The following is a 55,852-nucleotide window of genomic DNA, read 5'->3' as shown; positions in this document are numbered from 1 at the left end:
ACCCTGCCATTGCGTTGCTGGAGGAATGGGCAGATTAAGCGGTCGCTTCGAAACCAAGTCGTTTCACTTCAGGATGAAGCATCACTCCATGGGCCATCTGTACCCGTTGCTGAATGAGGGTGATCATTTGATTGATGTCGGCAGCCGTGGCTCCACCAATATTGACGATGAAGTTGGCGTGAATGGGTGAGACTTCAGCTCCTCCAATGCGGTGACCTTTCAGACCCAGCGCTTCGATTAGACGACCAGCTTTGAGGGGTTCTGGGTTGCGAAAGACACTTCCGCAACTAGGCAATTGATAAGGCTGTGTCGTCGTGCGATGAGTGAGGTTTTGCTGTGTGATTTGATTGAGCTCCTTGTGATCATGCCCGGGGTCTAGGCGGAATCTGGCTGAGAGCACGACGAGTTTTTTTTCCTGCAAGAGACTTTGTCGGTAGGCGTAGTCAAGCTCTTGGCGGCTCAGTTCAAAAGGGCCCTCGCCATTGAGGTCGAGGACTTGTACAGATTCCAGCCAGTCGGCTGTGCAGCCGCCCTGGGCTCCAGCATTCATGACGGCTGCACCACCAACTGTTCCAGGAATCCCAACGGCCCATTCCAGGCCATGTAGGCCAGCCTTTGCGGCGCGTTTGGAAAGGTTGGGGATTGGTTCACCGGCCAAGGCTTCGACAATGCCAGTCTTTGGATCTAGGTCGCTCCCTTGGAGTTTGCGCATGCAAAGGCTCAGGCCCGGCAAGCCAGCGTCGTTGATCAGTAGGTTTGATCCTGCTCCGATGACTCGACAGGGCATCTTTTGTTCATAAGCCCAAGCAATCAGTGTCTGTAGTTCCTCCACGCTGCTGGGTGATGCAAACCATTCCGCAGGCCCTCCGACGCGCCAGCTCGTGAAGTTGGCAAGAGAAACCAGTGGTTGGGGCTTGATCCCCTTCACTAGGGTCAGGCTGCCAGGGAGGGTGGGCATCTCTTTGCGTTGTCAAGACATGTCAGTTGTCTCCATAGATTGTTGATATTGCCTGCACCCATGGCGAGGACTAGGTCATCTTTGAGGCTGTGTTTTTGCACCAATAGGGTTAGCTGATTAAAGTTTTCGGCTACGGCGACTGGCAGGCTGGGGTGTTGGATTCTGATCGCTTTAGCCAGGCTCTCACTCGTTGCTCCCTGAATAGGGTTCTCTCCGGCGCTGTAAACGGGTGCTAGCAGAACAGCATCCGCTTCACCGAGTGCCCTTGCGAAGTCGTAGAGAAATTCGTTTGTACGGCTGTATCGATGAGGCTGGAACACGGCCAAAATGCGTTTGGGTGGGTTCGGTAGTTGGCTACGACCACTAGTTACTATCAAGCGCGCCATTGTGAGTGTGGCGCTGACTTCGCTTGGATGGTGGGCGTAATCATCAACGATTTGGCGACCCTCCCAGGTGCCTCGGAAGTCGAAACGGCGCCCAGGAGGCTGCAGGTCAGCAAGACCTTGTTGCACGTCCTCAAAGGACAGTCCTTCGAGTCTGCAGGCTGCGATAGCTGCCATAGCATTGCTGAGGTTGTGAAGTCCGGGCATTGGCAGTGTGATTTGCCCCATCCGTTTGCCCTGCTCGTAAATGTCCGCAATTGTTTGATCGCCATTGAGGCAAATTGGTAAAGCTGCAAAATCAACACCCGCTGAGGTTTTGACTGACCACCAAGCTGTGGCATCGAAATGCTCCTTGAGGATTGGGCAGTCGAAGTTGGTCAGCAGTCGTCGGCAACCTTGGCCGAACCGCTTCATGGTGTTGATCAGTTCATCAAGATTGGCGTAGTGGTCGGTGTGATCTAACTCCAAGTTGGTGATTACGCCGAGCGTTGCCTGAAACTTGACGAGAGATCCATCAGATTCATCAGCTTCTGCTACTAGCAGTCGTCCTTTGCCCGCATGGCCATTGCTGTCGTAGTAAGGCACGACACCACCAATCACAGCTGTTGGGTCTTGATCGGTTGTGGCCAGCAGTGTTGTGAGCAGGGTGCTGGTTGTGGTTTTGCCATGGCTTCCGGCTACTGCAATAGATGGTTGTGCCTGAATCAAGGCAGCAAGGAGGTCTGAGCGATGCAAGATTTTCAATTGAGACAGCTTGGCTGCCTTGAGCTCAGGATTGCTCTTGGGAATGGCTGTGCTGATCACAACCAAAGGAAGGAGATCTACGTTGCTACAAATGGCATCGATGTTTGCGGCGCTCTGATCGCGGAAGACCCTTACTCCTTGAGCTCTCAGTTGCTCAACGGTAGTGTTTTCTCGTGAGTCGGAGCCGGAGACGATATGACCTCGATTCACCAGAATTAGAGCTAGTGCAGACATGCCGATGCCGCCAACACCTATGAAGTGGATGGGTTGCTGGCGGTTGAGCGTGCTGGTCAATGGGCAAAACCATAGGCTCAAAAGATAAGCCAGTCTTGGGCTAAAAGCCCGTCATTCTTATGTTTTGGAGAGGTCCGGCCGGGGTTGACCTTGTGCCAGGTATGGGCCGCCTCCTCATCCGGAACAGCGGAAAGTGCAACCTATTTCTGTATGATCGGCGGCCACTTCCCTTGCGGTTTCCCCGTTTTTGTTATGACTCTGCGTGTTGCGATCAATGGATTCGGCCGAATCGGTCGCAACTTCATGCGTTGTTGGCTAAGCCGTGGTGCGAACACGGGTATTGATGTGGTTGGCATCAATGTCACTTCTGACCCTAAGACCAATGCTCATCTGCTTAAGTACGATTCAATTCTTGGACAGATCAAGGATGCGGAGATCGGTTATACCGATGACACTTTTGTTATCAACGGCAAAACCATTAAGTGTTTTTCAGATCGCAACCCCTTGAATCTTCCTTGGAAGGAGTGGGGTATCGATCTTGTGATCGAGTCCACCGGGGTTTTCAATACTGATGTGGGGGCTAGTAAACACATCGAGGCTGGTGCGAAGAAAGTGATCCTCACGGCTCCAGGTAAAGGAGATGGTGTTGGCACATATGTCGTGGGCGTCAATGCTGATCAGTACCGTCACGGTGATTTCAATGTTCTCAGTAATGCCAGCTGCACAACCAATTGCCTGGCACCAATCGTGAAGGTGCTTGATCAGACCTTTGGGATCAATAAGGGCCTGATGACGACGATTCATAGCTACACCGGTGATCAGCGGATCCTCGATAACAGCCATCGTGATCTTCGCCGTGCTCGTGCGGCAGCCATGAATATTGTTCCGACCTCAACTGGCGCTGCCAAGGCTGTGGCTTTGGTTTATCCACAGATGAAGGGCAAGCTCACGGGTATTGCCATGCGTGTACCAACCCCAAACGTTTCAGCGGTAGATCTAGTTTTTGAGTCTGGTCGTTCCACGACTGCTGAAGAAGTGAATGCTGCACTCAAATCGGCTTCTCAGGGTGGCATGAAGGGAATCATTAAATATGGTGATCTTCCTTTGGTTTCTAGTGACTACGCCGGTACTAATGAATCCACCATCGTTGACGAGGATCTCACGATGACTATTGGCGACAATTTGGTGAAAGTGGTTGCTTGGTATGACAACGAGTGGGGTTATAGCCAGAGGGTTGTCGATCTCGCTGAGATTGTGGCCAAGAATTGGAAGTGATCTTTCAGAGGATTACTACCTTTCTGAGCTTCTAGCTTCTTTTTGAGTTATAAACCCCTCCTATTAGCGAGGGGTTTGTGCTCTTTCTTTATTGGAAATGTTTGAAGCTTGAGAAGTTGCTCACTTCTCCTTTGCCATGCGCCCATTCCACCCGAGGTGGGCCTTGTTCCATGACACCAATGACTTGGCTTGATGGAAGAACTTGCAGCCAAGCGGTGGCCCATTTCGGTGGCAGGCTGAGAATAAGTTCAAAGTCTTCTCCGCCGTTTAGGCACCAGCTATCCCAGTGTTGGCCTAGTGGCCAGTCAGGGTCTTTGGGTAGGCCTGTTGGATCAAGAATCGCCCGGCAACCGCTGCTTCTGCAAAGGCCTTGAACCGCTGCCAGAAGTCCGTCACTACTGTCGGTGCCCCCAGCTCGCCATGGAAGTTCAGCAGGCTTACAGGTTTGAAGAGCGTGGAGTGCCTTCAGGCATGGTTGAGGGTGTTGATGAGCTTCTATCGCTTTTTGTTTGAGTTTGTCTGGCAGCAGGGCTGCTTCTATCAGTGGATCTGAGCGAAGTAGGGCCAGGCCAAGACGGCTGAGGCCATGGGGACCACTGACGACAAGAGAATCTCCAGGTTGGGCTTGGGTGCGGTGCAACCGTACTGGCCCGAGAGTGCCCAGGGCGGTGATTGCGAGTAGTCGTTGATCCCCTCGGGAACAGTCGCCGCCCAGCAAGGTCCCCCCAAACTGTTTCAATGCGGCTTCTATGCCTAAATAAACCTTCTCTACCCAGTCCCAGGGGGTCTCTGGAGGGACTACAAGTCCGACAGTGATACCCAGGATCTGATCAACGCCACTGGCTGCTAGGTCGGAAAGGTTGGCGGTTACGCAACGCCAACCAACATCTTTTGGAGTCGTGGTGTCTTCGCTGAAGTGAATGCCTTCCACCATGACATCGGTATTAATGAGGAGTTCTCCCTCATTGGTGTGGACTTGCGCTGTGTCGTCGTCAAGTTGGCCAGCAGGAGCAAAGCGGGCTAGTCGATTCAGTAGTTCGTTTTCACCAAGTTGGGCTAGGGTTTCGCCCATACACAAGTCCTCAGGCGTGGGGCTTCAGCCGATCAGCTCCATCGACAACTTTGATCGATAAGATTTGATCACCAATTTCGAGTTTTTTAAGTAACTCGGTACCTTCAACGACATAGCCAAAGGCTGCATTGCGGCCATCCACCAAGTTGAGACCAGCTGGAGTTAATTCTGCATCATAGAGAAATAGAAAGAACTGGGAGGAACCGTCGTCTATAGCCTGGTCGGAATGGGCCCATCCGAGTGTGCCAAGGGCGGCGAATGGAAGGACTGGTGTGGCTTTGTAAAGACCGATGTCTTCAAAGGTTTGGTTGTAAAAAGGAGTTGGTTCCTCTGGAATACGGATTTCCAGAGGAACTTGACGTTCTTTCTTGGTTGTTGGGTCGATGTATCCGCTTTCAGGTCCTGTGGGGTCACCGCTTTGTAGTACGTAATTGTCTTCAGCGCGTGTGAATGGCAATCCGTCATAAAAGCCTTTGAGAGCTAGGTCTACGAAGGCGCCGGCTGTTAGCGGGGCGTTGTAGCCATCAATCACAGCAGTGATGTTCCCTTTTGTGGTTTTGATCGATACAGTTGCTCTTCCGAGAAGCCGCGGTAGTGAGTTGAATTCCTCAGGGATGGTGTAAGGAAAATCATTCACCAATAGCGCTTCTAGATCACCGATCTGCTTGAGACTTTCGCGACGTAGGTCGATGAAGCGATCTACGTTTTGATTACTGGCTGCATCCCCCAGGGCCTGGACCGTTTCTCCCAAGGATTCCAAAAGTGCTTCACCCTTTTCTCGAGATGCTTCTGGGATGGCTGCGAGGATGCTCTTTTTGCGGGTTATTACTAGGAACTGACTAGAAGAAGCAGCTTCGTTTAGCGCAACCCAGCGATTGCCCTTTGAAGACCCAACCACTTTGCTAGTGGCCTCAAGGGTGGCTTGCATTTGGCGGAGATCTTTTTGTTCGATTGGTAGGGCATTTCGCAGGATTGCGGCACCATCGGTCACTGCACTTCCAGCTGGTAGAGCAGCCAGAACAGGATCACCCCAATTCAGCAAAAGTACTGCGAGCACTGTGATCAGGCTGGTCAGTAGAGGAGTATTTGGCATGTGGAACTCTTCTTGTGCTGGGACTTTGGCACAGCCGTATGATCCATCTGATCCGTTCAGCGGGAATGATCTCAAGTAACGACTTCCGCACTGGCACCTCGATTGAATTAGACGGTTCTGTTTGGCGTGTAGTCGAGTTTTTGCATGTGAAACCGGGTAAGGGTTCAGCATTTGTGCGTACCAAGTTGAAGGCGGTGCAGAGCGGCAACGTGGTGGAAAAAACCTTTAGGGCTGGGGAGATGCTTCCGCAGGCCTTGCTTGAGAAGTCGACTCTTCAACACACTTATATGGAGTCCGGTGACTATGTCTTTATGGACATGTCTAGTTATGAGGAAACCAGGCTTACAGCGCAGCAGATTGGTGACAGTCGTAAATACCTCAAGGAAGGGATGGAGGTGAATGTGGTCTCATGGAACGGAAATCCTCTTGAGGTGGAGCTCCCCAATTCTGTGGTGCTTGAAATCACTGAAACTGATCCTGGTGTTAAGGGTGATACCGCTACCGGTGGCACTAAGCCCGCCATCCTTGAGACTGGGGCTCAGGTGATGGTTCCTTTGTTTCTTTCTGTGGGCGAGAAAATTAAAGTCGATACACGTAACGACAGCTACCTCGGTCGCGAGAACTAATGGCTATGCAGCTCGATCATGATCAACTGCACCAGTTGCTTGCAGCCTTGGCGGAAAGCGACATACAGGAATTTCGCCTTGAGGGAGATGATTTTCGTCTAGAGGTCAGGCGGAACATCCCTGCACCAGCAGTGGTGGCTCCGGTGATGCCATTGTCTTCGACCGTTGAGATGCCTTCACCGGCTCCAGAACCGAGAGTTGAGATGGTCGGACCTGGGACTCCGCCTCCAGCGGTACCAGGTTCAAGAACTGATTTCCTGGAGGTAACGGCACCGATGGTCGGCACGTTTTATCGTGCTCCTGGCCCTGGGGAATCCCCATTTGTAGAAGTTGGTAGTCGCATCGGTGTCGGTCAGATCGTGTGCATTTTGGAGGCCATGAAGTTGATGAATGAGTTGGAATCTGAAGTAAGTGGCGAGGTGGTTGAAATCCTTGTAGATAACGGCACGCCAGTTGAGTTCGGTCAGGTTTTGATGCGTGTTAAGCCTGGCTGATCAGCGTGATTCCGTGAGCTCCCAGGCGGCTTTTAGGGCGGCCAACATGCTGTCGGGTCTGGCACATCCCTTTCCGGCAATGTCAAAGGCGGTGCCGTGATCAGGTGAGGTACGTAGAAATGGAAGCCCAAGGGTGGTGTTGACGGCCGAGTCGAAAGCCAGCAGCTTCATTGGGATTAGACCCTGATCGTGGTATAAGGCCAGGATCCCGTCTGGGGTTTGGGCGCAAGGGATGCCATGCCAAGCCTTTGCAGCTGAAAGCCAACATGTGTCGGGAGGTAAAGGACCGTCTAGTTGGATCTCAGGGTGCTCCGTTTTCCATCTGTTCAGCATTGGGATCAACCATTTCAGCTCTTCATGGCCCAGTTGGCCTTGCTCGCCAGCGTGGGGATTGAGGCCTGCGACTGCAATGGATGGATCGGTTTTGAATCTTTGGCAGAATGCCTTGAGTACGTTGAGCTTCGCTCTAACCAACTCAGGGGTAAGCACTTGTGGGACTGCTGCTAGCGGGATATGGGTTGTTGCTAGCAGAGTGTTGAACCGCCAGCCGTTATGAGGTGAGATCGCGGTGAAGAGCATGGAGGCTTGATCAGCTCCCACCAGTTCTTTAAGTCGTTCGGTTTGACCGGGATAGTGATGGCCTGCTGCATGCCAGGCCTGCTTGGCAATAGGAGCGGTAACAAGGGCGCGGGCTCGACCCTTCAAGAGGAGTTCTGTTGCCTTTGTCAACCATAGAAAGCTTGCGGCTCCACTCTGTGCTGTGGGGTATCCAGGCTGAAGTGTGCTCTGCAGGGGTAGATCTTTGATGTCGAGGTTCTTTGGATTGGCTAGGGGAGAGATCCCTTGAGCTTGTAATTGGGCATAGGTCAGTTCTAGGCTTTTTCGACAGCCAACCAGCTGGGGATGCAGCTTTGATGGCAAGCTTGGTGAAGCGAGGGCCTTTAGGGTTACCTCCATCCCGATGCCAGCGGGATCGCCGATGGCGATAACGATAAGTTGATTAGCGTCAAAGCCTTCAGAAGGCATAGCCATGATGCGCTGGTTGCTGCTTGGTTTGCTGTTGTTTGGTCTTGGTACCGGGTTGCGGAATGGTTGGTTGGTGGTGCATTGGAGTCAGTTTTTGCGCGATGCCGGGTTGACATTTATCGATCCAGAGAAGCCCTTTAATGGGAACGAGTTCATTCTTGGTGGTCCGGATCGGGAACGTTCAACAACTAAGGAAAATTCGTCTGTGAGACCTTGAAACCTTCTGCCAGATAACAGTCTCTAAGGCCGGATTGATAGTTGGGATGCATCAGGGAATAGCCAAGCTCGCGGCATAAGAGCTGATTGCTAACCCTGCGATTCTCTTGCCAGAAGGAGAGTGCCATGGGATTCATCTGTGCAGCGGCAACTGCAAATGGCTCAATTTCGGGTAGGGACTTTCCAAGTAGTTGGGCGGCGAACCCGAGTACGTCTGTATAAGCTGTTGGCATGTCATCGGTGACGTTGATCACGATGGGTCGCTGTCCATCAGCAGCGCATTGGATTAGGTGCAGGATGGCGCCTGCAATGTCATCGACATGAATTCTTGAAAACACCTGGTTGGGCTTATGGATCATTCTGCTTTGACCTGTGTTGACGTTTTTAAGCACTGAGCGGCCTGGTCCGTAGATGCCAGGCAGTCGCAGAATCTGCAGGGGTAATCCCGAAGCTTGCCAGGCCTCTTCACAGGCCAATCTTCTTTTGCTCCGTGCTTGTTGAGGCTGAGGGTGATCGATTTCTGTGACCCAGCGTCCTTGGCGATCTCCGTAAACCCCTGTGGTGGAGAGATAGCCAACCCATTGCAATGGCAACGCTTTGAGCTGGTCGCCCAAGCATGTCAGTACTGGATCTTTCCCATCGGCTGCTGGCGGTATGCAGCTGAGTAAATGAGTGACTCCTTCTAGAACTTTTGTGGCTGGCAACAGCTTGGTGGCACTATCAAATGCGATGTCTGCGTCTGGGCTGTTGATGTCTCTGCGGCTGCAGATAGCAGTGCTGCCAAGTGCTCTCGCTAGAGCCACTACATGCTGGCCACTGAATCCTCCACCGAGAACCAGCAACTTTGAGCCGGTGGGGAGAGGCGGACTCCGCTTGACAAGTTCTGTGAGCATGAGTACAAATGTATTATATTCCAGATTTGGTCATGGCGAGCTCCTATTTGCGCGCTTCCGCGATTTCAGTATCCATGCTGCCGCGTCGGGCATGTCCAAGGATCGTTCAAGGTCGGCAGATCAGTTCGGTTTTTCATTTTGTCTTGCCTTTGGCTTTGTTGACAGGTGCGATGCTTCTCGCTCCGGAGCAACCTGAGCAGCAGGCTTCTATTTGCCAAAGAAATTACCCTGTGGTGGCCTGTCAGGTCTGGTGAGATTGGTTTAGGCCAGCTGGGGCATCCATTCTTCATCTTGGCTGATAACAGGAGCTTCTCTATGGTTGGGTTGGGTCCATTGAAGCAACCTTAAAGCCAGTCTGAGATCGCCATCCATCCAGGCGCGGATGGCCATTGCGCGTCGCGGATCATAGAAACGTTGGCGCCTATACCACTCGAAGGCATGGGCATCTGATTTGTCACCGTTACAGGAGAGACAGGCCGGAACGCAGTTTTGAGTAATACTTAAGCCACCGCGACTGAGAGGCAGAATATGGTCAATTGATTCAGAAGTTTTGCCGCAATAGATACAACTTTGAGCGGTATAGTTGTGAAGGGATTTTCTCCATCTTCGCACACGTAACTTGGGGCAGAGATCTTCGAGGAAAACCGCGTCCCTATTGTGCATCCGAGTGCCTCGGTTTTGTGCAGTGTGCCGCGCATGCTCTTTGAGTCAATGTGTCTAAATATCTATTTTGGCTTGCTTTGCGCTGCTTTTTACAGTGGCTGCTTTCGCTCTTGCTAGTAAGGCAATGGGGCGTAAATTAGGTGTTCCTTGAGCAGTGAAGCTCACGCCTAAATCGTCTTCCAGCTGTTATTTGGGTCTGACTGCGGCGGGTTTGGTCAAGGTGGCGTTCCCTTTCGATGCGGTGACTCAGGCTCAGCTTCGCAAAGTGAGGCCTCGTGGAATTTGGCGTGGTACTCGCCAGGGCTGGGAATTTCCTTTGGTTGCGGCTCAACATTTGCAGAGGCAGTTTGGCACACGTTTTTTGGTGCAGGACGACTTGGCTCAGTGGCTGAGTTGGTTCGAACAGCCTTTGCCACCGATGCCGCCCCATCGCGATCTCGTGAGCTATGCAGACCTTGAGGTTGTTTTGAAAGATGGTCGTAGACCTCTTCCTCATCAGTGCTCTGGAGCCCGTTGGTTGTTGGCGCGGCGCGGTGCAGTCTTGGCTGATGAAATGGGTCTTGGTAAGACTCTTACCTCTCTTTTGGCGGCTCGTGCCATGGTGAGATGTGCTGATGTACGGGTCATGGTGGTGGCGCCGGTGGGTCTTCATGACCACTGGCGCATCGAAGCTGCAAGTCTTGATTTGCCGGTATGCATCCATAGCTGGGCTCGTCTGCCTAGGGAATTGCCGGCGGCGGGAACGCTTCTGTTGGTGGATGAAGCGCATTTCGGCCAGTCCATCAAGTCAAGACGAACTCAGGCTCTTTTAAGGCTTGCGCGGCATCCGCGTTTAAGGGCTATTTGGTTACTCACCGGGACGCCGATGAAAAATGGTCGTCCTGATCAGCTTTATCCATTGCTGGCTGCCATTGATCATCCTTTGGCTCGAGATCAACGTAAGTTTGAAGAGCGTTTTTGTCAGGGTCACTGGCGAGATCAAGGTGGACAGCGACGCTGGCATTCACGTGGTGCGAGTGATCTCGATGCTCTAGGGAAGCTCACACGTCCATTGGTTCTGCATCGACGCAAGCAGACTTTGCTTGGCTTGCCCCCAAAACGTCGTCAAGAGCATCGGGTTGTCCTTACAGAGTCGGAGTCTCGTGGTTTTGACCATCGTCTAGCTCTTGTCACTGACAACTATCGCCATCGTGTTCAGCAGGGTTTGGTGCGTTCAGATGCGGAATCGCTCGCGGTGCTTACGGCTTTGCGCCAGATTGCAGCGGAGTTCAAGCTGCCAGCAGTGGAGACTGTTGTGGCAGCACTTCTTGCTGAGGGGCAAGCTGTTGTCCTTTTCAGCAGTTTTGTTGGTCCTTTGTTGCTTTTGCAGCAACGCTTAGGGGGTGAGTTGTTAACTGGTCGTCAGCGTCCAGGCCAGCGTCAAGAAGCTGTAAATCGTTTTCAATCAGGGATGAGTTCCCTTTTGTTGGCAACCTATGCAGTAGGCGGGCTTGGTTACACCTTGCATCGCGCTAGGCATGTGGTTTTGCTTGAACGTCACTGGACACCTGGTGATGTGGATCAGGCTGAGGATCGTTGCCATCGATTGGGGATGGATGGTGGACTCACGAGTCACTGGTTCCAACTGGGTTTTGCAGATCAGCTGGTGGATGCTCTGATCGCAAGTAAGGCCGAGCGGATTGAGGTATTGCTTGGTTCTCGTCGTGTTGGACTCAAGCGTCAGCCTTTGCCAGTCATGTTGAGATGTTGCATGCAGGAGTCTTTACGCACGGTTAGTTCGTGACGCACCATCGGATCAGCTGACGCGCCTTGTTGATTCAGAAGCTTTAAACCTTTGGAGACATCTTCACAAGCCAAATTGGTTTGGCCAAGCAGGGTGTAGATCAGTGACCGGTCGTTGAGTGGTTCAGGGTCGTTTTGATGTTGGCTCACGACGCTATTGCAGCGCAGTAGGGCTTTGTCGAGTCCTTTGAGGTCAAGATTTTCCAAGCAAGCTTGGGACGAGATATTCGAGTCAGCAGATGGATTGGTTGGTGCTGAGCGACTGTTGCAGCTAAGACCGGAAAGCAGCAATCCGCTCAGAAATAGTTTGGCAAGGAAGCGAGGGAATTTAATAGCTGTAGTGCTGCTCATGATCTGTGCTTGAAGGAGTGGTGGTGTTGGTATTGCCAGAGCTATAGGAGTCGATGACAGTCTCATCACTACTTTCTTGATCAGCTACTGACAAAGAGTTTTTGCTATTTCCGAAGAGATCGCCAAGGTATTGACCGCAGTTTGGATAATTGCTGGGTTCATTGACCACTGCTTCAGTAATTAATACGGCAGCATGCTTTGGTGAGGTCTTGAAAAGGCTATTTCCCTGGCGTTTGATTAGGGCATAAGAGGCAGTCCAGCTCACCTCATGGTTATTGCCATTACTACGCATGAAGCAGTAGATCTGGGCTCCTTTGCTTGCGGCGTCAGTTGTTGCTGATTGGGCAGCTGTGCCAGAAAGACTGATTCCCACAAGGCCTAGCAGTGTGAGTGAAAGGGCAACTCGATTTCGATTTCGATTCATCGCTTGCAAGTCAACACAGTATTGATCAACTTATCGATTGAAACTGTCCTGTCCAGGTTTAATCAGGAATCAATGAGTCCTAATGGGGCCAATAGCTTCACCAGAAGGGGTAGTACCAAAAGTACGGTGATTAATCTCACAGCATGCAGGGTGGCGACTGCAGCACCGACGCCGAATTCCGCACCTACCAGACTCATGCCACTGATGCCTCCTGGGGCAGCGCCGAGGAGAGAAACCACAGGGTCAATACCTAGTAATCGACTGCTCCAAAGACCGATCACGATCCCAGTAAGTACAAGGGTCAGAGTGATCAGTAGGGCTGGTTTCCAGAGGCTTTGCAGCTCCCCTAGGGAGCTTTTGGTCAGGCCGGTACCGATCACCGTGCCGATCGCGATTTCAATTGCGGTGCGTGTTCCTGAGGGCCATTCAGCAACATCAAGGCGACCGCTCATGCTCACGAGCCCTGCACCTAAAAGAGCACCTGCAAGGGGTGCTGCTGGAATGCCAGTGCGCAATGTCAGCAGACCCAATGCTGTTCCTGCCATGAGATAAATCAGCAACGTTGCCAGAGAAGGCATGGGATCGATTTGAAAAAGTACAGATACTTTGAGCGCAAATGATTCTCCTCACCATCTGCCTAATGACTTGAGCCTTTATTCCTCATGTGTTGTCATCGGGACAAAGTATTTGTTTGTGGCTATGTCCTCGTCAGTTTCTTTTCGAATTACTCGTACTGCAGAAGACCTGGTTCAGACGATCACTGCTTTATCGCAGAGGCTCGTTAAATTGGAGCAGCGTCAGGAGGCTTTGGAGTTTCAGTTGAGACAGCAGAGCGAATCTCAGAGGATTCCGGCAGAGGAAATGGAGATGCTCGATGGGGTTGAGCAGCTCTTAAAACAGTGCCAGGAACTTCTTGATAGTTCTGATCAAGCTGAGGATCAAGCCCGAGAAGAACCTCAGTCTTGGTCAGGGGAACCAGACACTCTTGCGGCATGAGGGTGGCATCGGGTGCACAATAAAAAGAAAGGCATCCATGGCTTTAACCATTTCTGCCTCTGGCAAAGCTGGGGTTACCAGCTCAGTATTGTCACCGTTAGCGAGATCTTCTATCAGACTTCAGGCCTTCCATGAGGGGGGGCATCAGCTCGAGAAGCTTGAATTTGCATTGGCTGTTGCCGAAACACGTGGTGACCAGACTCGTGCGTCAGTCTTAAGAGCTCAGATCGAAACTATGGGAGGCAACATTGAGGAGCCAGGAACCTGATTTAGCCCCCTTATATTTTCTATACATATCAAATGGCTGATTTGGACAACAACATTTGCTGTTTTGATGCTCGATATTGCTTGTACTAGACAATTCGAGTTAAACTTTCAATCAAGGGGTTCAGCTGATCAGTCTTGACGTCTACTTTTTTGAGAACAACAGCGGGCACGAATTCCGCTTCTATTCAACGCGAGGTTTACTTGAAGGCCGCGAGTGGTTTTTTTGACCGAGCTTCTGCACAGGCTGAAGCGGGAGATTTTCAGGCTGCTGGCAGTTTGATTCTTAAGGCATTAGATCAGGAGCGTCGTGCAGGAGTGGTTGGTCCACAAGTTCTTCAATTAATCAAGCCCAGATCCTGAATTGGGATTGATTAATGCTTTGAATCCTATTTTCAATTAGACAGGGTTTTTGGTTTGTTAAATATGAAGAGTATTCTATGAACGTTGATTAATCCTTGGATAAGCGGGTGACCGGATTCGAACCGGCGACGTTCAGCTTGGGAAGCTGACATTCTACCACTGAATTACACCCGCATTTTATCAGTTTAGATCAGCTTGAGTTCGTTTTGTTGGCGAGCACTGTTATCTGAGAATTGCTTCTGCTGCTGCCAGGCCATCTCCCATGTTGCCTTTATGCAAGCCAAGAGATTGCAAGGTGGATTCGATTGCAGCTATGGCAGTGAGGATATCTCTATCACATACGAATCCAAGATGGCCGATACGGAAGACCTTCCCTTTTAGATGATCCTGTCCACCTGCTAGCAGGATGTCGAATTTCTCTTTGACAGTTTTGCGCAGTTGCTCTGCATCAACTCCCTCAGGTGCGACTGCGGTGATCGCTGGGCTGCCGTGTCCTTCAGCTGCATACAGGGGCAGGCAGATGGCCTTCATGCTGGCCTGAGCGGCTGCGCGGTGGCGGGCATGACGGTCAAAGATGGCTTCTAGTCCTTCTGATTGCATCATTCCCAGCGCAGATTCCAGTGCGAAGTAGAGATTCACAGCAGGGGTGAATGGATTGCTGTCTTGAGCGGCAGTTTTTCGGTAAGGCCCCAGATCGAGATAAAACTTCGGTAGATCCGATTGTTGATGTGCTTGCCAGGCTCGTTCACTCATGGCCACGAAGCTGAGACCTGGAGGCATCATGTATCCCTTTTGGGAACCGGAGGCAACCACATCTAGACCCCAAGAATCCATGGGTACATTGCAGGCCCCAAGGCTTGTCACGCAATCAGCGATGGTTAGTGCTTTGCCGTGAGTGCGGACATATTTGCTGATGGTTTCAAGGTCGTTAATGACCCCAGTTGAGGTTTCCGAGTGGGTGAGAATTACGGCTTTGATTGTTTTGCCATTGTCTGCTTCCAGTGCTCTTTTGAAGGCTTCTGGGTCTAACGGTTGTCCCCAGTCTGCTTTTATCACTTGTACGTCCAGGCCGTAAGCCTTAGCCAGCTTTACCCAGCGCTGTCCAAACTTGCCGTTGTCGCCGCAGAGAACCTTGTCGCCGTAGCTGAGGGTATTGATGATTCCTGCTTCCATCGCAGCGGTGCCGCTGCCAGTGATGACTAGAACATCTGATTTGGTCTGATGCAGCCAGCGCAGCTGCTCGGTGGTATGTCTAACGACGGCTTGAAACTCTCCACTGCGATGGCCGATGGGGTGGCGACCCATGGCTTTGAGTACTGTTTCGGGAACCGGTGTAGGACCCGGGATCATCAGGGTGAGTTTGTCCTGCACGGCCTAAGGCTTAGTAATGAACCAACCTAGAAAATACCTAAGCAAGGGTTTTTTATCGATCACGCCGATCCTGATTCAAGGGGGTTGACGCTCCCGGTTTGGGTCGCGGCTGCGGCCCGAGCTGCTACCGAAGCTTTGCTTGGAAGGCCTTTCAGTGCTTCTCAGTTGCTTGAATTGCCTGATCGCGACGAACCTTTTGCTGTGTCAGTCACCTCTGCCGCGGTTTTGGCTGGAGGTGAACAGGCTTTGGCAATCAGCCATTGCGATCCAGGTCCAGGTCTTGATCTCACAAGAGGTTTGGAGATTTGGGTGTTTGTTCAGTGGCAGGAGTTGGTTGTTGGTGTTGATGATGAGTTGAATGTTCATTCAGAGGCCTGGCTGAATCTCGTGGCAGGCAAGGGTGTTGGCACGCTGGGGTCCGGTGGAGAGGCGTGTGTGTCTCGATTTGCACGCGAGCTTTTGAGTCGTAATTTGTACCCCCTGGTGCCTTCGGGTCGAGGGCTGCAGTTGGAAGTTGTGTTGCCTAGGGGTAGAGATTTGGCAGCACGTACCAGTAATGCAGCTTTTGGGGTTGTGGATGGCTTGGCCTTGATTGGTACCCAGGCGGATGTGCAGGTCAGCGCCTCTCCTGATCAGTTGCAGCAGACCATTGAGCAACTACGTCGGCAAAGTGCCGCTTCAGATTTTTGTGGAGCAATGACTTTGGTGATTGGTGAGAATGGTCTTGATCTAGCTCGACAGTTGGGGTTGGCTGCTCAGCCGCTCCTCAAGATTGGCAATTGGTTGGGGCCTGTCATCGTGGCCGCGGCAGAGGCTGGGGTGGAGCAATTGTTGTTGTTGGGCTATCACGGCAAGTTGGTGAAGTTGGCAGGGGGGATTTTTCATACTCATCACCATCTGGCAGATGGTCGTTTGGAGGTGCTTGCGGCCATGGCTGTGCGTGAAGGATTGCCGTTGGATCTGATCCGGCAACTTGGCCAGGCTGATTCCATGGAGGCAGCATTGAAGATGCTGGAAGCTCAAGATCCAGAGCTGGTACGCAAGCTTTGGTATCGGCTGGCGGCAACAGTGGAGCATCGCAGCGCTGCCTACCTTGCCCGTTATGGCTCATGGTCGATCGCTATTGGGGCAGCTCTTTTCGATCGTCAGCGACGGTTGCGCTGGGCTGGTCCCCAAGGGTCTCAACAGTTGGCTGTCTTGGGAGTGACCCCTGAGGATTCACCAATAAGCCTTTCTCTACCCTGAACGTTCTGTTGGTTGACTCCAGAGGAGCTTTTTCGCTGATATGTCCAATTCCCAGTCTGAAGGTCAGCGCCAGCCGGCAATCGTCATTCTCGATTTTGGCTCTCAGTATTCAGAGCTGATTGCCCGTCGGGTGCGAGAAACAGAGGTCTACTCATTGGTGATGAGCTATAGCACCTCAGCGGATGAGCTTCGCCAGCTTGCCCCGAAGGGCATCATTTTGAGTGGCGGACCTAGCTCTGTGTATGCCGAGAGAGCGCCGCTTTGTGATCCGAACATTTGGGATTTGGGTATTCCTGTGCTGGGGGTTTGTTATGGCATGCAATTGATGGTGCAGCAGTTGGGTGGTCGGGTGGAAATGGCCACGGGCAAGGCCGAATACGGCAAGGCTCCTCTTGAAGTTGATGACCCGACGGATCTGCTCACCAATGTTGAGAATGGATCCACCATGTGGATGAGCCATGGTGATTCCGTGCGCGCCTTACCTGAGGGGTTTGTTCGGCTTGCTCATACAGCCAATACTCCTGATGCGGCGGTTGCTGATCACAATCGTCAGTTTTATGGCGTGCAATTTCATCCTGAGGTGGTTCATTCCACTGATGGGATGTCGTTGATTAGAAATTTTGTTTATCACATTTGTGGCTGTGAACCGGATTGGACTACGACCGCATTTATTGAAGAAGCCGTTAGCCAGGTTCGTTCTCAAGTCGGTGATAAACGGGTGTTGCTTGCTTTGTCCGGAGGAGTTGATTCCTCAACCTTGGCTTTTCTATTAAAAAAGGCCATTGGAGATCAGCTCACGTGCATGTTTATTGATCAGGGGTTTATGCGTAAAGGTGAGCCTGAGTTTTTGATGGATTTCTTTGATCGTAAGTTTAATATCAATGTTGAATATATCAATGCAAGACAACGGTTTATTTCTAAGTTGAATGGCATTGTTGATCCGGAAGAGAAACGTAAAATTATTGGTACCGAATTCATTCGAGTGTTTGAAGAAGAGAGTGCTCGACTTGGTCCATTTGATTACCTCGCCCAGGGGACTCTGTATCCAGATGTGATTGAGAGTGCTGGAACTAACGTTGATCGAAAGACCGGTGAACGGCTGGCTGTGAAGATCAAAAGCCATCACAATGTGGGGGGACTACCAAAGGATCTGCAGTTCAAGTTGGTGGAGCCACTTAGGCGATTGTTTAAAGACGAGGTGCGAAAAGTAGGCCTTGCTTTGGGCTTGCCGGAAGAGATTGTGCGACGTCATCCCTTCCCTGGCCCAGGTTTGGCGATTCGTATTCTTGGTGAAGTGACCGACGAGAAGTTGAATTGTTTGCGTGATGCCGATTTGATTGTTCGCGAAGAAATTCGCGATGCAGGTCTCTATCACGACATATGGCAGGCCTTTGCTGTGTTGCTGCCCGTGCGCTCTGTCGGGGTGATGGGGGATCAGCGCACTTACGCTTGGCCGATTGTTTTGCGTTGCGTGTCCAGTGAGGACGGCATGACAGCGGATTGGTCACGCATGCCTGATGAACTTTTGGAGCGTATCTCCAATCGAATTGTCAATGAAGTGAGCGGTGTAAACCGGGTTGTGCTTGACATCACCAGCAAGCCTCCCGGCACAATTGAGTGGGAATAGTTTAGGCATTGAATTTCTTTTCTCAACTCTAAATTGTGGCTTCAAGTTTTATTAGAGGTGATCCAGAATTATACATTCTGGTGTCAGTTTTAAGAGTCCTGCTATTTTATTTGGATTGAGAGTATTATGCGTCTTGGCTTTTGACAATTTTACACTTTTCTTGTCAATTGTCGTTCGAATCAGTTTATTTCATGCTGCTAATGATCAGCTTTGGCTTTCGCTCATTTGTTAACGATTGACGATGTGTTGATGGTGACAAAGATTCGACGATCTTTCTAGCGTCGAGTCTTCTTCTTCAACGCTCTCTGTGCTGACTTGGCTGCATGAGCTCAAATCATCTTCGAGAATGCTTTGCATCACTCAATATTTTTGATTAGCACCCTTGAAGTGAAAGTCGATTCTGTTGAGGTGATGAGGGACTGGTGAAGCTCAGAATGACTCGATAGCCTGGGCCACTGGCCTAGAGACTTTTGACCGTCGCCCAACAGCAGGACATACAGCTAGACCGCCGTTTGCAACAGGACAGCATTCAGTTTGCGGGTAAGACCGTTTATATCAACCCTTTCCTGTACTGGCGAAGGTTTGACAGCAACACCGATCGTTGGTTAAGGGAGCCCGGTCAGTTGGGTGAAGACCAGATCAGCCTCAATCGTGGTCGCTTTTACCCTGAGCTTGATTGGGCTCTGTTGGATGAGAGCCAAAGGGATATCAAGGATGCTGCTGTTGAGATGTTCCTGAAAAGTTTGGAGCTGATCGGCACTTTTCACCCTGAACTTACAGCTGGCCAGTTGCTTGAGGTCGAGCGCAAGATGGCGGTCACAAAGAAGCAGTCTTTTGAGCGCTGGGTCGAGAAGTCGTTTCGCAGGCGTTGCAAACAAGAGTCTCGTGAGCGCAAGCGCTTTGCTCGTGAGCGTTTTTGGCGGTCTTGGAGGGAATGGTTCAGCTTGGAGACAACGCATCATGCTGTGGGACCAATGGTGGCGTTATTGGTTTTGGCAGGTTTTGGGGGCTGGTCGATGGGAATGTCTCAAACGTCTTGCCCAACACTTTTGATCCCTTCCGAGCAAACTGTTGTTAGGTAGACCTTTGTGGCTTGCATGGCCGACGATTCGTTCGACAGCCTTCGCCTTTCCCTGATGCAGGATGCTCTTCCTGTGGGTTTGGCGATGGTTGATCGGGTCCGTCGTGGTGGAGCGAGAAAAATGGTGGAAGCTTTTACGGGCTCAAGTGATCCCCTCCAGGAGCTTCGTGTTGAAGGAGAAGCTGCTGCTCGATCAGTACGTGATCGATTAGATCAAGTAAGCCCAGGGCTGGGGAATCCTGTGATGGCAGTGAATGTGGCCGTTGATGATGTCGTTGTGAATTCCCCAGACCCTCAGGATCAGCAGATTTTGCTGGAGGTGCTGGCCAGGATTGAGGGACGGCTTGATGCTCTTCAGCTTCACCTGCAGCCAGATGTTGGCGAAAAATCGCCAACATCTGGCGTGGAACAAAGCTGACGTTGATGAGTGGATCGCGGCCTTTGGGACGTGCCAATCAGCGGCACAGTGGTTTAGGCCAGCAGCCCAAGGTCTTGCTTGCTCTGGTGCTTTTGTTTTGTGGCGCCATGGTGGCGCGGTTGACCTGGTTACAGCTGTTGGAAGGAGCTCGATACCGAGAGTTGGCAGATGAAAATCGGATTCGCTTGGTACCCCGTTCACCGATTCGTGGTCGGCTGCTCGATCGTCAAGGCCGTGTACTTGCCTCAAGCAAGCTCAGCTACAACCTTTATTTGCAGCCTCGATTGCTTAGTGATGGTAATTGGCCTGGGCTTCGTGACAGTCTTTCTCAGTTGCTCAATCTTCCTAAGCAGGATTTAGATCAACGCAGGCGACAGGGGGTTGGCACGGATGGCTATCGCATCACTTTGGCAACTGATTTGAAACCTGAGCAGGTGCTGCGTTTTCGAGAGCAGGCTCGCAGTTTTGAAGCGGCCCAGGTCGATGTGGATGTACTACGTCACTACCCGCACGGCACTTTGGCCGCCCATGTCTTGGGCTATACCCAGCCAATTACTGAAAAGGAGTTTAAGACTCTCGCTGATCAGGGTTATGAGATTAGAGATCGCATTGGCCGAATTGGAGTGGAGGCGGCCTATGAGCCTCATTTACGAGGGAAGTGGGGTGGTCAGATGCTTGAAGTCAACGCTATGGGAGAGGTGCAGCGCAGTCTTGGTGACAAGCCTTCACAGGCGGGTAAAGATCTCCTCCTCACACTTGACCTTGATTTGCAGTTGGCTGCTGAAAAGGCTCTTGAAGATAAGCCTGGCGGTGCAGTTGTAGCACTCGATCCTCGTAACGGTGCTATTCGCGCCATGGCTAGTCGCCCTGCCTTTGATCCCAACTTTTTCTCAAAACTGGTCACCACGCAGAAGGAGTACGACAAGCTTTTTGCTTCGTCGAGCAAGCCATTGCTCAGTCGGGCCATGAATGCCTATGACCCGGGGAGTACTTGGAAACCTGTTACAAGTATGGCGGGCATGGAGAGCGGCAAGTTTCTGCCTGATGTGCGTTTAAAGACGGCGGCATGCATCACTTATGGGGGGCATTGCTTCCCTGACCACAACGGTGCCGGATTTGGCACGATCGGTTATGAGGATGCGTTGCGCTTCTCCAGCAATACCTTCTTTTATCAGGTGGGTGTGGGTGTGGGTTCTAAGGCGCTTTATGAGGCCGCCATCAAGCTTGGTTTCGATGCCCGCACTGGGATTGAGATTGGCTATGAGGAGAGCAAGGGTTTGGTGGGCCATCAGGCCTGGGCGGCTAAAGGTCGGGGTTGGGCTGAAGCTGGAACGACTCCTTGGATTCCCGAGGACATGGCCAGCGCCTCGATTGGTCAATCTGTAGTTCAGATCACTCCTTTGCAACTTGCTCGCGCTTATGCCGTATTCGCCAATGGGGGTTTTTTGGTCACTCCTCATCTTGCAGATGGTGGGATCGACTGGACTTCATCACTGCGACGCATCAAGGTCGATATCAAGCCATCCACATTGGCGACGATTAGGCGTGGTTTGCGCAAGGTTGTGCAGGATGGGACTGGTTCAGGTCTCAATTTGCCCAACTTTCCGCAAGTGGCCGGCAAGACGGGCACTGCCGAGGACAGTACCGGTGGCTCTGATCACGCATGGTTTGCATGTTTTGCGCCATATCAGTCAGCAGAAATCGTCGTTGTTGCTTTTGCCCAGAACACTCCTGGTGGCGGTTCGGTCCATGCGTTGCCTATGGCACGGCAGGTGCTTCAGGCTTGGAATCGCACACGCTCTAGTTGAACTCACTGACTCGCAGAAAACACACTGATGTTTGGTCTCAGGCGGCCAGGTTGAGGGGTTGGCCGAGGATTGTTCTGTAGTAGCTCCGCAGTTGTTGCGTGGCACTGGCCCATCCCCAGCGTTCGGCTTCTTGACGGGCTGCTTTGCGCAGACCTTGACGCTCGAGATCGTTGCCGAGCAGTCGTCGGGTCGCATTGATCAGGCTGGTGGACCCTCCATCCACTCCATCCGGCTCGTAGAGACAGCCGTTGACTCCGTCGGTAATGATGTCTGGAATTCCGCCACGATTGGCTCCCACTACAGGACAACCTGCTGCCATTGCTTCCAGTAAAACGAGCCCAAGGGTTTCGGTGCTTGAGGGGAATAGAAAGGCATCCCCGCTTGCATATGCACTGGCTAGTTCTTCCCCTTCGAGATAGCCCACAAATGTTGTAGCAGTGCCTTCAAATGCTTTTTCCAGTTGCTGGCGGTGAGGTCCATCGCCTACTAGGGCCAATCGTGCCGCGGGTATGCGATCGAGAACGGGTTTGATGCGTTCGATTTGCTTTTCGGCGGAGAGCCGCCCTACGTAGAGAAGCAGGGCACCTTGATCGTCGTTTGTGTTCAAAAGGCGTAAGCGCATGGTTTCATTGCGCAGTTCCGGTCGAAAGAGTTCGGTATCCACACCGCGTTGCCACAGGGCGGTGTTTTGGATCCCTTTCTCGCTCAATTCAGACACCATTGCTGTTGAGGTGCAGAGATTGAGTACTGCTTGATTGTGGGCTGCCTTGAGAAGTTCCCAGAGCAAGGGCTCAAGCATGCCCATGCCGTAATGCTCTAGGTATTTCGGGAGGTGGGTGTGGTAGCTCGCTATTAGAGGGATTCCGTTGGTTTTGGCTAACCAAATTCCCCCAAGGCCTAGTACAGCTGGATTGACAACGTGTACGAGATCGGGCTCGAAGGTTTCTAGTGCTTCGGCAACGGCTGGTCTGGGCAGGGCAAGCTTCAGTTCCGGATAGAGCGGCAGTGGCATGGCTGGCACTCCTATCAATTCGGCTCCCATGTATTCGCTAGGACAGCCTTCCGGGCAGAACACCATCACTTCATCACCGGCTTCAACCAGGTGCTCCACCGTTTTGGTGAGTCGTGTCACGATTCCATCCACTTTTGGGAGGAAGGTCTCTGTGAAAAAGGCGATCTTCACTGGTTCAGCGGGTGGTGTGGGCAGGCTGTTTAGGAGGGGTGCTTGATGGCCTCAGCCTGGGTCGAAGTCCAGGCCGATACACATGGGATACGGCTGCGGTCGCAGCGGTCTGCCCAGCGTTTTGCCACATCGACTACTTCAGCAAGTAGGCCATCGTCGAGGGTGGTTGGTTTGAGTCCAAGTTCGATGAAGCAGCGGTTATCCACAATCAGATCATTCTCCACTGCTTCGTTGCGTGGGTTTGGAAGATGGTTTAGTTCTGCGCCGGTTAGGGCAGCTACCTTCTTGGCCAGTTCACCCACTTGGTGGCTCTCGGTCATTTGGTTGAAAATCTTGACTCGTTCGCCTTTGGCCGGTGGGTTTTCAAGAGCCAGTTGTACGCACTTCACAGAATCGCAGATGTGGATGAAGGCACGGGTTTGACCTCCTGTTCCATGGACAGTGAGTGGATAACCGATTGCTGCCTGCATCAGGAAGCGGTTGAGAACTGTGCCGTAGTCTCCGTCGTAATCAAAGCGGTTGGTTAGGCGTGGATCCCTAGCGGTTGCTTCAGTGTTGGTACCCCAGACGATGCCTTGGTGAAGGTCGGTGATCCTGATTTGGTCATTCTTGTTGTAGTAGAGGAAAAGCAGTTGATCGAGCGTCTTGGTCATGTGGTAAACACTTCCAGGGCTAGCTGGGTGAAGAATTTCTTCCTCGAAACGGCTGCCATCGGGCTGGGGCACTTCCACTTTGAGGTATCCCTCAGGAATGGTGGCTCCGCGGTGCGAGCCGTAGCCGTACACCCCCATCGTTCCCAGGTGCACGATGTGGATGTCGAGGCCGCTTTCAACGATGGCGGCGAGCAGATTGTGAGTGCCGTTGACGTTGTTATCGACGGTATAGCGCTTGGTGGAGCTGCTCTTCATCGAGTAGGGAGCTGCACGCTGTTCGGCAAAGTGAACCACCGCATCGGGTCGTTCAGTTTTGAGCATTGTCACCAATCGGTCGTACTGATGGGCGATGTCTAGGTGCTCAAAACGAATTGGCTTGCCTCCGATTTCTCGCCAGGCCCTGAGGCGCTCACCAATGCTGGTGATTGGTGTCAGTGACTCGACTTCAAGATCGATATCGATCTTGCGGCGGCTGAGATTGTCGACGATCAACACGTCGTGACCCCTATCAGCGAGGTTCACTGCACAAGGCCATCCGCAGAAGCCGTCGCCGCCGAGAACCAAAACTTTCAACTCAAACTCCTGCAGGAACGAGCAATTCGCTCAGTCAGGGCAAGCTACTACAAGGTTTTTCAGCTGATGGCGATCCTGACGATGATTAGGCATGTCACAAGCACGGCTCCACCGATGAGGAGCAGGCGAGTGTTGGCGTTGCTGCTGCCTTTTTCAGCTATCACTTCCATGCGGGGTTCTCTTGCAAAGGCGTTGAGTCGACCACCCTCTTCCTCGGTGACTTGCATGTACCACTTACAACTCGGCGGACCCTATGGACAGGATTGCTTGCAGGAGCTTTTCCGTTACGTTCCTTCATAATTGTTTAGTCTTGGCTTCCGTAATAATCCCTGTTGTCGGTGAGCTTGGCGACGCTGCGGCGCGTTCGGGTAGGCGACCTGATCTGTAAGCCTGCCTACCGGCCTGAATCGCCCAACGCATTGCTTCGGCCATGGTGATTGGATCTCCGGCTAAGGCAATGGCGCTGTTAACCAGCACTGCGTCGGCACCCATTTCCAGGGCCTGTGCAGCTTCACTGGGGACACCGATGCCAGCATCCACAACGACTGGCACTCGGGCGTTTTCAATGATTAGGGAGATGTTGGCGGCATTCCTCAGACCTTGACCTGATCCAATCGGTGAGCCCAGTGGCATGACCGTCGCACAGCCCACCTCTTCAAGGCGCTTAGCCAAGAGGGGATCGGCATTGATGTACGGCAAGACCTCGAAGCCTTCTTTGACCAATTGTTCAGCGGCCTCAAGGGTGCCGAAAGGGTCAGGTAGGAGGTGGCGGCTGTCGGGGATGACTTCGAGCTTGACGAAGTTGTTGTCCTCCTGGCCTGCAAGTTTGGCGAGTTCGCGGCCGAGTCGGGCTACACGAATGGCTTCCTCTGCAGTTGCACAGCCAGCGGTGTTGGGCAGCATCCATATTTTTGACCAGTCGATGGCTTCTATCAGGCCGGCGTGGCCTGATGCCATTGTTTGTACACGGCGGACTGCCACCGTCACCATTTCGCATCCTGAAGAGCGCAGACTTTCTTGCATCACCTTTAGGCTTGGGTACTTCCCTGTGCCTGTAAAAAGTCGGCTGTGGAAGTTGCGTTTGCCGATTGTGAGGAGGTCAGGTGAGGAGGGCGTCAGAACCATTGGCGCTGTTGAGGTTGTTGGAACGTCATCGCGGAGTGTCCCGGTTGAGCCGATTGGCTTTAGCTTGTGCCCATCATCATGTTTTTCCATGCCCATCCTGCTCGCCATGGATCTCTCGATTGACAGTGAGGTTCCCTTCGAGCTCACTATGCCCTTGGATTCCTCTCAATTGGCTGTGCCGCTGGTCGTTGAGGGTTCTGTTCAGAGATTTGATCCGGTAGCGCGCGCCGTTGATCTTGCTGAGACAATCCCTCGCCAGTGGTGTGGCACTTACAAGTCTTTTGCAGATGGCTCCAATGTTGATGTGAACTTGAACCTGGCCAAGCTCACACCGATTGGTCAGATCATTGATCTGCGTGGAGAGATGCGTCTTGGCAGCGTTACCACTCCTGTGCAGGGAAACTTGAATGCCAAGTCAGATCAGCTGGAGTTGCTACCCCTTTCAGATCAGTTGATTCCTGGAGTGGAGCCAGGTGGTTTTTTTATTGGTCTTCAGGAGTTAACAAAGGTGGGTTGGCAAGCACCTCGTCTTACCAATCCGGGCGGCATGCTCGATTTGAACAGTTCCTGTTCAGTACAGGCATCAGAACCTTTATCAGAACCCTTGCCCATCCGCGGGCTCTGGTGAGTTTGTTGGTTGTGTTTTTGCTAGTCGTTTGAGGTTTTTGCGCGCTGTCTTGTTCTTGGGATCCAGGCTCAGCACCTTTTGATACAGCTCGTAGGCCTCAGCATCTTGCTCAAGGCGCTCTTTAGCAAAGGCAAGGTTGTTTAGTGCTACAGGGTAGTCAGCCTTGGCTTTTAGGGCTGACTGGTAGTGACTAACTGCTGATGAATAGTCTGTTTGAGCCGCGAGTGCAAACCCAAGGGCATTTTCGATCAGAGCTTTAGCTTCATCTGGTTCACCAGTCAGTTGCTTCAAGGCCTTGCGAAGGGATGCTATGGCCTGTGGATAGAGCCTTTTACGCAGCTGTACAGATGCCAGTTCATAGAGTTTGGATGCCTCTTTTGAAGAGCCCGCTCCACTTTTTTCAAGTCGGATCAGTGCCCGTTCGTCGCGTTGAGCCTTGAAAACTTGACTGCCCACGATGACAGCCACGATTGCGAGCAAACCGATTAGGCCAATTAGGTAGGTTTGCGTTTCTGGCAGGAAGGCGCTCATGGTTTAGGGGCAGTTCTTAGTGCTGAGTTGGCATTTGCAGTCAAATCGAGGCAGTAGTCGAATTGACTTTGAACTTTTAACATCTGCTTTTCTCGTTGAAAAACCATTTTTCCAATGGCATAAAGAGTTTGCTCTGGAAGTTCATCGATATTGAGTTCAGGCACTTGCGGGAAATTTGCTCTTCGTTAGAGATCAGCACTGAGGGGGTAGAGGCTTCCAACCATCTTTTCAAAGTAGCTTCCACCATTTGAGGGTTTGATATCTTCTCAGATGAGAACGAGTCTTGGGTGGGCTAGCAGATCAGGTATAGGACGTTCTGCGTGCATCAGCACGTCAGATTCATTGTTCTAGAGCATGAGAGAGATGTAGCGGAGAGTCTTAGTCCTGCTTGTTTGTCTTGGACCCATCGAGGCAAGTCCCATGGCTGCAGAACATCAGCCGATTTCAAGCTCCTGTTGCAGTGCCCTCCATGATCGGCATTCATAGTTGTTCTCTGCTTTTTTGGGATCAAGTTCTGCTGAACAGGCTTGCTCAGCTCAGCAGCGTGATGAAAGTCTTAGTGGCTGCATGTCTGAAGTGCGAGTAGGTCATTGAGATTTTGCCTTAGCTTGTGGGTTGAAGGTCTCCGTTGTTGAAATCAGTCAATTTTTTGCTTCATCGGCTGCTAAGGCAACGCCGGAGAAAGCCAATCAGCGAAGACCGCGCTTTCTTTCGTACAGGCGTAATTGCCTCAGTGGCTTGGAGTATCAGCGCAATGGCAAGCCTTGGAGTCAGGTTTAAGGCTTGCTCAGCTATCAAGCTGCAACTTATTTTGATGTCTTGATGATTTTTTTAGTTTTGATGGATTGGATGCTCCTCAAAAGCAATAGACGGTAGAGAAAAACAAGCCCTATTAAGAGTTCAAGATGCTCTGGTCATCGAACAGAGATGAAAGTTTTTTTGCTAGGCATCAAGAAAGATCTTCAGATTGGAGTTTCTGTTGACTGCTTGTATTGATAAGCAAAAAGTGAATCAGCTCTTGGCGGAGGTAACCACGCTAGTGAAACTTTTTGGATCCATTACTGCCAGTTGGGCCAACATTTTCCGATTGATGCGTACGTCGGCTTTTTTAAGGCCACCAATCAGGCGGCTGTAGCTGACTCCGTTGATCCGAGCGGCTGCATTAATGCGAGCAATCCAGAGACGACGAAAATCACGTTTGCGCCGCCGCCGATCTCGATAGGCATTGCAAAGAGCCTTCATGACCCGCTGATTGGCTGTGCGGAAGAGGCTTCCATTGCTGCCTTGAAAGCCGCGGGCTAGGCGCAGGATTTTGTTACGGCGTTTGCGGGCAACATTGCCTCTTTTGACGCGGGCCATGGTTTAAGAAATCAAGAAGGGAATGAAATCAGATCAGCTTGTATAAGACCTGTTAGTTGAGCTTGGTCTTTAGGCGTAAGGGAGCATCAGACGCACATTCTCCGCATCGCGTTCATCTACAACGGCTTTGGTGGCGAGATGGCGCTTTAATTTCGGACTTTTGTGGTCCAGCAGGTGATTGCGGAATGCACGACGGCGCATGAATTTGCCAGTGACAGTTGCCTTGAACCGCTTGGCAGCAGCTTTGCGGGTCTTGAGCTTAGGCATCTCTGACGGTCTGCGCACAAACGACAACCATACGATCAAGACCTGCCAGAAGCCAAATTTCGCATGATGGGTGTTTGCCGAGGGGGCAGCATTGGCCAAGACTTTTCATCGTTCGCTGATTCGCTCAAAGCAAATCATGAGTGGCGCCCTGGTCTTGCTTGGTGTGTGCACGGTGGGCTGTGACGCTCAAGAGGTGATTCCACCAGTTGGTTCTGTTGGTATGCCTACTCATCAGGCGGTACAAGCTCCGCCGGTTCCTATTTCAGGCAGGTCTTTGTTGTGGGTGGCTTTGCAGCCTTATTTGGGGCAGGGCACGACGTCTAGTCACTCAGCTCCATCATTACGTTTGATCAGTGCTGGGCATCAGCCCTTATTGCTCAAAGATGCGCGCGGTGATGTGCAGCGGGCTCCAGTCATCACAATCACCTGGCGGTTGGTAGCTCTTGAGGAGCCCCTGCAGTTGTCACGTCAGGCGGCTGGTCCATTCGCCAGTTTCGAGTCGGCGGAGCAGGTTGCATCGCAGTGGCGAGAGCTGGGCGTTGCGGCCGTGGTGGCTCGTCCAAGCGAATGGGAAGTGTGGGCGCCGCAAGGGGTACAACCTCTCCCAGGAGTGGACATTCGTCTTTGGCAGGGCATCGTTTCTACAGCTGTGCAGCCTGTGATTCAGGGGGACAGTGGTGATCGCAGCTTGGTGGGTCCGATTCAGATTGATGCTCCGGATGGCCTCAGTTGGAAGGGTGGGGTGTATTTGGGGCCGTTTCAACTGCAGGTTGATGCCTACGGAAGCTGGACTTTGGTGGAACATGTTCCCCTGGAGAGGTATCTGGAAGGAGTGGTGCCCCATGAGATTGGAGCGGGCGCTCCATCAGCAGCATTAGCTGCTCAGACGGTGTTGGCTAGGACCTGGGCGCTTGCCAATAGCCATCGGTTTGCCCTTGATGGATACCATCTGTGCAGTGACACTCAGTGCCAGGTTTACAGCGATCCAAGGCAGGCCAGTTTTGGAGTCCGCCAGGCGATTGTGAGCACTGCTGGCAAGGTGTTGAGCTGGAAGGAGCAACCGATCAATGCTGTGTATCACGCCAGCAATGGTGGTGTGATGGCCGCTGGTTCTGAAGCTTGGTCCATGGAGTCTGTTCCATACCTAAGGGCTCAGTTGGATGGATCCGTTGGCTGGGTAGATCGCTTCCTTTTGCCACTCACAGAACGAGTTGTCGTGAAGTCATTGCTTGATAATGCCGATGGTGCTTATGGCCAGGGTCATCCCCGTTTTCGTTGGACCCGTACTTTGACTGCTGAACAGTTGCAACAAGCTTTGCGTTTGGTGGCGCCTAGCTTGTCAATGCCCCAGAGATTGACTGTTCTTGAACGGGGTCCAAGTGGTCGGGTCTTGTCTTTGGAGATACGTGATGAAGGCCATCAGCCTCCTGTGGTGCTTCGATTAGACGGTATTCGGCGTCATTTGCGTCAGTTACCAAGCACTCTCTTCGTGGTTGAGGAAGTTGGTGTCGGAGTTTGGCAACTTTCTGGCGGTGGTTTTGGCCATGGGGCTGGGCTTTCACAAGCCGGAGCAGTTGATCTGGCCCGTCGAGGCTGGACAACTGAACAGATTCTTAGTCATTACTACCCAGGAACGACCTATGGAGCTTTGCCTGAGATGAGGGATGCCCCTTAGAGTCGCTGGACTTCGGGTCTATGCATGGCCGCCGCCGCTGTCATTGGGGATTATCGACGCGGCAAGACAGCCCTGTTTTTGATTGCTTGCGGTTGGGCTGGTGCAGCACCCCACCTTTGGTTGGAAGCAAGTAGAAGTCTTTTGCCTGCAATTACGCTTGCTTTTGTCTTGGGAGGGTATGGCCTGCGCACGGTTTTGCGCGATCGGCAGCACTCGTCTGCCAATGCCAATGAAATAGGGCTTGAGCCCTCTGCTGAGTATGTCTGGCCCAGCGTTGATGTTTTGGTCGCTGCCAGGGATGAGGAAGCTGTGGTTGATCGGTTGGTGGAACGTCTTGCCGGTCTGAACTATCCCAAGGACAAGCTTTCTACTTGGATTATTGATGATGGTAGTCAGGACCGAACGCCAGCTCTACTGGATGAGTTGCAGCAGCAGTTTCCTTCTTTAAACGTGATTCATCGTCCTTCTGGAGCAGGCGGCGGAAAGTCTGGAGCTCTTAATGCAGCACTCCAGCAGCTTCAGGGGGAATGGCTTTTGATTCTTGATGCTGATGCCCAGTTGCAGGATGACCTGCTCCAGCGTCTGGTGTTATTTGCCCAACAGGGTGGGTGGTCTGCTGTGCAGTTGCGTAAGGCGGTGATCAACTCTCAGCACAATCTGCTCACCAGGGTTCAGGCGATGGAGATGGCTATGGATGCCTTGATTCAACAAGGACGCTTAGCGGGGGGAGGCGTGGTAGAGCTGCGTGGAAATGGCCAGTTGATTCAACGCTCCACGCTGGAGGCTTGTGGGGGATTCAATGAAAATACGGTCACAGATGATCTTGATCTGAGTTTCCGTTTACTTACAGATGGAGCTTTGGTCGGGATTGTCTGGAACCCTCCAGTGCAGGAGGAGGCAGTGGAGAGCTTGTCAGCTCTTTGGAGACAACGGCAACGTTGGGCCGAGGGTGGATTGCAGCGATTTTTTGACTACTGGCCAGTCTTGATGTCCAGCAAGTTAACTCTGGCTCAGCGTCGTGATTTGGCTTGTTTTTTCCTCCTTCAATACGCCCTCCCAGTGGTGTCTTTCGCTGATCTGTTCACCACATTATTGACACGCACTATCCCAACCTATTGGCCCCTTTCGATCGTGGCCTTCAGCATTTCAGGGATGGCTTACTGGCGCGGTTGTAGGAGCATCAGTGATGGGCCTGCTTTGCCATCGCCAACCCCGTGGAATCTTGTGGTGGCGATTACTTATTTGTCTCACTGGTTTGTGGTCATCCCTTGGGTCACAGTACGGATGGCACTGTTCCCGAAGAGTTTGGTGTGGGCCAAGACCAGTCATCATGGCCAACAGCCTGTTCAGGTTTGAATGTTTAAAGGTCCACGTCCAGCACTTTGCCGTTGAAGAAGTCAGCTAGTCGCTTTGCTTTGCTGTCGATGGGTTCTAAAGAGGAAGTGGGCTGAGTCGGAGGAGAATCCTCCTCTAGAGGCTTTTGCTGGTCTGTGATGGCGGCGCTGGTTGCAGGATCTGGGGGATAAGCGCCTGTAGAGCTGGATTGAACTTGTGGTGGTGGTGATGGTTCAGCAGTGGAAGCGGATGTGTTTGGTGTTGGTGCCGCACCCGTTTTTTGTGGGCTGGGCATTGGTGTGGCACTTCCGCTTTGGCTTTCGAGAACAAGCTGTCTGGAATTTCCCAGGGCTTTTGCTATTGCTTGTTCCAGGAGGGTTGCACGGCTTTGCACCATTCCCATCCAGTTGCCGGCAACTTGAACCACGGCGCGATGGTCATCAAGGCGCACTAGCTGGGCTTGCTGAGAGAGCAACATGCGTGTGGAAGGTAACTCCAAACTGCCAAGTATTTGTTGCCATAACTCCTGCAGATTGTTGTTAGGGGTTCTCTGGGCTGGAGGTGGATCGGGTACTGCGTTTGGGGTGATTGCTGAGACTGGATCGTGGGTCGTCGTTGATCCAGAAGGGGGTTGTTGGATTTGTGTTGTCGGGGTCAATGCGTTGGCAGTGATCGCCTGCGCAGCTGGGTTTATTGGTTGAGCTGTCTTTGTTATTGGCACTGCGGTTACAGCTTCACTGGAAGGTGGTTCGGCCAGCAGACCCAGCAGAAGCACTTCAAGCCAGAGACGGGGTTGAACGCTGTGACGCAGCTGACTTTCGCTTCCTTTGAGTTGGACCTGCCATTGCAAAAGCTGTTGACGACCTATTTGGCTGGCTAGGGGCGGCAATTGATTGCGGAATTGTGGAGAAACACTTGTGAGTTCAGGGCGATCGGGTGCGGCAGTCATGAGCACCAAATCTCGCAACACCGCTGCCAGCCCTTGCAGAAGTGCACCTGGATCACGGCCTCGATTCAGCAGGTTTCGGCAGGTTTCCAATAAGCAGAGTGGATCGGCTTGGGCCAAGGCTGCGGCTAGTTTCAGCAGCTCTTGCTCTGGCACGGCTCCCATCAACTCCCATACAGCTTCTGCTTTGATGGGCCCTGGAAGCAGGCTGAGCTGATCAAGCAAGCTTTCCGCATCTCGAAGCCCTCCCTGGGCTCGCTGGGCTACCACATGCAGGGCTTCGGGCTCAATCGGAATGGCTTCACGAGTGGCGATCATCTCTAGGTGTTTTTCAAGCGCTTCCAGTGGAATCCGCCTGAAATCAAAACGCTGACAACGGCTGAGGATGGTTGGCAGCACTCGCTGTGGATCGGTTGTTGCTAGTACGAACACCACCCGTGGCGGTGGTTCTTCAAGCGTCTTCAGTAGGGCATTGAAGGCGGCGGTTGAGAGCATGTGGCATTCGTCCACCACATACACCTTCCAGCGGGCTTGTACCGGGGCAAAGCGGGAGCGTTCGATCAGTTCGCGAATGTTGTCTACGCCGGTGTTCGAGGCGGCGTCGATTTCGATCACGTCTAGTGCTGTGCCGGCGGCAATGCTTTTGCAGAGCTCACAGTTTCCGCATGGCTCGGGTGTTGGCTGGTCGCAGTTCAAGCAGTTGAGTGATCGGGCCAGGATGCGAGCACTGGAGGTTTTACCAGTGCCTCGTGGACCGCTGAATAGATAGGCCGGTGCGATCCTGCTGCTGCGCAAGGCATGACTGAGGGTCGCGGCGATCGCGGCCTGCCCCACCAGGGCATCGAAGCGCTGTGGTCGATATTTGTGATGCAGCGGCTGGTAGGCCTGGCTCATGCGCTGCTGGCGGGATGTTGAGGTTACTCAGGCTTGGCTTTTGGTTCGTCGAGCAATGCAGTGATGCGGGCTTCTAGATCTTCTATTGCTGCTAGTTCATCGGCAAGGGTCTGACCTTTTAACAGCAAAGAACGGCTGCGGGAGTTGTGGTGATCGATCAAGTTGTTGTCTGGTTCGCCATGAAGCCATCCCTCTGCTTGCTCCAGTGTTGCTTCCAGTTTGTTGAGTAAGTTCACGCGCAGACTTTTCAGTTGAGCTACTGCTTGCCTTGCACGTTCCCGCGAGGTTTCATCCACCAATCCTCGCCGAAGGAGTAGTGATAATCCTGTCAGTAGGGCAGCAGGGATGATTTGACCCAGTGCCAGCGCTCCTAGGCTGCTGGTTTGCATCCAGTCCTCGACCTGGCTGCTTCGATGTCGCCCGGTTTTGCACCAGTTGGCAAAGTGCTCACAATTATTGAAAAGTAGGTTGTAGCGCTGCTCTCCAATGCGACTCATCGCTCGTCTCAGGGTCACGCCTGAGGGAGAGGCTTGGGTGTGATTCACCACGTTCACAGTTGCACCGCGAGAGAAGTCTTCAAGGGAGCTGCGCAGGATTGACCGACCTTCTAGATAGTGGGCCACGCTGCCATCTCCAAGATCAATTCCGTGATGCAAAAAAAGTCCGTGTTGGCGGGGCACCCTTAGGTGGTCAGCCGTCGCCACTGGATCAGGCTGATTCCTGATGCGATCGCTCGTCGTTGGCTGGTAGAGGCAGCACCTTGCCGCCGGTATGTTCATCAACCATCGTGCGGGTCACGGTGAATTTCTTCACGTTCTTCTTTGAGGGAAGGTCGTACATCAAATCCAGCATTAACTCTTCGATGATGCCTCGTAGTGCTCGGGCCCCGGTCTTGCGCCGATGTGCTTCCTGGGCGATAGCTTCTACGGCATCTGATTCAAACTCAAGCTGCACGTTGTCCATGCTCAGCAGGGTGCTGAATTGCTTGACCAGTGCGTCACGAGGCTCCGTGAGAATCGATTCGAGTGCTTGTGAATCAAGTGGTTCAAGCACTGCACTCACGGGAATGCGGCCAATGAATTCAGGGATCAAGCCATAACGCACGAGGTCGTCGGCTTCAAGGTGGTGAAGCACCTGTGAGGCCTTTAGATCACGATTGGCACGGCTGCGCCCTCGACCATCGCTGGGCATAAAACCGATAGCATTACGGCCTAGTCGCCGTTGCACCACATCTTCGAGGCCAATGAAGGCACCACCGCAGATGAAGAGGATCTGGCTGGTGTCGATTTGGATGCAGTCTTGATAGGGGTGTTTACGCCCTCCTTGGGGGGGCACGTTGGCGACTGTGCCTTCGAGCATCTTTAGCAGGGCTTGCTGTACTCCTTCACCGGATACGTCGCGGGTAATGGAGGGGTTTTCACTTTTTCGGGCGATCTTATCGATCTCATCGACGTAAATGATGCCGCGCTGGGCATGCTCCACGTCCATGTCGGCTTTTTGCAATAGCCGCAGCAAAATGTTTTCGACATCCTCGCCCACGTAGCCGGCTTCGGTCAGTGTGGTCGCATCAGCAACGGCGAAGGGCACGTCCAGGAGTTCGGCCAGGGTCTGGGCTAATAGGGTTTTGCCACAGCCTGTTGGGCCGATGAGCAGGATGTTTGACTTGTGGAGCCTGGTTGCAGAGAGATCGGTTTCGCCTTGGCCGTCACCTTGCCAAGCCAGGCGTTTGTAGTGGTTATAGACGGCGACTGAAAGTACTTTTTTGGCAGCTTCTTGCCCCACCACTTGCTTATCTAGGAAGTTTTTGATCTCCTGAGGTTTGGGTATGGTGGCGAGTGTGGGTGCTGGCTTTCCACTTTTATGGGAAGCAGTTGCAGACTTGCGATTGGACTCGCTGCTGTGACGTGGGTTGCCTTGGCTATCGACAAGCTCTTCATCCAGGATCTCGGTGCAGAGATCGATGCATTCGTCGCAGATGTAGACACCTGGCCCGGCAATCAATTTGCGTACTTGGTCCTGAGACTTGCCGCAGAAAGAGCACTTTAGATGGGCGTCGAATTTGGCCATCGGGCTGTGATCACTGCAAACGGGCAGACAGGATCTGACGAATGTTGGCCAGCCTGAACGCTCAGGATCGTGTCAGATCAGGGTTGCGTCACCCTTCCGTAACGATTCCACCGCCTGTGAGGCTATCCACAACCCGATCGATCAGTCCGTATTCAACCGCTTTTGCTGGAGAAAGGAAGTGGTCGCGGTCAGTGTCTTCAGCGATTTTGTTGAGGGGTTGGCCAGTGTGCTCGGCGAGAAGGCCGTTGAGGGTTTCTTTTAAGAAGAGGATCTCCTTGGCCTGGATTTCGATGTCTACTGCTTGGCCCTGGGCACCACCCAGGGGCTGATGAATCATGATCCGTGCATTGGGTAGTGCCAGTCGCTTGCCTTTGGTACCTCCGCAGAGAAGGAAAGCCCCCATGCTGGCAGCAAGGCCATAACAGATGGTCACGACGTCTGGAGCGACCTGCTGCATGGTGTCATAGATAGCCAAACCAGCGGTCACTGAACCACCTGGGGAGTTGATATAGATCTGGATGTCCTTTTCGGGATCTTCGGCTTCAAGGAAGAGCATCTGAGCAACGAGGGCATCTGCCACTTGATCGTCGACACCAGTGCCAAGAAAGATGATTCGCTCACGTAGCAAGCGTGAGTAAATGTCGAATGCCCGTTCTCCTCGGCCCGACTGTTCCACCACTGTGGGCAGGATCCCTGGTGATGAGACAGGACGAATGCCCGGCCAGCGATTGTGGATGGGGTGGTAGCAGCAGGAATCGATCACTCGTTTGGGCTTTAGGGGAGCACTTTTATCAATCTATTGGTGCCATTCAGGACTTGGTTTTGTCCGAGGCAGGTTTTTCAGTCTTGGCTTTGTTGGTCTTGGTTTTTGTGGACTTAGTTTTGCTGCCTTTGGATTTTGCAGCGGGCTTACTGGTTTTTGCTTCGCTTTCAAGCACCTTTTCGGTAATGGTGCTGTTGTCTTCGAGCCAGTCCAGCAATTTGTCTTTGAGTAAGTCGTCGCTAACAGCTTGACGCAACCTTGCCGGGTCAATATCGCGTTCGCCAGAAAGCTCGCGGCTTACTTCCTTGACCTTGGCGCTGATTTCACTCTCTTCTATTTTGAGATCTTCGCTTTCAGCTAGTGCAGTGAGGGCAAGACTGCGACGTAGGCGCTCTTCGGCTTCTGGGCGTGATGATTCCATCAAGGAACGCACAAGCTCTGGTGTGAACATGGATTTCACGTCCATCCCCTGTTGGGCGAATTGACTGGCAGTTTGTTCAACAAGGTTGCGTATCTCTTGCTGCACAAGGGTGTTTGGTAGATCTACTTCCAGCTGCTCAGTCAATGCTTCCAGCAAAGCGTCGTGCCGATTGCTGCGATCACGACGCTTTGCGTCTTCCTGAAGACGTTGTTCTAGATCGTTGCGAAGTTCTTCCAGAGTTGCTTTGTCACTGGACTGCTGGGCGAAGGCATCGTCAAGATCCGGCAACTCGCGGGTTTTGAGCTCCTTGAGGTTGATCACAAAGCTGGCTTTACGGCCGCGAGCATCCTCTTTCGAGTAATCGTCTGGGAAGTGGCAATCAACAGTTTTCTCACTGCCCAAGCTCATACCGATAATCCCTTCCACGAAGCCGGGGATCATCTGTCCATCTTCAAGATCGACATCCATGGACTCACTACTTCCGCCTTCGATTGCGCTGCCGTCGTCGTCGTAGGTGCCGCTGAAACTAACCACAGCGATATCGCCGATTGCTGCTGGGCGACTTTCGACGGGTACAAGGGTTGCTAGTTGTTTGCGGGATTGTTCGATCAGTTCATCGACCTTGCTGGGATCGAAAGTCACCACTTCTGCTTCGGCTTGGAGCCCTTTGGTGGCCTTAAGTTTTGGGGTTGGGGTGACGTCTGTCTCAAGGGTGAGGGTCAGTGCCTCGCCGGGCTGAAAGCTTTCCAGAAGAGCGTCAAAGCCGCCACTGAGTTCGGGTTCGCAAAGTGGCTCGATTGATTCTTGTTCGAGGACTTCACGCCAGACAGCATCGACGAGCGTTTCTAAGGCTGTTGCACGGATTCTTACCAGGCCGATCTGTTGCAGCAGAACGGCACGCGGAACCTTCCCCTTGCGGAAGCCTGGAAGATTGATGGTGCGGCTTAAGCGGGTGACAGCGGCCTCATAGTTGGCCTGGCAGCGCTCTGCTGGTACCGCTACTTCCAGAGCAAGCCGACTATTGGGTTTCTGCGTGGTTTTGACCTGTAGTGCTGTGGCACTCATGGACGGACGACTGCGAGCAGAAGACCACCCTAAGAAAGCGTCAGTTCATCTCTCAACACGTATTGTGGTCTCAACGTCTTGCCTTATTGAGGCTTAGGGCTTTATCCCAGCTGGGTTCAATTTTTTATTGAGATCGAACCCCTGAACTCAGTCAATAACCTGATCTCACCGCTTGCTTCCCATATCGTTTTTTCCCGATCGTCCCCTCACAGTTGCTGTGCTTGGTGCCAGTGGCGCAGTGGGTCAGGAGCTGCTTCAGCTGCTGCAGGAACGCTCGTTTCCCATTGGTGAGTTGCGCTTATTGGCATCTGCGCGTTCTGCGGGCCATGTTCAACCTTGGAATGGCTCCAGCCTCGTCGTTCAGGAGGTGAGCGAAGCTGCTTTTGAGGGGGTTGATTTGGTGCTGGCCTCAGCTGGTGGATCCGTATCGCGTCAGTGGCGGCAGGTGATCAACTCAGCAGGTGCGCTGATGATTGACAACTCCAGTGCCTTCAGGATGGATGCCGACGTGCCACTCGTGGTGCCAGAGGTCAATCCTGAGGCGGTTGCAGAGCATCAGGGGGTTATTGCCAATCCGAATTGCACAACGATTTTGTTAACTCTGGTGCTGGCACCTTTGGCTGCAAGACGTGCTTTGCGTCGCGTTGTTGTCAGCACCTATCAGTCGGCGAGTGGTGCAGGTGCACGCGCTATGGAGGAGCTCAAGCAGCTCACTCAGGTTGTTTTAGCGGGCGACACGCCTTGTAGTGAAGTGCTTCCTCATTCACTTGCCTTCAACTTGTTCCTGCACAACTCTCCATTGATGGCCAATAGCTATTGCGAGGAGGAAATGAAGATGGTCAATGAAACGCGCAAAATTATGGGCCTTCCTGATTTGCGCTTTACCGCAACTTGTGTTCGGGTGCCTGTACTTAGAGCCCATTCGGAGGCTGTGAATATTGAGTTTGACGAGCCTTTTCCAGTGGAAGAAGCTCGCCAATTGCTGAAGGTGGCAGCGGGGCTCGAGTTAATCGAAGATTTTGAGCAGAATCGCTTTCCCATGCCTATCGATGTCACTGATCGCGATCCGGTTGCGGTGGGTCGCATTCGGCAGGACATCAGTCATCCCAATGCTCTCGAGCTTTGGCTATGCGGGGATCAGATCCGTAAAGGTGCCGCTCTAAATGCGATCCAAATTGCAGAATTGTTGTTGTCGTCATCATGAGCTCTGCTGCTGAGTTGTCTCCAACTCCTTTTGGCCGTTTGCTGACGGCCATGGTCACACCCTTTGACGCTGATGGATGCGTTGATCTGGCTTTGGCTGGTCGTCTTGCTCGCTATCTCGTGGATGAGGGATCTGATGGGCTGGTTGTCTGCGGCACGACTGGGGAATCGCCCACTTTGAGCTGGCAGGAGCAGCATCAATTGCTTGGGGTGGTCCGTCAGGCAGTGGGGCCAGGTGTGAAGGTTCTTGCCGGTACTGGTAGCAATAGCACCGCTGAGGCGATAGAGGCCACCACTCAGGCAGCTGCGGTGGGTGCTGATGGGGCATTGGTGGTTGTTCCTTATTACAACAAGCCTCCGCAGGAAGGTCTTGAAGCCCATTTCAGGGCTATTGCTCAGGCTGCCCCTGAGTTGCCGCTGATGCTCTACAACATTCCTGGGCGCACTGGCTGTTCGCTTGCTCCAGCAACAGTTGCAAGGTTGATGGAATGTCCGAATGTGGTGAGTTTCAAAGCCGCCAGTGGCACCACGGATGAGGTGACGCAGTTGAGGTTGCAGTGTGGTTCAAAACTGGCTGTTTACAGCGGCGACGATGGCTTGCTTTTGCCCATGTTGTCGGTGGGGGCTGTTGGGGTGGTGAGTGTCGCAAGTCACCTTGTAGGTCGTCGGCTTAAGGCGATGATTGAGGCCTATCTCAATGGTCAGGGTGCTCTTGCCCTCAGTTATCACGAGCAGTTGCAACCTTTGTTCAAGGCTCTATTTGTCACCACCAATCCGATTCCTGTTAAAGCAGCCCTCGAGCTCAGCGGTTGGCCGGTCGGATCCCCCCGCCTCCCTTTGCTTCCTCTTGACCCCGTTATGCGAGATGCTCTTTCAAACACCTTGACTGCCTTGTGTCAGACCTGACGCCACGGCTGTTTCCCACATTGATTGCTTGACGCTTTAGCTTTTCGCCATGAGCGCTCGCTTCATTTCAGTCCCCAAATAGTTTTCGTACGCTTTTGTCATGACGTCTAGTTCCACCATTTCCAGATCCACCTCTTCTAGAGACGGTAAAGCCAAAGAGCCCTGCTTACGAGTGATTCCCCTTGGTGGGCTCCATGAGATTGGCAAGAACACCTGCGTGTTCGAGTACGGCGACGACATCATGATGGTGGATGCTGGCCTGGCATTTCCCAGTGATGGAATGCATGGCGTCAATGTGGTGATGCCAGACACCAGTTATCTACGCGAGAACCAAAAGCGCATCCGCGGCATGATCGTGACCCATGGTCATGAAGATCATATTGGTGGGATTCCTCATCACCTCAAGCACTTCAATATTCCAGTGATCTATGGCCCGCGTCTGGCCATGTCAATGCTCCAGGGCAAGATGGAAGAGGCTGGTGTTACAGATCGCACCACGATCCAGACCGTGAGTCCAAGGGATGTTGTCAAGGTTGGACAACATTTTTCGGTGGAATTTATCCGCAATACCCACTCGATGGCAGATAGCTTTTCGCTTGCCATCACCACTCCTGTTGGCTCGGTGATCTTCACAGGAGACTTCAAGTTTGACCATACTCCTGTGGATGGTGAAAATTTTGATATGGCTCGCCTTGCACATTACGGCGAGCAAGGTGTTTTGTGTTTGTTCAGTGATTCAACCAATGCTGAAGTGCCTGGCTTCTGCCCACCTGAGCGATCGGTATTTCCTGCTTTAGATCGCCATATTGCTCAAGCTGATGGTCGAGTGATTATCACAACTTTTGCGAGCTCCATTCACCGCGTTTCAATGATTTTGGAGCTGGCCTTAAAGAACGGACGCAAAGTTGGTTTGCTTGGGCGATCGATGCTCAATGTGATCGCTAAGGCGCGTGAACTCGGCTATATGCGTGCCCCAGATGATCTGTTCGTACCGATCAAACAGATTCGTGACATGCCTGATCGCGAGACTCTGTTGTTGATGACAGGGAGTCAGGGCGAGCCGTTGGCTGCTTTAAGTCGCATCTCACGCGGAGAGCATCAACATGTGCAGGTCAAGAACTCAGACACGATTATCTTTTCGGCCAGTCCGATTCCGGGTAACACGATCTCAGTTGTGAATACCATTGATCGCTTGATGATGCTGGGAGCCAAGGTGGTCTATGGCAAGGGAGAGGGTATCCATGTGTCTGGGCATGGCTTCCAGGAGGATCACAAGTTGATGCTGGCTTTAACAAAGCCAAAGTTTTTTGTGCCTGTCCATGGTGAGCATCGCATGCTTATTTGTCACAGCAAGACTGCTCAGTCGATGGGCGTAGCCAGCGACAACATTTTGATTCTTGATAATGGTGATGTCGTTCAACTTTCAGCTGATTCGATTAGTAAAGGAGACTCAGTAAAGGCAGGAATTGAACTTCTCGATGCTTCTCGCAATGGCATTGTTGATGCTCGTGTTTTGAAAGAGCGCCAGCAACTTGCTGAAGATGGTGTTGTCACTGTGCTGGCTGCAATCAGTACCGATGGAGTGATGGTTGCACCGCCAAGAGTGAACTTGCGAGGTGTCGTGACCGCTGCTGATCCTCGCAAGATGTCGCTCTGGACTGAACGGGAAATAAGCTGGGTGTTGGAAAACCGCTGGAAGCAGTTTTCTCGTCATACGGATGGCAAAGCTCCTGAAGTGGATTGGATGGGTTTGCAGCGAGAAGTGGAAGTGGGCTTGGGTCGTCGTATGCGTCGTGAGTTGCAAGTTGAGCCCTTGCTTTTGTGTTTAGTTCAGCCGGCACCAGGCGGAACACCTGCTTATAAGGGTATGGCTGATGCTGAACCTGAGGATCGATCGGTGACCCGCATTCGTGGCGATCGTGATCTGGCTAGTAACGGGCGCCGAACTCCAGCTGCGGCTCCTGTCAAGGTTGCGGCAGCTGTGTCAGCAACATCGGCTACTAAGACGGTTTCTGATCAAGCCAATGTCAAGACTCAATCTGAACCGGAGTCAGCAGAGATGCCTTCCGGTCGCACACGCCGCCGTCGCTCAGCTGTTGCCTAAGGCAAGACCCTTTGGCTGGCTTGCATTGATGCAGTTTTGGCTCTGACCAGATCCTGGTGATTTAGTTGGCGTTGCTTAGAGCAACGCTTTGGTCAGCTTCTTCTTTGAACAGTTGTCGGTAGGCAGCCGTGGAGATGCAAGCTGCTAATGGAGCTGCGCCCAACAACCCAATAAAACAGAGCAGTGTTCCGACCGTCAAGATCAGGAGTTGGAAGAGGGCAAGTAGGGCCACCATTAACCAGGATGGATTGACAACCTGCCAGCCGCGCTGGATTGTTGCTATTGGGCCAAGCTCTTCTAGCAACGCGATCCAGGGAAGAAAAATTTGGTTAATACTCAGAATGACCCCAAAAATTGCAATGATAATCATTGGTATGAACATCACAATCTGATTAATGATTGCCAGGCCACCTGCAAGCAGGCCGCCAGTAATGATGAGCAGAAAAAATAAGAATCCAAAAACTAATTGCCTGATAAATAGGCGCAAATAAGCTCTGCCATCCCAGCGGATGAAATCAGCAAAATTAGGGCGTTGGCCGTTGAGTACCATCCAGGACCCTCGAATCATTCCTGTCAAGCCCCAAAGGTTGACAATTGCACTGCCAAGGCTTGAGCAGACGATAATGATTATCGTGCCAATGTTTATAGGGTTGTTCTCATTAACTAGAAGGCTGCCTATTGCTTGAAAGCCTAAGTTAAATGCACCTATAAGTAGAGTGAAGACAACAAATTCTCGAGGAGATTTACGGAAGCCATCCCAACCATCTTTGACCGCTTTGATGACTTCAAGCTTGGAGTTAAGCACTTCGTTTGTTTTGGGGACTTCGACAGACTTATTGATGGATTTGATTGCAGATTTTTTTGCTTGAGGTGGTTGCGTTTCTGTTCCTGTGCGCGGCACCATCACCCGCATGATCGAGTTTTTGAGTAGGTCTTGTGCAATATCAGCTGGCAAGTCTTCTGGAAGATTGTCTTGTATGTTGCCGTCGTCTTCATGCTCACTTGTAATCAGAATCATCTCTGATTGTGATTTGGAGATCTCAAAGCCGCCATTGCTATCATTAGGCTCCTGATTTGCAACGATGGCGAAATCGACGGTTGTTGCTTCTGCTTCAATCTCTTTGGATTCAGAGTTTGCTCCGATCTCAATTTCTCTGTTTGATTCTGGGTTTTGTTGTTGCTTGGTTATGTTGACTTCGCTATTTTTTGCATCCTGAGACTCTGCCTTCTCTTCCTCAATGAACGACTCTGATGTGTTGACATTTTGCTCAATGATTTGTGATTCTATTGTCTGATTCTTTTTTTCTGATTTTTGAACTGATTCTTGATTGCTGCTCTTGCCATCAAAATGTTCTTTAGCTGCTTGGGTTGATGCCTTTGACGTTGAATTACCGTCATTATCAGTTGTTGATTTGAGCCAAGTTGGTGTTGTTGCTTGAGTATTTGTTGCGCTTATGATTGTGTGCTCTTGAGAAAGGAATGGATCACGAATGAGATCTGTTGATGGCTGGCGATTGGCATCCTTTGCGATGGCTTCTGCCGGGTCTTGATGTTGAAGAAATGGCGGTAATTCTGCTCCATTGGCTTGGTTGTTGATCGCTGTATCTGCCTTCAGGAATGGGTCGCGAAGCAGTTCAGGTAGCGGCGCGCTTGTGCTGGCCTCCCTTTGAAAGGCTTGTGAAGCTTCTGGTTGTTCAACTGCTGAGCCAGCCTCTGTCGCTTCTGATTGTGTTGTTGCTGGTTGCCGTTGCAATTCGCCTTGGCATCGTTCTAAGCCTTGTTCGGCGAGTTCTTTCAACGTGTCTTGTGGTTGGCTATCTAGAACCAGGTTGTAGTGGTGTTGGGCTTGTTGGATATCGTTCATTCCGTAGAGCAGGATGTGGCCCATTAGCAGAGCAACAAAGGCCCGCCATGCCAGCATTGCTTCTTGCTCAGGTCCTTTCTGGTGCAGCTCTAGTTGGCCTAGCAGGTGTTCACAGATTGATTGAGCTGCTTCGTAATTTCCTGCCCCATAGGCCTTCTCGGCGGCCAGGTACTGCTGTTGGAAGTCGCCGTCCACCGGAGTCAGTCGTGATGTTCTAGTTGTACCGAGTTTCGCTGCCATTGGACTTTCCAGCCCTGCGCGAGGTGTAGAGATCCAGGTGGTTTTCCGGGGGCAATGCTTTGGCTGATCTGTTCAAGTTGGACTGCTGGCAGACTTGGTGCTCCTGATCGCTTTAGCCAATAGGCCAACAGAGTTGTTCTTGCTGTGATCGGTAGTTGGGCAAGGTCCTTACGACAGAGGCCGCTTTGCTTGCTGAGGTTGTTGAGAGCCAGCATGGCGATGGCTTCCTGGTCCGCATGGTGATGGTTGAGCCTTTCGGCGAGAGCGGCCATGCGCAGGCTGCAGCCCGGATGGAGAGATTCCAGTACTGGTAGCACTTCTTGGCGGACTCGGTTGCGGCTGAAGTCTGGATTGGAATTGGCAGGATCAAGCCAGATAGGTAAGGACAGCTCGCTGCAAATCTGGGCGGTGTCCTCACGCGAGAACCCCAGCAAAGGGCGTATGAGCTGCACGTTTTTGTGAGGATTGCCTTTGCTGATGGGCCTGCATTGGCGCATGCTGCTCAGTCCCGCGAGGTCCGCACCTCGGGCAAGGTTGAGTAGCAAGGTTTCAGCTCGATCAGAACTGGTGTGGCCTGTGAGCACATACCGGCATGGATGGTTTGGGTTGTTGGATGACAAACGTTCTGCGTGAAGCGCCAGTTGTGCATATCGCCAATGTCGCGCTGTGGCTTCGTTGTTGGTTTGTCCAGGTTTGGCTTGATCAGACCAGAAGCTCAAGTTGTGTGCTTCACACCAATCCTTGAGCTCAGTTGCGATCGCGGCTGATTGTTCATGCCAGTTGTGGTCGCCATGCCACACCTCTAAAGACCAGCCATGTTTGCGTTGGAGATCGATCAATAGGCCAAGCAGGGCCATCGAATCTTGACCGCCGGACACGGCGATCAAGAGTGAAACTTCTGCTGGCAGTAGATCTGGATTCGCTAGCAGTTTGTGATGCAGACGCGCGTGCCAGGCGCTCCAGGGCAGCTGCGCTGAGCTGGATGAGGCCATGGCGCAGTGGTCATTCAGCTGAGGCCAGTCTGCCGTGCAGGAGCCTGGCAAATGGGAGTATGGATCTAAAGATCGTTGATTAAATGACACGCCTCGCTCAGTTGCCAACACACTTGCGTCAGCGTCTCGAGCAGCGCTCGGCCCTCAAGGTGATCGCTGGTTTGATGAATTTCGAGGCCCTCTCGGTGGCGCAGGTGGCGCGGGCTGTTGGCCACGGTGGCGCTGATCTGATTGATGTGGCTTGTGATCCAGATCTGGTGCAAGTGGCGATCCGGGAATCCGCTGGAGTTCCGGTTTGTGTGTCAGCGGTGGACCCTGAGCTTTTCCCTGCAGCTGTTGCAGCTGGTGCTGCCATGGTGGAAATTGGAAATTTCGATGCTTTTTATCCTCAGGGTCGGATCTTTGGTGCCGCCGAAGTCTTTGAGCTGACTCGTTTAACCAGGGTGTTGTTGCCTGAGGTGGTGTTGAGTGTGACCGTGCCACATGTGTTGGCGATGGATCAGCAGGAGCAACTGGCAGTGGATCTGGTTGCTGCCGGTGCCGATCTGATTCAGACGGAGGGCGGCACGAGCGCTAAACCATTTAGTGCTGGAAGTCTTGGCTTGATTGAGAAAGCTGCTCCCACTTTGGCCGCTGTTCACAGTATTTCTGCAGCACTGAAGGCTGCTGATCGGGTAGTTCCTGTGCTTTGTGCTTCTGGTTTATCGGCAGTGACGGTGCCCATGGCTATTGCTGCTGGTGCCGCTGGTGTAGGTGTTGGATCTGCGGTGAACCGTCTCAATGATGAGCTGGCGATGGTTGCTGTTGTGCGGGGCTTGCGTGAAGCTCTCAGTACGCCCAAATCTGAAGTGATTCACTAACGTGAATCACGGTCTAGTCAGCTGCTTTGCATAGGTTGTTTTAAATGCTTGGATCGCTCGGCTGGTTGCTGCAATGGCCCATTCGGGCCCTCATTTTGTTATTGGTTGCTGCGTTGCCCCTTGGCATTGAGATGGCCAATTTCAGCACAGCATTTTGGTCGGCGGTGATGATTGGCCTATTGGGTACGTTGTTGATCGTGCCTCTCAAGTTGCTGTTGGCTCCATTCTGGGCAATTACGTCCTTGGGGGGGCTGATCTGGCCAGTGTCGTTTTTGTTCAACTGGTTGATCACGATCCTTTTATTTGCTCTGGCAGCCTGGCTGATTAATGGTTTTCGGCTCAAGAACGGTTTGCTTAGTGCCATCTGCGGCGCTGTCTTTTACAGCGTTGTGAGCACGATTGTGTTGCGATTTCTCGGCATCGCTGATATTGAGTTCACGAGAGCTGCTTTGCTTTCAGCCTGAGAGTTCAAGGCATTGGTTAGAAGGTCATCAGCTTTGGAGGCAGTCTGGAATAGCCCGTTCATGGCATCTGCTCATAGGCTAAGCAGCTGCCCGTTACGGCCCTAATGCCGAAGTATCAGCTCAAGGCGCCCTATAGCCCGAAGGGGGATCAGCCCACTGCGATTGCGCGGTTGGTGGAGGGGGTCAATCAGGGCCAGCGTTATCAGACGCTTTTAGGAGCGACAGGTACGGGTAAGACATTCACGATTGCCAATTTGATTGCTCAGACTGGCCGTCCGGCTCTTGTCTTGGCTCATAACAAGACGCTTGCTGCGCAACTTTGCAATGAGTTTAGGGAGTTCTTTCCTGATAATTCTGTTGAATATTTTATTTCTTACTATGATTATTATCAGCCAGAGGCTTACGTGCCTGTTAGTGATACCTACATAGCCAAGACAGCTTCAATCAATGAAGAGATTGATATGCTACGTCATTCAGCAACGCGTTCCTTATTTGAGCGTAATGATGTCATTGTAGTAGCTTCAATCAGCTGCATTTATGGTCTAGGCATTCCTAGCGAATATCTAAAGGCTGCTGTTAAATTTAAAGTTGGCGAAACACTCAATCTTCGCAGTTCATTGCGGGAGTTGGTTGATAATCAATATAGTCGAAATGACTTTGATATTACGCGGGGTCGCTTTCGCGTGAGAGGGGATGTCTTGGAGATTGGCCCTGCTTATGAAGATCGGCTAGTACGGATTGAGCTTTTTGGTGATGAGGTAGAGGCAATCCGTTATCTGGATCCAACAACAGGTGAGATTTTGCAAAGCTTGGAAGCCATTAATATTTATCCGGCCAAACATTTTGTGACTCCTAAAGAGCGATTGAATGTTGCAGTTCAAGCGATTCGTGATGAACTGCGTGAGCGTTTGCAGGTGCTCAATGAACAAGGCAAGCTTTTGGAAGCGCAGCGTTTAGAGCAACGCACTGCCTACGACTTGGAGATGTTGCGGGAGGTTGGTTATTGCAATGGTGTTGAAAACTATGCTCGCCATCTTGCTGGCCGTTCCGCGGGAACGCCTCCTGAATGCTTGATTGACTATTTCCCTGAGGATTGGTTGCTGGTGGTTGATGAAAGTCATGTGACATGTTCTCAGCTTAAGGCGATGTACAACGGCGATCAAGCTCGTAAGAAAGTTTTAATTGAGCATGGTTTTCGATTGCCTAGTGCTGCTGATAATCGTCCTCTCAAGAGTGAGGAATTCTGGAGGAAGGCGAGGCAAACTGTATTTGTTAGTGCGACGCCAGGTGATTGGGAGCTCACGCAGAGTGATGGTCAGCTGGCTGAACAGGTGATTCGGCCCACAGGGGTTCTTGATCCCTTGGTGGAAGTGCGACCGACGCAAGGCCAGGTCGACGACTTGTTGGCGGAAATCCGTATTAGAGCAAAGAAGCAGGAGAGAGTGTTAATCACCACCCTGACCAAACGTATGGCGGAAGATCTTACCGATTATCTGGCTGAGAATGATGTGCGCGTTCGTTATCTACACTCGGAAATCCATTCAATCGAGCGGATTGAGATTATTCAGGATTTGAGATTAGGTGAATATGATGTTCTTGTTGGTGTCAATCTTCTTCGAGAAGGTTTGGATCTTCCGGAGGTGTCTTTAGTGGTCATTCTTGATGCTGATAAGGAAGGTTTCTTGCGAGCAGAGCGGTCGCTGATTCAGACCATTGGCCGTGCGGCTAGGCATGTGGATGGGATGGCCCTTCTTTATGCAGACAACTTGACAGATTCGATGGCAAGAGCGATTAGTGAAACTGAGCGAAGACGCGAGATTCAAAAGGCTTACAACGAATTGAATGGCATCGTGCCAAGGCCAGCGGGTAAGAGAGCGAGCAATTCGATCCTCTCGTTTCTCGAGTTATCAAGGCGCTTACAGACGGATGGTAAAGATGCTGACTTGGTGCAGATTACTGGGCGGGCTGTTGATGCGCTTGATTCAGCTCAGGATGCTGGCTTAGCCCTTGATGCTTTGCCTGAGTTGATTGACCAGCTCGAAACAAAGATGAAAGAAGCTGCCAAGAATCTTAATTTTGAGGAAGCAGCAAGCCTGCGCGATCGCATCAAGAAGTTCAGGCAGAAGCTAATTCGCAATACTTGATCATGTGCCATTGTTCATGCGATCACCTTTTCTATAAAGTATCTTTTGTTTGCATTCCATCTGATACTTGTAGTTGTCGGAACTTTGATCCTTGTTCATTAGCCTGAATGGCGCTGTTCTTTGAACCAAGACAACGACTTGATGAGTCTTTAGCGAGTTTTTCTGTAGCCGAAATAAGCTCGAAACAACTTTGTGCTGGGCAGTCTATTGAGCTCGCGCATGAGTTCATTGAGGCAGGGCCGTTACTTGGTGTAAGGGTGCTTAGCGGTGCATCTGATGAGCTCGTAAGAATGCCAGCCATAGGGCTTTAAATGGCTCATTGGGCACTATTAGATTGCGCTGAAGGCCGATGTCTATAGAGGTGCCCTGCCTCTTGATTAGTCATGAGTTCATCCATTCGCTTCAGCATCTGAATGGTGATCTAAAGGGTGTTGAGCCATTGGGATGGGGCTCGTCTCTGCTGAGGCTGTTAGCCGTTTTGGTTCATTGCAGGAAGCTGAGGCCTATACCCATTCAGAACAAGACTGGAAGGTTGGCGCAACGTTTATTTGAAGCTGAATCAATCCATGAAAACCGGATGTCTTTCTGCTGAATGATTGCCTAGCTGAACTTCTCAGCCATTACGAGTTGCTTTGTACTGGATGACCAGTCTCTTCACCCAGCCCAAAGCCTTTATGCACTGATTGCAGCGCCTTGACCCCATCGGGTTCAGCCACCACGCAACTTGTGCGGATTTCACTGGTGGCGATCATGGCGATATTGATCTTTGCATCTGCGAGAGCTCGGAACATCCGGCCTGCTGTACCTGCGGTGGCGGGCATGCCTGCACCCACTGCGCTCACCCGGGCGATTGCAGGACCTTCTTCCAGATTGGCTCCTGGCCATTGCGCAAGTAGGGGGGCAAGAGTCTTATTGGCTTGCTCTCGCTCATCGCGCTTGAGGGTGAAGCTGATATCCCGGCTTCCATCCTCATGTTGTCGCTCCGATTGCACAATCGCATCGAGGCTGATTCCTGCCTCTGCCATCGCTGAACAAAGAGCTGCTGCTGTCCCAGGCCGATTCGGCACCCCTCGCACACTTAGCTGGGCCTGACCTTGATCGAGTGCTACCCCTCGAACTTCTGGTTCACCTTTGCCGTTGACCAAAGGATTGATGCGTACTTGGCTGTCGCTGAGTTCAAAGGCTGTGCTGACTGCACGCAGGGCTTTGCTGCCCAGCGTTGCATCGATGACGCAGCTGACTTTCACCTCACTGGTGGCGATCAGCCGTAGGTTGATTCCTGCCCGTGAGATCGTGTCGAAAAGGCTTGCGGCGATACCGGGGCGTCCCATGATTCCTGCTCCGCTGATGCTTAGTTTGCTCATTCCGGCTTCAGCTGAGAGTTTGCCACCGACGCTTTTAAGCAGCCCTTCGCAAAGTGAGTGGGCTTTCGCTAAGTCGGCTTCGGCCACTGTGAAGGCAATGTCATTGCTGTTGCCTTCATGGGTTGATTGGATGATTAGGTCCACATTCACGCCATCGCTAGAGAGGTTCTCAAAAAGTGTGGCTGCGACACCCGGTTGATCTGGCACGTGAGAGAGGGCGATCACCGCTTGACCTTCGGCAAGTTCAACGCCATCCACAGGGCGACCAAGCTCTAGACCTTCTCGACCGATGGGGCGCTTTGATTTGCTTGTGAGCTTGGTTCCGGCTTCGTTGCTCCAGCTAGAACGCACGACCAGGGCGACTCCAAAGTTGCGGGCGATCTCGACTGCACGGGGGTGCAACACGGAGGCGCCCAGACTGGCCAGCTCAAGCATCTCGTCGCAACTCACTTCTTGCATCAGTTGGGCATCGCTGACCTGACGTGGATCACTTGTGAGCACTCCTGGTACATCGGTGTAGATCTCGCAGGCATCTGCTCCTAGGGCGGCTGCTATGGCAACTGCAGATGTATCTGAACCACCGCGGCCGAGGGTGGTGATCTCTGCGGTGCCAACGCTGCTCAGGCTTGTGCCCTGGAAGCCTGCTACGACTACCACCTTTCCAGTGCTCAACAGGGATTGCAGGCGCTCAGTGCGGACGTCTAGGATTCGAGCGCGGCCATAGGCAGACTCTGTCACGATGCCCACTTGGGCTCCAGTCATCGAAATGGCTGGTATACCCAGTTCATGCAGTGCCATTGAAAGCAAGGAGATCGAAACCTGTTCTCCGGTGGCTAGCAGCATGTCCATTTCCCGTTGAGGGGGATTGCCGCTGATCACTTTCGCTAGGGCTGTGAGCTCATCAGTGGTTTGGCCCATAGCGGATACCACAATCACCAGGTCGTGGCCGAGATCTTTGCTGGTCGCAATCCGCTCAGCGACGGCTTGGATGCGCTCGACGTTGCCGACGGATGATCCGCCGAATTTTTGCACCAGCAACGCCATCCATGCCCTTGACACACATTCTGATTATTTCAGCGTGTCGTCACTGGATTAGGGAGTGCTGAGTAACCCGTCGCGGAAGGCATCAGTAGGGATTGCACCTCGCTTGAGGGCGGCTTCTACTTCAAGCAAGCGACTGAGCAGGGTGAGGAATCGCTGCGGTGGTCGGCCCTGTAGCTGTTTGCGCATCACGTAGATCCGCTTGGGGTTGCCAATGCCTGCTGCTTTGGCAATCACGTTCACATCTCGTTCCCCTTGCTGCTCCAGCAAACTCACCCAAAGCCACCCTCTGATTTGGCCTGTCAAGGTGGCCACGATGCGAAGTGCTGGCTCACCGGCATCCAGGAGTGCATCAAGACGGGCGATCGCTTCTCCGGCATGGCCTGCCAAGAGTGAATCTCCAACCTGTAGTGCATTGGTGGCCATTCCTTCAATCAGCGCGGCTACGTTTTCGGCTTTAATCAAAGTTGGTGATTGGTTAGCAGTTGCGCTTTCTTGGCGAATGTCGGCATGGAGAGCCAGTTTTTGCAGCTCTGCGGTGAGTCGCGTACTGTCATTGCCGATGGCTTCCACCAGTGCTGTAGTGGCTTCAGGCTCCAGCTGCAGGCCTAAGTCGCGGGCGGTGCGTTCCACCAGCTCCTGCTGACCGGCACCATCCCAGATCGCCGGCAGCAGAAAGCTTTTTTCGCTGGCTTGCTTCAACTTCACAAGCTTTTGTAAGGCCTTCGTTGTTCGCAGTCGGCCGTCTGGTTTGTTGGGGTTGCATAGCACCAGGTGGCTGGTTTCTGGAATCAGATCCAGCACGTCTTCGAAACGATTGGCCAGTTCGCTCGGGCAAGCGTTGCAGAAGGGACTGCGCTGTAACAGCACCAGTCGTCCGCCACTTCCGAAGGGTGGTGTGCGTGCTTCTGTCAAGGCTTGGCTGGCTTGCCCAGCATCAGCTCCATCGAGGCGGCTGAGGTTGATGCTGCTCCATGCTTGATCGACAACATCGCCGATCAGAGTCTCGATGGCGTGGTCTCGGGCGGCGGCATCATCGCCCCAGATGAGATGGATCGGCATTGCAGCGGCAGACCGAAGATCGTTAACTGATGATGCTTGATGTCTATCCGGCTTAAGGCAGAAACGTGAAGTCGCTTGATCATCCGATCTTCACGGAAAGCATTGGTCACATTCGGAAGCAGTTGGGTGTAACGGGTTTGGATCCCTTGCAGCAGCAGGTGTTGGAACGTTTGATTCATAGCAGTGGCGATTTTGGACTAACTCCTTTGCTGCGCTTTAGTCCAGAGGCTTGTGAGCTTGGGCTGGCTGCCTTGCAGGCCGGAGCGCCAATTCTCACCGATACGGCAATGGCCGCCGCCGCCGTCAAGCCCATGGCTCGCCGTTCACTCAAGGCATCCGTGCGCTGCGTGCTCGACTGGGCACCGGATGATGTTCCACGAGACGCCACTCGAACAGCCGAGGGCTTGCGATGCGCATGGCAAGAATTGTCGGCTCAATATGTGGATCAACAAGCGCCGATTGTGTTGATTGGTAGTGCACCTACGGCCCTTGATTCACTGCTGGAGCTTGTCTCTTCAGGTTCACCTCCTCCTAGTTTGATTATCGGCATGCCTGTGGGGTTTGTAGGTGTCTCTGAGAGCAAGCGGCGGTTAGCTGTTAGCGGACTGGCTCACATTCGCTTAATGGGTAGTCGGGGTGGGGCTGGTCTGGTTGCAGCGACGGTCAATGCTCTGTTGCGTCGTGCTTGGTTGGATCAATGAGATTGAATTGCTAAAAAAAGCCCTGGACATATGCCCAGGGCGATGAAAGTAGAAGCTCTTAGAAAGCGTTATGAATCAAGCCAGAAAATCCGTATTGCTGTACAGACTGGCTAATTCATTGTCGACTGAGAGGGCATGAGAGCGACGAACTGCAGATTCAGCATTGATTGTGCCTGCACCGTAGGTGTTGTCACGCCCTGGATCTCCTAGATCCATGGCACTTGTTGTCAGGATTTCTCTAACGTCCCCACCATCCAGTTCTGTATTTTCGCTCCAAACAAGAGCAGCAACTCCAGCGACATTGGGGTTTGCGCAAGAGGTTCCACCGAAGGTACTAATTGTGCCATTCGCATCAATTGCTTTGCTATTAGTGGGTGCTACTAATGTGAGATTATCTCCTCGGTTGGAATAACCAGCAAGTTGAGTCCCTGTCACATTAGTAATTGAACCCCCAGTAATTGCATCGATTTCTTCTGTGCCTGTGAATTGCAGAGCACCGACACTTGCAATATTGTCATTTGTGGTTTGTGCTTTTGCTAGACCTGAAACAGTAGTTAGATAATCATCATAATATGGTGCAGTCCCAGGTCCACCATTTCCTGCTGCAATTGCAAAGAAGCCATAATCTGCTGTTTCATCTAGAGCAGTTTGCATTTCTGCCTCGGTTGCTCCATCGGTCCACCAACTTTCACCTTGAATGCCACCTTGAAAGACTAGTCTTTGACTACAATTGCGTTGATCTTTAGCATCTTCAATTGAATCGTAAAGTGAATCCCCTCCACTATAAACATTGTAGGCCCATAGTTCACTGCCAGGAGCAATCCCTGCCAAGTTTTGACTATCGTGCTTGGCAGCCATGACACTCATGGCTTTATGTCCATGGGAGTCATTTGACTTGCCGGTTTGGTTGACAACGTGATCAATTTCATCATGAACATCAGTTGGGTTATCAGATTCATCTTTAAGACCAGTATCAAGAGATACAAGAACAACATCTTCAGAACCTCTATTGAATCTCCAAGCACCGGAAACATCCATAGCATTTAGATTCCATTGCTCTTTTGTGCTGTCGCTCATTCCTTCTCTAATGCGGTAGCTATCGTCTTCGGTTGTAATCCTCTCAAAACCTTGCAGATAAATCTCATCTCCATTTTTGAGGCTCAAGATGTCGAAAGCTGTGCCTTTATAAATGGCCTGCTCGCCGATAGTTGTGAAATCACTCATACCGCTGAAGGTTTCGCCATTGAAGCTCTTGATGTCTGCACTATCAATACCATTGAGTATTAGTTCGTCGGTTCCACCACGAGCCTTGTAAATTCTGCCTGAATCATATTCAGAACCTACCCACCCCAATGTATCCATATCATAATAATTAAAAGTATTGGCTTCAATATCACCATTAAATGTACTCCAGTCAAGCGCATCAATCATTGTTAATGTTTCATCAAAGTCTTCTATATTTTCCCTTGTGCCAGCGAAAACAGCATCAATATCCACATCAAAGTCCCAGCTACTGCGTCTATCGAGGAAGCTTTCAGAGGCTTCTATTTTACCGTTAAGATCGACAAGGAAACGATCTTCTGAGAGATCTAGTGTATATGCGCCTAGATCTATATTTTCTCCTGTAGTATTGTGAATTGCATTGACTTGAGCTTCAACACTGCCAATCTTCATTGTTGAGAATGGGCCCCAACTCCAGCCAAAAATATCTGAGAAATCCAACCTATTTTCATTTAAGAAATCACCATCATAATTGATTCTGATTGCACCATCTTCAAAAACTTCTTTTTTTGTGCCGTCGTGTGATGCGTCATAAATTCGGGTATAACCATAATCAAATAGACTTCCTACATTCAAGTCCCATGGCTTGATGCTTATGCTTAAATCGACATCATTTGCTCGTGGGATTTTGTTGAAAGCTTTGCGATAAAAACTTTTTCTAAATGGGTTGCTTGAATTGCTTTCTTCGCCAGTTTCATGTTCACCGCTTGTACGATCTTCCGGGAAGTCCTGTTGAGCTTTTCTTGCCATCCAGTTTTGTTTTTCCATGGAAAACTTATTTGATCTTCTTTCAAATTGGCCTTGATGATTGAAATCTTCGTGTGATTGACTGTGAGCATTTTGATTGCCCCTGAACAAGAAATTTCTATGGTTGCTAGAATCAGGATCTGATGCATCGTGATCGTGCTGATTGACCTTGGAATAGAAGCCTCTACGATTGAATGAAGCCAACGGCTGTCTTAGGCGTAGGCCAAATGTTTTTTGGGCAGGTTGATTTCCTAGAATCGGATCTTCTAGGCTCGTTGCATTATGGTTACGAGGATTGAAAATCTCTTGTGTATCAAAAGATAGCTTGCTGTCGCGATTAGGATCTTGGCTTTTGTTGTTTGCATTTGATGCTCCCCTCGCTTCTAGCTCAAAGGGCTGTTTTTGTTGAGGCATCTCGCTACTATTATAGTAATAGTGGCTTGAATGCCCTTCGCTAATTTGATTGTTCTGATTTGCTGTTGGTTTGGCTAAATTAAGAGATTCACTGATGAAGTCTCTGCTCTTCGATTGCTTGTTATTTGTGGCGATAGTTCTGAAGAGTCGTTTCATAATGAGAGAAAGGCCATGCCTTTTGAATGCTTCAATCAATTTGCATTAATGCCATGAATTTAGATGTGATCTAGAACTTTTTGAGTCGAGAACTTGCTCACATTCAATCGTGACGTAGATCACGCTTCTATTTTGTACAACGATTGATTAGACGTGATATGGATCGTGAATTTGATTGTTTTAGATTAGTCTTGATACTATTCCTATCGAGAGCCTTGGTTTTTATCTCTCTATTCTGATGCTGCTTTCTTGCTGACTTTATCAGCAACTAATTAGCTTTGTTTGATCTTCGATTGTTGTTTCCCTGGTGGTGTTAAAGTCAATATTGATGGTCTCTTGTGTGCTTCATAGTTGCCTAAGTGAATCGGTTTTGCTCTGGAACTGGCCAAGCAGTAGTTGTAAATAGCTCACACTGCGCAGCTTGATATTTGCCGTAAGTGACATCCCTACTTGCAAGGGAAGGCTGATTCCGTTCTTGAGTTTGAGTTGTTGGCTGTCGAGCTGAATGGTGGCTGGGAAGCGGTATTCCTGTCGTTGTTTTTGTTGATCGGGTGGAAGTGCGTCGGAGCCAATCGAGATCACCTTGCCTTCCAGTACCCCGAAGTCTGTAGCGGGGAAGGAATCAATGCTGATGTCAACGGACATGCCTTTGCGCACGAAACCAATTTTGTTGCTGGGGATTTCCACATCGGCTTCCAGGTTGTTGAAGGGTACGATCTTGAGCACCGGTTCACTTGACTGGGCGACAAAGCCAGGCGTGGTTGGCTTGAGATCAAAAACCACCCCATCCACTGGAGAACGCAAAGACTGGTATTTCAGCGTTACTTTTGCTTCGGTGAGTTGAGCCTTAAGCTGGGCTAATTGGGCATTGAGCTGTTCAATGTCTTGATTGAGGATTGATTGTTGGCGAGCGCCATCCAATTTCTCTTTGGTAACCCTTCCACGCAGTTCTCGTACCTTGTTGCGTTGCTGTAAATACTGAAGCTCAGAGGAAGCGCCCTGTGCGCTAAGAAATTCAAACCGGCTAAGGATTTGTTGTTCAAGGGCCAGATTGTCTCGGGTTGTGGCGACTTGTTCTCGGTTGAGATCTAGGGTTCCCTGTTGTTCTTCAAGTTTGAGCGTTAGTTGTTGCTGTTTTTTTGTGAACTGAGCTTCTAAGGAGTTCACTTGTTCTGAGGATGTTTCAGTGTCGAGCTGGATAAGAATCTGACCTTTGCTGACGCGATCACCTCCTTTGATAAGGATGTCCCTAGTGACTCCTCCAACTGGGATTTGAATCTCTTTGACATCGCCTAATGGTTCAAGTTTGCCTTGTGCGACAACGATTTCTTCCGTACGCGCGATGGCCAACCAGCCCACTGCAAAGGCAGTGGTGCCGATCAGGCTCCAGGCCACGGCACGCATCCAAAAGCGGCTT

General features: G+C 51.8%; 55 protein-coding genes and 1 tRNA gene (2 of these 56 only partly in view). 24 read left to right on the top strand and 32 right to left on the bottom strand.

The genetic code is table 11. The features are described from left to right. The 3 genes in view from PMIT1303_RS09755 to murC are tightly spaced (at most 24 nt apart) and all read right to left on the bottom strand, a layout consistent with a single transcriptional unit that may run on beyond the window. Positions 1-10, bottom strand: partial view of a YbaB/EbfC family nucleoid-associated protein gene (locus PMIT1303_RS09755; RefSeq protein WP_011824714.1) — the 5' end (the start) only. The gene continues 332 nt to the left of window position 1, outside the view; only the first 10 of its 342 coding nucleotides appear in the window; the start codon lies at positions 8-10; its stop codon lies off the left edge, out of view. Positions 11-34: 24 nt separating this feature from the next. Next, positions 35-958, bottom strand: coding sequence for a UDP-N-acetylmuramate dehydrogenase (gene murB, locus PMIT1303_RS09750; RefSeq protein WP_063398551.1), 924 nt, complete (start codon positions 956-958; stop codon positions 35-37). Further along, positions 934-2,400, bottom strand: a complete 1,467-nt coding sequence (murC, locus tag PMIT1303_RS09745; protein ID WP_063398550.1) for a UDP-N-acetylmuramate--L-alanine ligase — start codon at positions 2,398-2,400, stop codon at positions 934-936. Before murC ends, murB begins: the two co-directional genes overlap by 25 nt. Before the next feature lie 171 nt (positions 2,401-2,571). Here murC and gap point away from each other — a divergent pair, with 171 nt between their 5' ends. Then, positions 2,572-3,594 carry a type I glyceraldehyde-3-phosphate dehydrogenase gene (gene gap, locus PMIT1303_RS09740; protein WP_041384819.1) on the top strand — a complete coding sequence of 341 codons (1,023 nt, stop codon included), beginning with the start codon at positions 2,572-2,574 and terminating at the stop codon, positions 3,592-3,594. Between the two features lie 88 nt (positions 3,595-3,682). Here gap and thiL read toward each other — a convergent pair whose 3' ends face one another. Both thiL and PMIT1303_RS09730 read right to left on the bottom strand, forming a co-directional pair. Further along, a complete protein-coding gene (gene thiL / locus PMIT1303_RS09735; protein ID WP_063398549.1) occupies positions 3,683-4,666 on the bottom strand; it encodes a thiamine-phosphate kinase in 984 nt (327 codons plus the stop codon). A gap of 10 nt (positions 4,667-4,676) precedes the next feature. Next, positions 4,677-5,759, bottom strand: a complete 1,083-nt coding sequence (locus PMIT1303_RS09730; RefSeq protein ID WP_063398548.1) for a peptidylprolyl isomerase — start codon at positions 5,757-5,759, stop codon at positions 4,677-4,679. A 65-nt stretch (positions 5,760-5,824) separates the two neighbouring features. Here PMIT1303_RS09730 and efp point away from each other — a divergent pair, with 65 nt between their 5' ends. Further along, the gene (gene efp / locus PMIT1303_RS09725; protein ID WP_011129410.1) at positions 5,825-6,385 is read left to right on the top strand and encodes an elongation factor P; all 561 of its coding nucleotides are present in this window, start codon (positions 5,825-5,827) and stop codon (positions 6,383-6,385) included. Then, positions 6,385-6,879, top strand: a complete 495-nt coding sequence (gene accB / locus PMIT1303_RS09720; RefSeq protein WP_011129411.1) for an acetyl-CoA carboxylase biotin carboxyl carrier protein — start codon at positions 6,385-6,387, stop codon at positions 6,877-6,879. The genes efp and accB overlap by 1 nt, the downstream gene beginning before the upstream one ends. Here accB and pdxA read toward each other — a convergent pair whose 3' ends face one another. Then, the gene (gene pdxA / locus PMIT1303_RS09715; protein ID WP_011129412.1) at positions 6,880-7,911 is read right to left on the bottom strand and encodes a 4-hydroxythreonine-4-phosphate dehydrogenase PdxA; all 1,032 of its coding nucleotides are present in this window, start codon (positions 7,909-7,911) and stop codon (positions 6,880-6,882) included. Between pdxA and PMIT1303_RS09710 the strand changes: the two genes are divergently transcribed. Next, the gene (locus PMIT1303_RS09710; protein ID WP_063398547.1) at positions 7,910-8,122 is read left to right on the top strand and encodes a hypothetical protein; all 213 of its coding nucleotides are present in this window, start codon (positions 7,910-7,912) and stop codon (positions 8,120-8,122) included. The two genes, pdxA and PMIT1303_RS09710, sit on opposite strands and share 2 nt — an antisense overlap. On the opposite strand, the gene PMIT1303_RS09705 is transcribed toward PMIT1303_RS09710, so the two are convergent. Continuing rightward, entirely contained in the window at positions 8,094-9,014 is a 921-nt protein-coding gene (locus PMIT1303_RS09705) for an SDR family oxidoreductase (protein ID WP_063398546.1), read from the bottom strand. The two genes, PMIT1303_RS09710 and PMIT1303_RS09705, sit on opposite strands and share 29 nt — an antisense overlap. A 32-nt stretch (positions 9,015-9,046) precedes the next feature. Between PMIT1303_RS09705 and PMIT1303_RS09700 the strand changes: the two genes are divergently transcribed. Beyond that, positions 9,047-9,268, top strand: coding sequence for a serine protease inhibitor (locus tag PMIT1303_RS09700; RefSeq protein ID WP_231901438.1), 222 nt, complete (start codon positions 9,047-9,049; stop codon positions 9,266-9,268). 7 nt (positions 9,269-9,275) lie between these two features. Here PMIT1303_RS09700 and PMIT1303_RS09695 read toward each other — a convergent pair whose 3' ends face one another. Continuing rightward, complete coding sequence (locus tag PMIT1303_RS09695) at positions 9,276-9,677, bottom strand: HNH endonuclease (protein ID WP_011824726.1); 402 nt, start codon at positions 9,675-9,677, stop codon at positions 9,276-9,278. 154 nt (positions 9,678-9,831) lie between these two features. Here PMIT1303_RS09695 and PMIT1303_RS09690 point away from each other — a divergent pair, with 154 nt between their 5' ends. Beyond that, positions 9,832-11,460 (top strand): DEAD/DEAH box helicase, encoded by a 1,629-nt coding sequence (locus PMIT1303_RS09690; protein ID WP_197459813.1) that lies wholly within the window; start codon positions 9,832-9,834, stop codon positions 11,458-11,460. On the opposite strand, the gene PMIT1303_RS09685 is transcribed toward PMIT1303_RS09690, so the two are convergent. The 3 genes from PMIT1303_RS09685 to PMIT1303_RS09675 all read right to left on the bottom strand — a co-directional run bounded on the left by PMIT1303_RS09685 (position 11,397) and on the right by PMIT1303_RS09675 (position 12,812). Beyond that, positions 11,397-11,810, bottom strand: coding sequence for a hypothetical protein (locus tag PMIT1303_RS09685; RefSeq protein WP_063398544.1), 414 nt, complete (start codon positions 11,808-11,810; stop codon positions 11,397-11,399). The two genes, PMIT1303_RS09690 and PMIT1303_RS09685, sit on opposite strands and share 64 nt — an antisense overlap. Continuing rightward, a complete protein-coding gene (locus PMIT1303_RS09680; RefSeq protein WP_063398543.1) occupies positions 11,788-12,234 on the bottom strand; it encodes a DUF6554 family protein in 447 nt (148 codons plus the stop codon). Before PMIT1303_RS09680 ends, PMIT1303_RS09685 begins: the two co-directional genes overlap by 23 nt. A gap of 62 nt (positions 12,235-12,296) precedes the next feature. Further along, positions 12,297-12,812: an AbrB family transcriptional regulator gene (locus PMIT1303_RS09675; protein ID WP_011824729.1), complete on the bottom strand. Its 516-nt coding sequence runs from the start codon at positions 12,810-12,812 to the stop codon at positions 12,297-12,299. Between the two features lie 121 nt (positions 12,813-12,933). Here PMIT1303_RS09675 and PMIT1303_RS09670 point away from each other — a divergent pair, with 121 nt between their 5' ends. The 3 genes from PMIT1303_RS09670 (at position 12,934) to PMIT1303_RS09660 (ending at position 13,857) form a co-directional block, all read left to right on the top strand. Further along, positions 12,934-13,230 (top strand): hypothetical protein, encoded by a 297-nt coding sequence (locus tag PMIT1303_RS09670; RefSeq protein ID WP_063398542.1) that lies wholly within the window; start codon positions 12,934-12,936, stop codon positions 13,228-13,230. A gap of 37 nt (positions 13,231-13,267) precedes the next feature. Beyond that, a complete protein-coding gene (locus PMIT1303_RS09665) occupies positions 13,268-13,498 on the top strand; it encodes a hypothetical protein (protein ID WP_063398541.1) in 231 nt (76 codons plus the stop codon). Positions 13,499-13,632: 134 nt separating this feature from the next. After that, entirely contained in the window at positions 13,633-13,857 is a 225-nt protein-coding gene (locus tag PMIT1303_RS09660; protein WP_011129421.1) for a hypothetical protein, read from the top strand. Between the two features lie 102 nt (positions 13,858-13,959). Here PMIT1303_RS09660 and PMIT1303_RS09655 read toward each other — a convergent pair. Both PMIT1303_RS09655 and PMIT1303_RS09650 read right to left on the bottom strand, forming a co-directional pair. After that, a tRNA-Gly gene (locus PMIT1303_RS09655) sits at positions 13,960-14,031 on the bottom strand. A 48-nt stretch (positions 14,032-14,079) separates the two neighbouring features. Further along, on the bottom strand, positions 14,080-15,228 hold the full coding sequence (locus PMIT1303_RS09650; RefSeq protein ID WP_063398540.1) for an alanine--glyoxylate aminotransferase family protein: 1,149 nt from the start codon (positions 15,226-15,228) through the stop codon (positions 14,080-14,082). 84 nt (positions 15,229-15,312) lie between these two features. Between PMIT1303_RS09650 and cbiD the strand changes: the two genes are divergently transcribed. The 5 genes from cbiD (at position 15,313) to mrdA (ending at position 21,407) form a co-directional block, all read left to right on the top strand. Further along, complete coding sequence (cbiD, locus tag PMIT1303_RS09645; protein WP_063398539.1) at positions 15,313-16,473, top strand: cobalt-precorrin-5B (C(1))-methyltransferase CbiD; 1,161 nt, start codon at positions 15,313-15,315, stop codon at positions 16,471-16,473. 40 nt (positions 16,474-16,513) lie between these two features. Beyond that, positions 16,514-18,100 (top strand): glutamine-hydrolyzing GMP synthase, encoded by a 1,587-nt coding sequence (gene guaA / locus PMIT1303_RS09640; protein ID WP_063398538.1) that lies wholly within the window; start codon positions 16,514-16,516, stop codon positions 18,098-18,100. 470 nt (positions 18,101-18,570) lie between these two features. Next, positions 18,571-19,182, top strand: coding sequence for a hypothetical protein (locus PMIT1303_RS09635; protein ID WP_063396519.1), 612 nt, complete (start codon positions 18,571-18,573; stop codon positions 19,180-19,182). A gap of 15 nt (positions 19,183-19,197) precedes the next feature. Next, on the top strand, positions 19,198-19,599 hold the full coding sequence (locus PMIT1303_RS09630) for a hypothetical protein (protein ID WP_063398537.1): 402 nt from the start codon (positions 19,198-19,200) through the stop codon (positions 19,597-19,599). A 5-nt stretch (positions 19,600-19,604) separates the two neighbouring features. Next, positions 19,605-21,407: a penicillin-binding protein 2 gene (gene mrdA, locus PMIT1303_RS09625; protein WP_063398536.1), complete on the top strand. Its 1,803-nt coding sequence runs from the start codon at positions 19,605-19,607 to the stop codon at positions 21,405-21,407. Positions 21,408-21,444: 37 nt separating this feature from the next. Here the strand turns inward: mrdA and PMIT1303_RS09620 are convergent, their stop codons facing one another. The 4 genes from PMIT1303_RS09620 to PMIT1303_RS09605 form a co-directional block, all read right to left on the bottom strand. Beyond that, a complete protein-coding gene (locus tag PMIT1303_RS09620) occupies positions 21,445-22,590 on the bottom strand; it encodes a glycosyltransferase family 1 protein (RefSeq protein WP_063398535.1) in 1,146 nt (381 codons plus the stop codon). A 29-nt stretch (positions 22,591-22,619) separates the two neighbouring features. Then, complete coding sequence (locus tag PMIT1303_RS09615; protein WP_063398534.1) at positions 22,620-23,816, bottom strand: NAD-dependent epimerase/dehydratase family protein; 1,197 nt, start codon at positions 23,814-23,816, stop codon at positions 22,620-22,622. 59 nt (positions 23,817-23,875) lie between these two features. Then, positions 23,876-24,043 (bottom strand): photosystem II assembly protein Psb34, encoded by a 168-nt coding sequence (psb34, locus tag PMIT1303_RS09610; RefSeq protein ID WP_063398533.1) that lies wholly within the window; start codon positions 24,041-24,043, stop codon positions 23,876-23,878. Between the two features lie 67 nt (positions 24,044-24,110). Next, positions 24,111-24,941 (bottom strand): thiazole synthase, encoded by an 831-nt coding sequence (locus PMIT1303_RS09605; protein WP_063398945.1) that lies wholly within the window; start codon positions 24,939-24,941, stop codon positions 24,111-24,113. 88 nt (positions 24,942-25,029) lie between these two features. On the opposite strand from PMIT1303_RS09605, the gene PMIT1303_RS09600 reads away from it, so the two are divergent. Next, on the top strand, positions 25,030-25,569 hold the full coding sequence (locus PMIT1303_RS09600) for a hypothetical protein (RefSeq protein ID WP_063398532.1): 540 nt from the start codon (positions 25,030-25,032) through the stop codon (positions 25,567-25,569). Here the strand turns inward: PMIT1303_RS09600 and PMIT1303_RS09595 are convergent. From PMIT1303_RS09595 to rpmI, 4 genes are all read right to left on the bottom strand, one after another. Continuing rightward, entirely contained in the window at positions 25,537-26,100 is a 564-nt protein-coding gene (locus PMIT1303_RS09595) for a tetratricopeptide repeat protein (protein WP_063398531.1), read from the bottom strand. The two genes, PMIT1303_RS09600 and PMIT1303_RS09595, sit on opposite strands and share 33 nt — an antisense overlap. Continuing rightward, the gene (locus PMIT1303_RS13555) at positions 26,097-26,264 is read right to left on the bottom strand and encodes a hypothetical protein (RefSeq protein ID WP_156486997.1); all 168 of its coding nucleotides are present in this window, start codon (positions 26,262-26,264) and stop codon (positions 26,097-26,099) included. The genes PMIT1303_RS09595 and PMIT1303_RS13555 overlap by 4 nt, the downstream gene beginning before the upstream one ends. A gap of 847 nt (positions 26,265-27,111) precedes the next feature. Further along, on the bottom strand, positions 27,112-27,459 hold the full coding sequence (gene rplT, locus PMIT1303_RS09580) for a 50S ribosomal protein L20 (protein ID WP_011129434.1): 348 nt from the start codon (positions 27,457-27,459) through the stop codon (positions 27,112-27,114). A 69-nt stretch (positions 27,460-27,528) separates the two neighbouring features. Continuing rightward, positions 27,529-27,726, bottom strand: coding sequence for a 50S ribosomal protein L35 (gene rpmI / locus PMIT1303_RS09575; RefSeq protein ID WP_011129435.1), 198 nt, complete (start codon positions 27,724-27,726; stop codon positions 27,529-27,531). Positions 27,727-27,862: 136 nt separating this feature from the next. On the opposite strand from rpmI, the gene PMIT1303_RS09570 reads away from it, so the two are divergent. Together PMIT1303_RS09570 and PMIT1303_RS09565 are read left to right on the top strand one after the other, a co-directional pair. Further along, a complete protein-coding gene (locus PMIT1303_RS09570; protein ID WP_063398944.1) occupies positions 27,863-29,401 on the top strand; it encodes a SpoIID/LytB domain-containing protein in 1,539 nt (512 codons plus the stop codon). A gap of 24 nt (positions 29,402-29,425) precedes the next feature. Further along, the gene (locus tag PMIT1303_RS09565) at positions 29,426-30,757 is read left to right on the top strand and encodes a glycosyltransferase family 2 protein (RefSeq protein WP_063398528.1); all 1,332 of its coding nucleotides are present in this window, start codon (positions 29,426-29,428) and stop codon (positions 30,755-30,757) included. A gap of 4 nt (positions 30,758-30,761) precedes the next feature. On the opposite strand, the gene PMIT1303_RS09560 is transcribed toward PMIT1303_RS09565, so the two are convergent. The 5 genes from PMIT1303_RS09560 to tig all read right to left on the bottom strand — a co-directional run bounded on the left by PMIT1303_RS09560 (position 30,762) and on the right by tig (position 36,892). Further along, positions 30,762-32,576 (bottom strand): DNA polymerase III subunit gamma/tau, encoded by a 1,815-nt coding sequence (locus PMIT1303_RS09560; RefSeq protein ID WP_063398527.1) that lies wholly within the window; start codon positions 32,574-32,576, stop codon positions 30,762-30,764. A 23-nt stretch (positions 32,577-32,599) separates the two neighbouring features. Further along, complete coding sequence (locus PMIT1303_RS09555) at positions 32,600-33,280, bottom strand: lecithin retinol acyltransferase family protein (protein WP_063398526.1); 681 nt, start codon at positions 33,278-33,280, stop codon at positions 32,600-32,602. 4 nt (positions 33,281-33,284) lie between these two features. Continuing rightward, positions 33,285-34,643 (bottom strand): ATP-dependent protease ATP-binding subunit ClpX, encoded by a 1,359-nt coding sequence (clpX, locus tag PMIT1303_RS09550; RefSeq protein WP_063398525.1) that lies wholly within the window; start codon positions 34,641-34,643, stop codon positions 33,285-33,287. A gap of 88 nt (positions 34,644-34,731) precedes the next feature. Then, positions 34,732-35,406 (bottom strand): ATP-dependent Clp endopeptidase proteolytic subunit ClpP, encoded by a 675-nt coding sequence (gene clpP / locus PMIT1303_RS09545; protein ID WP_011824758.1) that lies wholly within the window; start codon positions 35,404-35,406, stop codon positions 34,732-34,734. Positions 35,407-35,452: 46 nt separating this feature from the next. Continuing rightward, the gene (gene tig / locus PMIT1303_RS09540; RefSeq protein ID WP_063398524.1) at positions 35,453-36,892 is read right to left on the bottom strand and encodes a trigger factor; all 1,440 of its coding nucleotides are present in this window, start codon (positions 36,890-36,892) and stop codon (positions 35,453-35,455) included. 172 nt (positions 36,893-37,064) lie between these two features. On the opposite strand from tig, the gene PMIT1303_RS09535 reads away from it, so the two are divergent. The 3 genes from PMIT1303_RS09535 (at position 37,065) to PMIT1303_RS09525 (ending at position 41,105) form a co-directional block, all read left to right on the top strand. Further along, positions 37,065-38,096 (top strand): aspartate-semialdehyde dehydrogenase, encoded by a 1,032-nt coding sequence (locus PMIT1303_RS09535; protein ID WP_063398523.1) that lies wholly within the window; start codon positions 37,065-37,067, stop codon positions 38,094-38,096. Then, positions 38,093-39,001, top strand: coding sequence for a 4-hydroxy-tetrahydrodipicolinate synthase (gene dapA, locus PMIT1303_RS09530; protein ID WP_011129444.1), 909 nt, complete (start codon positions 38,093-38,095; stop codon positions 38,999-39,001). The genes PMIT1303_RS09535 and dapA overlap by 4 nt, the downstream gene beginning before the upstream one ends. Positions 39,002-39,101: 100 nt before the next feature. After that, a complete protein-coding gene (locus PMIT1303_RS09525; protein ID WP_063398522.1) occupies positions 39,102-41,105 on the top strand; it encodes a ribonuclease J in 2,004 nt (667 codons plus the stop codon). Positions 41,106-41,166: 61 nt separating this feature from the next. On the opposite strand, the gene PMIT1303_RS14080 is transcribed toward PMIT1303_RS09525, so the two are convergent. Together PMIT1303_RS14080 and tilS are read right to left on the bottom strand one after the other, a co-directional pair. After that, positions 41,167-43,209: a hypothetical protein gene (locus PMIT1303_RS14080; RefSeq protein WP_231901437.1), complete on the bottom strand. Its 2,043-nt coding sequence runs from the start codon at positions 43,207-43,209 to the stop codon at positions 41,167-41,169. Beyond that, positions 43,170-44,201: a tRNA lysidine(34) synthetase TilS gene (gene tilS / locus PMIT1303_RS09515; RefSeq protein ID WP_063398942.1), complete on the bottom strand. Its 1,032-nt coding sequence runs from the start codon at positions 44,199-44,201 to the stop codon at positions 43,170-43,172. The genes PMIT1303_RS14080 and tilS overlap by 40 nt, the downstream gene beginning before the upstream one ends. A gap of 83 nt (positions 44,202-44,284) precedes the next feature. On the opposite strand from tilS, the gene PMIT1303_RS09510 reads away from it, so the two are divergent. From PMIT1303_RS09510 to uvrB, 3 genes are all read left to right on the top strand, one after another. Next, on the top strand, positions 44,285-45,061 hold the full coding sequence (locus PMIT1303_RS09510) for a DUF561 domain-containing protein (protein ID WP_063398521.1): 777 nt from the start codon (positions 44,285-44,287) through the stop codon (positions 45,059-45,061). A 44-nt stretch (positions 45,062-45,105) separates the two neighbouring features. Beyond that, positions 45,106-45,525 carry a phage holin family protein gene (locus tag PMIT1303_RS09505; protein WP_063398520.1) on the top strand — a complete coding sequence of 140 codons (420 nt, stop codon included), beginning with the start codon at positions 45,106-45,108 and terminating at the stop codon, positions 45,523-45,525. Between the two features lie 104 nt (positions 45,526-45,629). After that, a complete protein-coding gene (uvrB, locus tag PMIT1303_RS09500) occupies positions 45,630-47,669 on the top strand; it encodes an excinuclease ABC subunit UvrB (protein WP_063398519.1) in 2,040 nt (679 codons plus the stop codon). Between the two features lie 620 nt (positions 47,670-48,289). Here the strand turns inward: uvrB and PMIT1303_RS09490 are convergent. Further along, positions 48,290-50,077: an aspartate kinase gene (locus PMIT1303_RS09490; protein WP_063398517.1), complete on the bottom strand. Its 1,788-nt coding sequence runs from the start codon at positions 50,075-50,077 to the stop codon at positions 48,290-48,292. 48 nt (positions 50,078-50,125) lie between these two features. Then, positions 50,126-51,136 carry a DNA polymerase III subunit delta gene (gene holA / locus PMIT1303_RS09485; RefSeq protein ID WP_063398516.1) on the bottom strand — a complete coding sequence of 337 codons (1,011 nt, stop codon included), beginning with the start codon at positions 51,134-51,136 and terminating at the stop codon, positions 50,126-50,128. A 65-nt stretch (positions 51,137-51,201) separates the two neighbouring features. On the opposite strand from holA, the gene PMIT1303_RS09480 reads away from it, so the two are divergent. Next, positions 51,202-51,837, top strand: a complete 636-nt coding sequence (locus tag PMIT1303_RS09480; protein WP_063398515.1) for a precorrin-8X methylmutase — start codon at positions 51,202-51,204, stop codon at positions 51,835-51,837. A 75-nt stretch (positions 51,838-51,912) separates the two neighbouring features. On the opposite strand, the gene PMIT1303_RS09475 is transcribed toward PMIT1303_RS09480, so the two are convergent. Together PMIT1303_RS09475 and PMIT1303_RS09470 are read right to left on the bottom strand one after the other, a co-directional pair. Continuing rightward, positions 51,913-54,435, bottom strand: coding sequence for a S8 family serine peptidase (locus tag PMIT1303_RS09475; RefSeq protein WP_063398514.1), 2,523 nt, complete (start codon positions 54,433-54,435; stop codon positions 51,913-51,915). Between the two features lie 345 nt (positions 54,436-54,780). Then, positions 54,781-55,852, bottom strand: partial view of an HlyD family secretion protein gene (locus tag PMIT1303_RS09470; RefSeq protein ID WP_063398513.1) — the 3' portion only. It continues 104 nt past the right edge of the window; only the last 1,072 of its 1,176 coding nucleotides appear in the window; its start codon lies off the right edge, out of view; its stop codon occupies positions 54,781-54,783.

The organism is Prochlorococcus sp. MIT 1303 (assembly GCF_001631965.1).
GTDB classification, from domain to species: Bacteria; Cyanobacteriota; Cyanobacteriia; order PCC-6307; family Cyanobiaceae; genus Prochlorococcus; species Prochlorococcus marinus_D.
The sequence above is the reverse complement of the archived record's forward strand: the minus strand, read 5'-3'. Positions and strand labels throughout refer to the sequence as shown.

Bases quoted from the DNA above. Each gene is read 5' to 3' on its own strand.
- murB (WP_063398551.1), bottom strand. From the start codon at position 958: ATGCCCACCCTCCCTGGCAGCCTGACCCTAGTGAAGGGGATCAAGCCC.
- gap (WP_041384819.1), top strand. From the start codon at position 2,572: ATGACTCTGCGTGTTGCGATCAATGGATTCGGCCGAATCGGTCGCAAC.
- thiL (WP_063398549.1), bottom strand. From the start codon at position 4,666: ATGGGCGAAACCCTAGCCCAACTTGGTGAAAACGAACTACTGAATCGA.
- PMIT1303_RS09730 (WP_063398548.1), bottom strand. From the start codon at position 5,759: ATGCCAAATACTCCTCTACTGACCAGCCTGATCACAGTGCTCGCAGTA.
- efp (WP_011129410.1), top strand. From the start codon at position 5,825: ATGATCTCAAGTAACGACTTCCGCACTGGCACCTCGATTGAATTAGAC.
- accB (WP_011129411.1), top strand. From the start codon at position 6,385: ATGGCTATGCAGCTCGATCATGATCAACTGCACCAGTTGCTTGCAGCC.
- PMIT1303_RS09710 (WP_063398547.1), top strand. From the start codon at position 7,910: ATGATGCGCTGGTTGCTGCTTGGTTTGCTGTTGTTTGGTCTTGGTACC.
- pdxA (WP_011129412.1), bottom strand. From the start codon at position 7,911: ATGGCTATGCCTTCTGAAGGCTTTGACGCTAATCAACTTATCGTTATC.
- PMIT1303_RS09705 (WP_063398546.1), bottom strand. From the start codon at position 9,014: ATGCTCACAGAACTTGTCAAGCGGAGTCCGCCTCTCCCCACCGGCTCA.
- PMIT1303_RS09700 (WP_231901438.1), top strand. From the start codon at position 9,047: ATGGCGAGCTCCTATTTGCGCGCTTCCGCGATTTCAGTATCCATGCTG.
- PMIT1303_RS09695 (WP_011824726.1), bottom strand. From the start codon at position 9,677: ATGCACAATAGGGACGCGGTTTTCCTCGAAGATCTCTGCCCCAAGTTA.
- PMIT1303_RS09685 (WP_063398544.1), bottom strand. From the start codon at position 11,810: ATGAGCAGCACTACAGCTATTAAATTCCCTCGCTTCCTTGCCAAACTA.
- PMIT1303_RS09680 (WP_063398543.1), bottom strand. From the start codon at position 12,234: ATGAATCGAAATCGAAATCGAGTTGCCCTTTCACTCACACTGCTAGGC.
- PMIT1303_RS09675 (WP_011824729.1), bottom strand. From the start codon at position 12,812: ATGCCTTCTCTGGCAACGTTGCTGATTTATCTCATGGCAGGAACAGCA.
- PMIT1303_RS09670 (WP_063398542.1), top strand. From the start codon at position 12,934: ATGTCCTCGTCAGTTTCTTTTCGAATTACTCGTACTGCAGAAGACCTG.
- PMIT1303_RS09665 (WP_063398541.1), top strand. From the start codon at position 13,268: ATGGCTTTAACCATTTCTGCCTCTGGCAAAGCTGGGGTTACCAGCTCA.
- guaA (WP_063398538.1), top strand. From the start codon at position 16,514: ATGTCCAATTCCCAGTCTGAAGGTCAGCGCCAGCCGGCAATCGTCATT.
- PMIT1303_RS09630 (WP_063398537.1), top strand. From the start codon at position 19,198: ATGGCCGACGATTCGTTCGACAGCCTTCGCCTTTCCCTGATGCAGGAT.
- mrdA (WP_063398536.1), top strand. From the start codon at position 19,605: ATGAGTGGATCGCGGCCTTTGGGACGTGCCAATCAGCGGCACAGTGGT.
- psb34 (WP_063398533.1), bottom strand. From the start codon at position 24,043: ATGCAAGTCACCGAGGAAGAGGGTGGTCGACTCAACGCCTTTGCAAGA.
- PMIT1303_RS09605 (WP_063398945.1), bottom strand. From the start codon at position 24,941: ATGGTTCTGACGCCCTCCTCACCTGACCTCCTCACAATCGGCAAACGC.
- PMIT1303_RS09600 (WP_063398532.1), top strand. From the start codon at position 25,030: ATGCCCATCCTGCTCGCCATGGATCTCTCGATTGACAGTGAGGTTCCC.
- PMIT1303_RS09595 (WP_063398531.1), bottom strand. From the start codon at position 26,100: ATGAGCGCCTTCCTGCCAGAAACGCAAACCTACCTAATTGGCCTAATC.
- rplT (WP_011129434.1), bottom strand. From the start codon at position 27,459: ATGGCCCGCGTCAAAAGAGGCAATGTTGCCCGCAAACGCCGTAACAAA.
- rpmI (WP_011129435.1), bottom strand. From the start codon at position 27,726: ATGCCTAAGCTCAAGACCCGCAAAGCTGCTGCCAAGCGGTTCAAGGCA.
- PMIT1303_RS09570 (WP_063398944.1), top strand. From the start codon at position 27,863: ATGAGTGGCGCCCTGGTCTTGCTTGGTGTGTGCACGGTGGGCTGTGAC.
- PMIT1303_RS09565 (WP_063398528.1), top strand. From the start codon at position 29,426: ATGGCCGCCGCCGCTGTCATTGGGGATTATCGACGCGGCAAGACAGCC.
- PMIT1303_RS09560 (WP_063398527.1), bottom strand. From the start codon at position 32,576: ATGAGCCAGGCCTACCAGCCGCTGCATCACAAATATCGACCACAGCGC.
- clpX (WP_063398525.1), bottom strand. From the start codon at position 34,643: ATGGCCAAATTCGACGCCCATCTAAAGTGCTCTTTCTGCGGCAAGTCT.
- tig (WP_063398524.1), bottom strand. From the start codon at position 36,892: ATGAGTGCCACAGCACTACAGGTCAAAACCACGCAGAAACCCAATAGT.
- dapA (WP_011129444.1), top strand. From the start codon at position 38,093: ATGAGCTCTGCTGCTGAGTTGTCTCCAACTCCTTTTGGCCGTTTGCTG.
- PMIT1303_RS09525 (WP_063398522.1), top strand. From the start codon at position 39,102: ATGACGTCTAGTTCCACCATTTCCAGATCCACCTCTTCTAGAGACGGT.
- PMIT1303_RS14080 (WP_231901437.1), bottom strand. From the start codon at position 43,209: ATGGCAGCGAAACTCGGTACAACTAGAACATCACGACTGACTCCGGTG.
- tilS (WP_063398942.1), bottom strand. From the start codon at position 44,201: ATGGCCTCATCCAGCTCAGCGCAGCTGCCCTGGAGCGCCTGGCACGCG.
- PMIT1303_RS09510 (WP_063398521.1), top strand. From the start codon at position 44,285: ATGACACGCCTCGCTCAGTTGCCAACACACTTGCGTCAGCGTCTCGAG.
- PMIT1303_RS09505 (WP_063398520.1), top strand. From the start codon at position 45,106: ATGCTTGGATCGCTCGGCTGGTTGCTGCAATGGCCCATTCGGGCCCTC.
- uvrB (WP_063398519.1), top strand. From the start codon at position 45,630: ATGCCGAAGTATCAGCTCAAGGCGCCCTATAGCCCGAAGGGGGATCAG.
- PMIT1303_RS09490 (WP_063398517.1), bottom strand. From the start codon at position 50,077: ATGGCGTTGCTGGTGCAAAAATTCGGCGGATCATCCGTCGGCAACGTC.
- holA (WP_063398516.1), bottom strand. From the start codon at position 51,136: ATGCCGATCCATCTCATCTGGGGCGATGATGCCGCCGCCCGAGACCAC.
- PMIT1303_RS09475 (WP_063398514.1), bottom strand. From the start codon at position 54,435: ATGAAACGACTCTTCAGAACTATCGCCACAAATAACAAGCAATCGAAG.